The sequence below is a fragment of the Pirellulales bacterium genome, from assembly GCA_036499395.1.
GTDB lineage: Bacteria > Planctomycetota > Planctomycetia > Pirellulales > JACPPG01 > JACPPG01.
The window spans coordinates 1-57671 of record DASYDW010000124.1 but is presented as its reverse complement, the minus strand read 5'-3'; the positions used below and the strand labels follow the sequence as shown (position 1 = coordinate 57671).

Annotated in this window: 45 protein-coding genes (1 of these 45 running past the window's edge); 13 read left to right on the top strand and 32 right to left on the bottom strand. The window is 61.9% G+C overall.

Features of this window, described 5'->3' with window-relative positions:
- The 6 genes from VGN12_25220 to VGN12_25195 all read right to left on the bottom strand — a co-directional run.
- On the bottom strand, positions 1 to 230 hold the 5' portion of the coding sequence (locus tag VGN12_25220) for a hypothetical protein (GenBank protein HEY4312776.1). The gene continues 526 nt to the left of window position 1, outside the view; 230 of the gene's 756 nt are visible here — the first part of the coding sequence; the start codon lies at positions 228 to 230; its stop codon lies off the left edge, out of view.
- Between the two features lie 96 nt (positions 231 to 326).
- Positions 327 to 1988, bottom strand: coding sequence for a fucose isomerase (locus VGN12_25215; protein HEY4312775.1), 1662 nt, complete (start codon positions 1986 to 1988; stop codon positions 327 to 329).
- A 175-nt stretch (positions 1989 to 2163) separates the two neighbouring features.
- Positions 2164 to 4563: a hypothetical protein gene (locus VGN12_25210; GenBank protein ID HEY4312774.1), complete on the bottom strand. Its 2400-nt coding sequence runs from the start codon at positions 4561 to 4563 to the stop codon at positions 2164 to 2166.
- Positions 4564 to 4703: 140 nt separating this feature from the next.
- On the bottom strand, positions 4704 to 5786 hold the full coding sequence (locus VGN12_25205; protein ID HEY4312773.1) for a hypothetical protein: 1083 nt from the start codon (positions 5784 to 5786) through the stop codon (positions 4704 to 4706).
- Complete coding sequence (locus VGN12_25200; protein ID HEY4312772.1) at positions 5752 to 6852, bottom strand: hypothetical protein; 1101 nt, start codon at positions 6850 to 6852, stop codon at positions 5752 to 5754. Before VGN12_25200 ends, VGN12_25205 begins: the two co-directional genes overlap by 35 nt.
- 222 nt (positions 6853 to 7074) lie before the next feature.
- Positions 7075 to 7956: an SDR family oxidoreductase gene (locus VGN12_25195; GenBank protein HEY4312771.1), complete on the bottom strand. Its 882-nt coding sequence runs from the start codon at positions 7954 to 7956 to the stop codon at positions 7075 to 7077.
- A gap of 232 nt (positions 7957 to 8188) precedes the next feature.
- On the opposite strand from VGN12_25195, the gene VGN12_25190 reads away from it, so the two are divergent.
- Positions 8189 to 11197, top strand: coding sequence for a DUF1553 domain-containing protein (locus VGN12_25190; GenBank protein ID HEY4312770.1), 3009 nt, complete (start codon positions 8189 to 8191; stop codon positions 11195 to 11197).
- An 87-nt stretch (positions 11198 to 11284) separates the two neighbouring features.
- Here the strand turns inward: VGN12_25190 and VGN12_25185 are convergent, their stop codons facing one another.
- Together VGN12_25185 and VGN12_25180 are read right to left on the bottom strand one after the other, a co-directional pair.
- Complete coding sequence (locus VGN12_25185; protein ID HEY4312769.1) at positions 11285 to 12538, bottom strand: PQQ-binding-like beta-propeller repeat protein; 1254 nt, start codon at positions 12536 to 12538, stop codon at positions 11285 to 11287.
- A 120-nt stretch (positions 12539 to 12658) separates the two neighbouring features.
- Entirely contained in the window at positions 12659 to 14611 is a 1953-nt protein-coding gene (locus tag VGN12_25180; protein HEY4312768.1) for a sigma-54-dependent Fis family transcriptional regulator, read from the bottom strand.
- A gap of 292 nt (positions 14612 to 14903) precedes the next feature.
- Here VGN12_25180 and VGN12_25175 point away from each other — a divergent pair, with 292 nt between their 5' ends.
- The gene (locus tag VGN12_25175) at positions 14904 to 15734 is read left to right on the top strand and encodes an enoyl-ACP reductase (protein HEY4312767.1); all 831 of its coding nucleotides are present in this window, start codon (positions 14904 to 14906) and stop codon (positions 15732 to 15734) included.
- A gap of 19 nt (positions 15735 to 15753) precedes the next feature.
- Here the strand turns inward: VGN12_25175 and VGN12_25170 are convergent, their stop codons facing one another.
- The gene (locus tag VGN12_25170) at positions 15754 to 16845 is read right to left on the bottom strand and encodes a ketoacyl-ACP synthase III (protein HEY4312766.1); all 1092 of its coding nucleotides are present in this window, start codon (positions 16843 to 16845) and stop codon (positions 15754 to 15756) included.
- Between the two features lie 292 nt (positions 16846 to 17137).
- Complete coding sequence (locus tag VGN12_25165; GenBank protein ID HEY4312765.1) at positions 17138 to 17638, bottom strand: hypothetical protein; 501 nt, start codon at positions 17636 to 17638, stop codon at positions 17138 to 17140.
- A gap of 382 nt (positions 17639 to 18020) precedes the next feature.
- On the opposite strand from VGN12_25165, the gene VGN12_25160 reads away from it, so the two are divergent.
- From VGN12_25160 to VGN12_25135, 6 genes are all read left to right on the top strand, one after another.
- Entirely contained in the window at positions 18021 to 18584 is a 564-nt protein-coding gene (locus VGN12_25160; GenBank protein ID HEY4312764.1) for a hypothetical protein, read from the top strand.
- Positions 18585 to 19013: 429 nt separating this feature from the next.
- Positions 19014 to 20672 (top strand): serine/threonine-protein kinase, encoded by a 1659-nt coding sequence (locus VGN12_25155; protein HEY4312763.1) that lies wholly within the window; start codon positions 19014 to 19016, stop codon positions 20670 to 20672.
- Between the two features lie 162 nt (positions 20673 to 20834).
- Positions 20835 to 22253: a 3-isopropylmalate dehydratase large subunit gene (gene leuC, locus VGN12_25150; GenBank protein HEY4312762.1), complete on the top strand. Its 1419-nt coding sequence runs from the start codon at positions 20835 to 20837 to the stop codon at positions 22251 to 22253.
- A gap of 53 nt (positions 22254 to 22306) precedes the next feature.
- Complete coding sequence (gene leuD / locus VGN12_25145) at positions 22307 to 22894, top strand: 3-isopropylmalate dehydratase small subunit (protein ID HEY4312761.1); 588 nt, start codon at positions 22307 to 22309, stop codon at positions 22892 to 22894.
- A 45-nt stretch (positions 22895 to 22939) separates the two neighbouring features.
- Positions 22940 to 23725: an SDR family oxidoreductase gene (locus VGN12_25140; protein ID HEY4312760.1), complete on the top strand. Its 786-nt coding sequence runs from the start codon at positions 22940 to 22942 to the stop codon at positions 23723 to 23725.
- A 62-nt stretch (positions 23726 to 23787) separates the two neighbouring features.
- Entirely contained in the window at positions 23788 to 24336 is a 549-nt protein-coding gene (locus tag VGN12_25135) for a hypothetical protein (GenBank protein ID HEY4312759.1), read from the top strand.
- A 50-nt stretch (positions 24337 to 24386) separates the two neighbouring features.
- On the opposite strand, the gene VGN12_25130 is transcribed toward VGN12_25135, so the two are convergent.
- The 10 genes from VGN12_25130 to VGN12_25085 form a co-directional block, all read right to left on the bottom strand.
- Positions 24387 to 25640, bottom strand: a complete 1254-nt coding sequence (locus tag VGN12_25130; GenBank protein HEY4312758.1) for a cysteine desulfurase — start codon at positions 25638 to 25640, stop codon at positions 24387 to 24389.
- 38 nt (positions 25641 to 25678) lie between these two features.
- Positions 25679 to 26107, bottom strand: a complete 429-nt coding sequence (locus tag VGN12_25125) for an iron-sulfur cluster assembly scaffold protein (GenBank protein HEY4312757.1) — start codon at positions 26105 to 26107, stop codon at positions 25679 to 25681.
- A gap of 268 nt (positions 26108 to 26375) precedes the next feature.
- Positions 26376 to 27788: a cytochrome c peroxidase gene (locus tag VGN12_25120; protein ID HEY4312756.1), complete on the bottom strand. Its 1413-nt coding sequence runs from the start codon at positions 27786 to 27788 to the stop codon at positions 26376 to 26378.
- Positions 27789 to 28045: 257 nt separating this feature from the next.
- Positions 28046 to 28534 carry a histidine phosphatase family protein gene (locus VGN12_25115; GenBank protein ID HEY4312755.1) on the bottom strand — a complete coding sequence of 163 codons (489 nt, stop codon included), beginning with the start codon at positions 28532 to 28534 and terminating at the stop codon, positions 28046 to 28048.
- A 201-nt stretch (positions 28535 to 28735) separates the two neighbouring features.
- On the bottom strand, positions 28736 to 29716 hold the full coding sequence (locus VGN12_25110; GenBank protein HEY4312754.1) for a hypothetical protein: 981 nt from the start codon (positions 29714 to 29716) through the stop codon (positions 28736 to 28738).
- Between the two features lie 99 nt (positions 29717 to 29815).
- A complete protein-coding gene (locus tag VGN12_25105; protein ID HEY4312753.1) occupies positions 29816 to 32911 on the bottom strand; it encodes a YCF48-related protein in 3096 nt (1031 codons plus the stop codon).
- Between the two features lie 322 nt (positions 32912 to 33233).
- Positions 33234 to 34073, bottom strand: coding sequence for a mechanosensitive ion channel domain-containing protein (locus VGN12_25100; GenBank protein HEY4312752.1), 840 nt, complete (start codon positions 34071 to 34073; stop codon positions 33234 to 33236).
- Between the two features lie 167 nt (positions 34074 to 34240).
- Complete coding sequence (locus tag VGN12_25095; protein ID HEY4312751.1) at positions 34241 to 34483, bottom strand: hypothetical protein; 243 nt, start codon at positions 34481 to 34483, stop codon at positions 34241 to 34243.
- A 40-nt stretch (positions 34484 to 34523) separates the two neighbouring features.
- Complete coding sequence (locus VGN12_25090; protein HEY4312750.1) at positions 34524 to 35087, bottom strand: RNA polymerase sigma factor; 564 nt, start codon at positions 35085 to 35087, stop codon at positions 34524 to 34526.
- Positions 35088 to 35502: 415 nt separating this feature from the next.
- Positions 35503 to 37215, bottom strand: coding sequence for a S1 RNA-binding domain-containing protein (locus VGN12_25085; GenBank protein HEY4312749.1), 1713 nt, complete (start codon positions 37213 to 37215; stop codon positions 35503 to 35505).
- Between the two features lie 192 nt (positions 37216 to 37407).
- Here VGN12_25085 and VGN12_25080 point away from each other — a divergent pair, with 192 nt between their 5' ends.
- The 3 genes from VGN12_25080 (at position 37408) to VGN12_25070 (ending at position 39677) form a co-directional block, all read left to right on the top strand.
- The gene (locus tag VGN12_25080) at positions 37408 to 37989 is read left to right on the top strand and encodes a hypothetical protein (GenBank protein ID HEY4312748.1); all 582 of its coding nucleotides are present in this window, start codon (positions 37408 to 37410) and stop codon (positions 37987 to 37989) included.
- A 147-nt stretch (positions 37990 to 38136) separates the two neighbouring features.
- Positions 38137 to 38625 carry a MarR family transcriptional regulator gene (locus VGN12_25075; GenBank protein ID HEY4312747.1) on the top strand — a complete coding sequence of 163 codons (489 nt, stop codon included), beginning with the start codon at positions 38137 to 38139 and terminating at the stop codon, positions 38623 to 38625.
- Between the two features lie 113 nt (positions 38626 to 38738).
- Positions 38739 to 39677, top strand: a complete 939-nt coding sequence (locus tag VGN12_25070) for a DMT family transporter (protein HEY4312746.1) — start codon at positions 38739 to 38741, stop codon at positions 39675 to 39677.
- A gap of 47 nt (positions 39678 to 39724) precedes the next feature.
- Here the strand turns inward: VGN12_25070 and VGN12_25065 are convergent, their stop codons facing one another.
- The 12 genes from VGN12_25065 to speA form a co-directional block, all read right to left on the bottom strand.
- On the bottom strand, positions 39725 to 40180 hold the full coding sequence (locus tag VGN12_25065; protein ID HEY4312745.1) for a hypothetical protein: 456 nt from the start codon (positions 40178 to 40180) through the stop codon (positions 39725 to 39727).
- Positions 40181 to 40313: 133 nt separating this feature from the next.
- On the bottom strand, positions 40314 to 41438 hold the full coding sequence (locus VGN12_25060; protein HEY4312744.1) for a site-2 protease family protein: 1125 nt from the start codon (positions 41436 to 41438) through the stop codon (positions 40314 to 40316).
- A 142-nt stretch (positions 41439 to 41580) separates the two neighbouring features.
- Positions 41581 to 43791 (bottom strand): penicillin acylase family protein, encoded by a 2211-nt coding sequence (locus tag VGN12_25055; protein HEY4312743.1) that lies wholly within the window; start codon positions 43789 to 43791, stop codon positions 41581 to 41583.
- Positions 43792 to 44222: 431 nt separating this feature from the next.
- The gene (locus VGN12_25050) at positions 44223 to 44690 is read right to left on the bottom strand and encodes a response regulator (protein HEY4312742.1); all 468 of its coding nucleotides are present in this window, start codon (positions 44688 to 44690) and stop codon (positions 44223 to 44225) included.
- Positions 44691 to 45018: 328 nt separating this feature from the next.
- Positions 45019 to 45921 (bottom strand): NAD(P)-dependent oxidoreductase, encoded by a 903-nt coding sequence (locus VGN12_25045; GenBank protein HEY4312741.1) that lies wholly within the window; start codon positions 45919 to 45921, stop codon positions 45019 to 45021.
- Positions 45922 to 46079: 158 nt separating this feature from the next.
- Complete coding sequence (locus VGN12_25040; GenBank protein HEY4312740.1) at positions 46080 to 46721, bottom strand: hypothetical protein; 642 nt, start codon at positions 46719 to 46721, stop codon at positions 46080 to 46082.
- A complete protein-coding gene (gene floA / locus VGN12_25035) occupies positions 46718 to 47776 on the bottom strand; it encodes a flotillin-like protein FloA (protein ID HEY4312739.1) in 1059 nt (352 codons plus the stop codon). Before floA ends, VGN12_25040 begins: the two co-directional genes overlap by 4 nt.
- A gap of 196 nt (positions 47777 to 47972) precedes the next feature.
- Complete coding sequence (locus VGN12_25030; protein HEY4312738.1) at positions 47973 to 48548, bottom strand: NfeD family protein; 576 nt, start codon at positions 48546 to 48548, stop codon at positions 47973 to 47975.
- Positions 48549 to 48697: 149 nt separating this feature from the next.
- Positions 48698 to 50911, bottom strand: coding sequence for an NfeD family protein (locus tag VGN12_25025; protein HEY4312737.1), 2214 nt, complete (start codon positions 50909 to 50911; stop codon positions 48698 to 48700).
- A gap of 306 nt (positions 50912 to 51217) precedes the next feature.
- Entirely contained in the window at positions 51218 to 52426 is a 1209-nt protein-coding gene (locus VGN12_25020; GenBank protein ID HEY4312736.1) for a TIGR03009 domain-containing protein, read from the bottom strand.
- 129 nt (positions 52427 to 52555) lie between these two features.
- Positions 52556 to 53155, bottom strand: a complete 600-nt coding sequence (locus VGN12_25015; GenBank protein ID HEY4312735.1) for an HAD family hydrolase — start codon at positions 53153 to 53155, stop codon at positions 52556 to 52558.
- A 135-nt stretch (positions 53156 to 53290) separates the two neighbouring features.
- Positions 53291 to 55210 carry a biosynthetic arginine decarboxylase gene (gene speA, locus VGN12_25010; GenBank protein ID HEY4312734.1) on the bottom strand — a complete coding sequence of 640 codons (1920 nt, stop codon included), beginning with the start codon at positions 55208 to 55210 and terminating at the stop codon, positions 53291 to 53293.
- A gap of 269 nt (positions 55211 to 55479) precedes the next feature.
- Here speA and VGN12_25005 point away from each other — a divergent pair, with 269 nt between their 5' ends.
- Entirely contained in the window at positions 55480 to 56367 is an 888-nt protein-coding gene (locus VGN12_25005; protein HEY4312733.1) for a hypothetical protein, read from the top strand.
- 243 nt (positions 56368 to 56610) lie between these two features.
- Positions 56611 to 57327, top strand: a complete 717-nt coding sequence (locus tag VGN12_25000; protein HEY4312732.1) for a (Fe-S)-binding protein — start codon at positions 56611 to 56613, stop codon at positions 57325 to 57327.
- Positions 57328 to 57671: the final 344 nt, after the last annotated feature.

Genomic DNA, 57671 nt, shown 5'->3' with positions numbered 1-57671 from the left:
TACGCCTTCGAGGCTCCGTCGATGAACTTCGGCAACCTGATCATGAAGCCACTGCCGGGAATTTCGACTGCGTCGGGGGAAATCCCCAAATACTGTTGCGCGGTGCGCAGCGTAGCCATCCCTTTGTCGACACGTTCTTCGTAAGCGCTCGTTCCACAGCCCGACAGAAATAGGACGCTGGCCGAGATCAAAATCGGTCGCGCGAGCGAAGCGGAAATGCGGACGAACATCAGAGATTCCTTCAAACGCGATCAGGAGAAATTGCTACCTGCGATTCTCGGCAGCATCGCCGAGGGTGTCAACGCGTGGACTACGGGCCGGGCCGCTTACCAAGATTCTCGGCCGGCGCGCGTCCCGCACAGGGCAACATCCAACCCCAGTTCCGCAGCCATCGAGGCCTTGGCCCACAAGGCCCGATCGGCCTCATCGGCACTGTTGGCATAGACGACATGGATATGGTTGCTTTTGTGCCGCGCCATCATCTGGTCGCGCGACACCCCGTACGTCACGGCGTGCATGATCGGCCACTGCGGTGTCGTGGCCTGCCAGCGGCGCTCGGTTTCTTCCGCCGAGAGCTCGACGACGCGCGCTCGCCCCAGATCCATCTTCAAGCGTCCCCGCGCTACGTAGACGCGAGACCAGACGATTTCGCCGGGGCGCGAAACCCCTTTGAGCGTACCACCGCCGAGTCCGAAGTACATTTTCGGTTGCCGCTCGCTCGACGCGCCGCTCCAACCTCCCACGAAATGTGCCGGCGGCGCCGCACCGCTGATCAGAAATACCCACACATAATCGGACACTCCACCCGATCGATCGATATCTCCCCAGCGAATATCGTGCAGCGTGTTTTCGACCGGCTGTCCCATGGCGCGATGCACGCGGAACGTCATCAGGGCATCGAGCCCCGCGCATTCGTCGACTTCGTTGAAGTGCGGCAGCGGTTCGCCGGCGTAAAGCTCTCGCGCGCCATCGCGACTATGCACAGGGGGGCGTTCGGCATTATTCAAAGTTCCTTCGACCAGATCACTGGCCGGCAGCAGATCCTTCAAACCTTGTTGGTATTGGATGCCAATCGTGTGGCAACCGAAGTCATCGGCAATGCGCACCGCGGCGACGTACATTTTGCATTGCTGGTGAATTTGTTCGTCCGTCAAATCCTCGGCGGGATTTGTGCCCGTAACGAACTTCATGCCGCGCTCTTCCATCCAGCGACGCACGGCCGTGGCTTCGTCGTCGCGCACTTGCGTCGATTCGTAATACAGTGCCGACTGGCTGAGCCGCTCTTTGTAGACACCGGTGGCGTGCAGCAGATCGTCCGGGATGATGGCGTTGAACATGCCCATGCACCCTTCGTCGAATACGCCCATAATCGCCTTGTCGCGCAGCAGTTGCTCGGCCAGCGCCTTGCCGAGCTTGCGTTCGGCCTTGGGGGGATCCACGTCGTTCCAATCGATGACGTGATCCGTGTGGTGTCGCAATGTTCCTTTGCGCAGCCAACGACGAAGCCCTGTCGTGAAGAACTCGTCGGTGAAGTCTTCGCTCCACAGCGTCGAGTAGGGGACGTCGGCCTTGGTAAGCGAGCCGTTCAGGTTCAGCATCCCCACCAGGCCCGGCCATGTTCCCGACCAATTGGCCACGGTCAAGATCGGCCCGCGATGCGAAACCAGTCCGTGCAGAACATGATGCGAATACTGCCACACGGCCTCGGCGACGATCAGCGGCGCCTTCGGGTCGATACCGGCGAAGACCGTCATCCCTTCCTTCTGCGAACTGATGAAACCGTGCCCCTCCTCAGGTCGATAGGGATGCGCCCGCACGAGCTCGTAACCGGCCGCGGCAACGGCATGTCCGAGCTTTTCCTCCATCTCTTGTTGCGATGCCCAGCAATTACGATTGGCCGCTGGCCGCAGGTCGCCGCTGGCCACCATCAGCACTTGCTTCTTCTTGACGCGAGCGGGGCGGGTTAATTCCGGCAGGGCGTAGTCCATCGTGTCGCCTATGGGAGTGCGGATTTCACGGGATGTCGTTCAGAGCGGGCGCGGATCCAGCGCGAAAATTAGCACGTCTGGGGTAAATCCGCTGGGCCTATCTTAATTCTGTGGGGCGGGCAAAGAAAGCCGCCACGAAGCCCGCGAATGCGGGGTTAGCGTGGGTCGATTCAGATTACGGCTTGCGCTCGAGTACTTCCAGGAACTGTCGCTTCAGGTCCGCTCCGCCCATCTCGGGATAAAGCGTTTTCACGACATTAACGGTCTGCGCGGCGCGCACGTGATCGCCGTCTCGGTCGTAGATTAGTGCCTCGTAGAGCTTGGCTCGCAGCCACCGATCGCTGCCGGAACGCGATTTCACTTCGACATTTTGCCAGGCCGCCAGTGCCCCCGAATCTTGCGCTTCGTAGAGCGCCGTCGCCAGGGCCTCTTGGATGCGTCCGTCGCGAGGGCGGGCGGCAGCCAATTGCCGCAGCTCGTTGGCCGCTTCGTCCTTGCGCCCGGCGGCGACCAGGGCGCGCGAGCGCGCCAGCGCCAGTACACTGCGCTGCTCGTCGCTGATATCCGTAGTGCGCTCTTTGATCATATCGAGCGCGTGCAGTTCGAGGGCTGCCAAGTGGCGACGCGTGGCTGGTTGCGCCGTGGCGCTTAGCCGATCGAGTCCTTCGACCAAGGTTTGCAGCGAGGCCGTCCCGGCTCCTGCGACATCTTCCAATTGTCGCTGCGCATCCTCAACACGTCCTTGGGCCGCGAGTGCGTAAGCAATTAGCGAGTGGGCCGAGGCTTGCCACTGCTCCGTGGCTTCGGTGGATTGCGCGAGGGCCGCCCTCAGGGCGCGCTCGGCTTTGGCGGCTCCGTCCTCGGTATACTCAAGCCAGATGTTGGCGATCACAAGCACGACCGCGAGTTGATCGGCGTCCCAGTCCGCAGGAGCTGTTTCCTTGACGCCGCTGGCCGCTTGCAGAGCGGCGACTGCCGCATTGGCCGTGTCGGCCGTCGGTTCGTCGTCAGCTCGTAGTTTTGCCAGTTGTTCGCGGTAGGCGCGCGCCAGGCCGGCCGCGGCTTCCGTGCTTTGCTCCGTGTCGGGGCTCACGGCCTCATACTCGGCGATCGCGCGCTTCCAGTCGTGATCGTGCTCGCAAACCCGCGCCAACCACAAGTGCGCGCGGTCGCTTGTCTCGGCCTCGGGCCAGGTTTGCAAGTGCTCCTCAAGCAGCTTGCGATATTTGGCTAGCGGTTCATCCGCTCCGGTACGGGCCAATTGCCCCAGATCATAGATGGCCATCAGATGCGCGTCGGCCGCTTTGGATTGACTGGGGGCAGCCATCGCCACCTGACGGTAACGATCCGCGGCGGCCGCATAGTTCTTGCGCTCCTGCTCAATCGCGGCGGCCGCGTAACCAAGCTCGAATGCTTTGCCGTCCTGTCCGGCCGCGTGTGCTTCGCGCACCGCGCGGTCGAAGGCCGCGAGCGCCTCGTTCGGCTGACCGGCGCGGTAAAAGCCCTCAGCGGCCTGCGCGAGCACGCCGATGTCGGTCGTGGACGGATTCGCAGCTATATGCTCGGCGAACAGTCCCTCGCCGCGCCGGCGCCAGTAGGGCCCATGATCGCGCTCGATATCGCGCACCATCGCGGCAGCCTTTTCTTGCCAGGCCGTGGCCTGGGATTTCTCGTTGGCATCAACCGCGGCACGCCAGGCGGCCAGGTAGACTTCGAGGATTGCGAAATCCAACTCGGCCGAAACCTGGCCGTCGAACATTCGCCCCTTTTCCACCAGTCCCAGCGCCGTGGCGACATGATCTTCGGCCAGCTCGACGCGAATTCGTTCGGCCCGGCTGCGCAATAGAACGCGTGCCGGAGGGGATTCTTCGTCCAACTCATCCAGACGTCGCATAGCCGCCTCGAGGTGCCCGAGCGACCGATAGCAGATCGCTGCATCCAGCCGGCTGGGCCAGGTGAGCGGGTCGTTGATCTCCCCCTGCGCCAACGGACGTAATAGCTCGACGGCTTGCGTCAACGAATTGGCGCGATCGGCGCTATCGACCGGATAGCTTTCGCCTTGGCTGCGCAGTGCACGGGCCAACTGGTATTGGGCGTTTCTTTCAAGCGAGCGGATTTCACTGCTGGAAAGTTCGCCCGGCGCCAGCTTCTTACCGGGCTGCAACCGACGTTGGAGTTCCGCGCATTTTTCCATCCCTTTGCGCAGCTCTTCGACGGCCTGCCGTAAATGGTCGCGTGCCGCGGCAATGCGCTGTTCGCGTTGTCCGCCGGCGTCCGACTCTTGTGAAAGCAGCTCTCCCCATGCCAGGTGTACCAGGCCCCGCTGCACGCGTGCCTGCACAATACGGAGGTTCTGAGGAAAGTCCTTGATGAACTGATCGACCGTGGCAATCGCCTGGTTCCATAACTCGTCCCGTTTTTCGGGCGCGGATTGCAGCGCCGCCTCGGTCAGCGAGCGGGAAAGCTCGATCGTCAATTCGGCCCGCTTCTCGTCGGGCAGGTCACGCTGCGCGAGTCGCTCGCGGCAGAATTTCTCGGCCAACTTGAACAGTTGGCGCTGTCGAAGTCCGTTCAAGAATCGCTGATCATACGATTGAGCCGTCACGGTTACGGCACAAGGGCCGACGAGCACTGCCAGCGCAACGCATGTCACCAGGCGCCACGTCCGCGTGGGGCGAGTGTGCTGGCAGTCCCGTCCTTGGTCGGTGCTCTCGATCATTGTTCAACAGCGCGCTCGGGTTGCTTGTCGAACTCGTCCAGGCGCGTGCGCGCTTCACTTGCCAATCGCGATTGCGGGTGCTCGGCCTGCAACTCGCGATACAGGCGTGTCGCGGCCGGGCGATCGTCGGCCTGCTCGAGTGCCCGCCCGGCTTCAAATAGCGCGACCGCCGCCAGGGGGCGATCCTCGGGATAGAGAATCGGCACGCGCAACAGGTCGAGCGCCGCATCCTGGGGCTGCTTATGGTGCGCAAGTGCCCGCCCCAACACAAAATGCGGACCCGCGCCGATCGTGTCGGGAAATGATTCAATCGCGTCGCGCCAGGCATTCAATTGCTTGCTGCCGACCGACGCGTAAGTGGCGTTCCACGTTAAAGCCTGAGCCAGCGCCGCGACGCGCGCGTCCTTAGCGCGTGATAACGCGTCGAGCCGCTTGAGAACGTTGGCCTGTTCCGATGTCGACGACAGGTGGCTCGCCCCCAATAGCACGGCCACGGCCGAATCGCTCGCCAACCAATCACGACTTTTCTTTTCCAGGTCGGGCTGCGTTTGGCCTGGCAACCACCGCAGCGGGATGCAGGGGAAGTAAAGTATTCCGGGATCATCCCGCGACAGCGCGAGGAATAATTCGCCTGCACGGCGGTATTGCTCGGTATTGCGCAGGCACCAGACCATTTGCGCGACCAGCTTGCGCTGCACCCAGCGGCGCGGTTCGCTGCGGACCGCCTCTTCGTATTTCACGAGCGCTTCGGCGTATTCACGCCGCGCGAACAGCTCGTCGGCCGCCAGTTGCGTGGGGCTCCACTCGCTATCGATTTCCAGGACCTGTTCGGCCGGATATCGTTTTTCGCCGCCGCCGGTGTCGAGCACCAGCTCGCGGCCGTTGAAATCGAGAACTCGGCCCGTGACTTTGGCCCGCGCTTGCGGACTATTCGGCGCGGAGAGATAAACACTATCCTCGGCCTGAGCAACGGCACGCGAGCAAAGCCCGATCAAGAGCGCGAGCAGCCACGATCGCGAGGCAGCGTCCCGGCGGCGCGGTGCCTTAAGGATTGAGAGCGCCCTTGGATACGTCAACATACGTGTATTTGCCGTTGTTCTCGCGCGCCAGGCGCACGAGAAAATTTTCGTTGTGAATCGGTGGCCCCAGGCCGAACTCGATCGTGTTGATCGAGCAGCGACCGTTGTTTGCCTTATGGATTTTCTCTAGTTGTGCCGGCGAAAGCTCGGGCTGGTCGGCGTCGGTCAAAAAGAAAACGACATCGGGCTGCAGCTTGAGCGCCATCCACAGCGCTTCTTCATGTCGCGTACCGCCGTCGGCGACGATCCCGCGCACGAACTGTGACGCTGTCGCTTTATTGGCCGAGTTGCCGAACACCAGCCGATCGGGATGGCCGGCCAGCGCGAACATCGTCGGTTTTTCGTTGTAGAAGATTATTTGAAACTGATGCGTATCGCCCAGGCTCTCCAGGCTGGCGAGCAGGTTCGCCTTGGCCGAGGTGAGCGGCGTGTTCTTGCCAGAGCCTCCCATGCTGCCTGAGCGGTCGAAGACATAGATGAATTTGTAGCCGTCGGCCTCAATGCCGTAGAGGCTCGTACGAGCACGACCGCCGAGCGGCCCGCCGCCACGTCCGCGCCCACCGGCGCCAGATCCGCTGCCAGAACCGGACGTGAACCCGCCCGCGCCGGTTGCCGCGCTGATGCCATCGCCGAGCGGGCCGATCCCGCCACCGCCGCCGGTGCTGGCCTTCGGGAGAGCTGCCAGTGCGTCGACCGGAGGGCGATCGTCAAAGAGCGTGGCTGCTTCCTTACCGCCTGCCCCTTCGCCGCGCGCTCCGCCGGTGAGTTCTTCGGCGGGCGCCATGTGCAGCGTCGTGTTGCCGCGACCGCCCGAGGGATCTTCGTCAAAAAACTCGCCGCCCGACCCATCACCGCGGCCGGCGCCTGTGCCGTCGAACATCGAGAAAGCTTCGCCACGCCCCAGCCCGCCGGGCAATCCGCGCGGAGCGTTCGACACGGTTAGCATTAGCACGACCAGCAGTGTGGCATGCACGACCAGTGAAACGAGCCAGGACGGGATGCTGAAACGCATCCAGGGCGCGCTGCGGCGGTCGAGCGGAGGGGCCACGGTGGGGCTGGCGGCCATGCCGCGCTCCGTAACGCTAAAGCTAAATGGGTCAAAGAATTGCGAGCGAAAGGGATCACTCGATTCTAGGTCCTCGCCGCGGATAACGCGAGTGCATCTGCGCGAAATGGCTCCCGCAGCCTGAAAATCTCAGGCTTTTCTTGCCGGACCACCCCCATTGCTGTCGGTCAGAACGGGGGGCGATGTCGCGCCTAATAGATAGACTGTGAAACAGAGCTCAGCTCATTTCTTCTTGGGCCGCATCGCCGTTTGCAGTTCGTCCCATTGTTCGCTGCTCACTGCTTCCAGCGCATTGAACTCGCCGGCGCCGCGCAGCCACTCGCCGCCATCGATCGTGACGCACGTGCCGGTGATGTAGGCGCTGTACTCGCTCAGCAGGTACGCGGCCAGGTTAGCCAGCTCCTGATGTTCGCCGAGCCGGCCCAACGGAATCCGTTTCGTCGAGGCAAACATATCGTCCAAGCCGGGGGGCATGAGGCGCGACCAGGCCCCTTCGGTTGGAAACGGCCCTGGAGCAATTACGTTGAGACGGATTCCATACTTGCCCCACTCGGCCGCCAGCGAGCGCGACATGATCAAGACGCCCGCCTTTCCCATGGCAGACGGAACGACGTAGCCTGACCCGGTCCATGCGTAAGTCGTGCCGATCGAAAGCACGCTGGCCGGATGCTTGTCGGCGATCCAACGCTTGCCGAACGCCAGCGTGCAGTTGTAGCTCCCCTTGAGCACGATATCGACCACCGTATTCACGGCGTTGTACGACAAGCGCTCAGTCGGGCAGATGAAATTGCCCGCGGCGTTATTCATCAGGCAATCGACCGTGCCGAACCGCTCGTATGCAGCCGCGACCAACGCGTCGACTTGCTCGGGCACGCGCACGTCGCACGCGGTGCCAAGGACCTTACGGCCCGAGGCCTTCGACAATTCGGCGGCCGTCTGCTCGATCACTTCCTGACGCCGACCGCAAATCACGAGGTTCGCGCCGAGCGATAGTAAATACTCGCCGACTGACTTTCCCAGCCCCGTGCCGCCGCCGGTGATGACGACCGTCTTACCATCGAAAGAGCCCGGCTTGAGCATCCCGTCGGTACGTTTCGCAGTCATGAGAAGACCTCGCGCGAGATAAGCGAAAAGAAGTGGCGGCTTCCGCACGTGGCCGCGCGAACGGCGGCCTTGAGCGACCCGCGCCGCGATCATATCGCCTCGCCCGGCCGCGGACAATCAGCCGTGCGGCCGTAGTTGGCCGGGCCTCGGACGGCGTGTTATTCTGGCATGCAGCCCCTGCCGCAACACTGCGAACGGTCGGCTGAGCGTCGACCTCAACGAGATGCCCTCAATGCGCTTTGTGATCGTCTGCCTCTGGATTGCGCTCGCGCCGCTTGGAATGCTGCGCGCCGCGGCTGACGAGGTCGCAGGTGAGCGGCAATTTCGCGATCGTGTAGCGCCGATTTTCGAGCAGCGCTGTCTTGCCTGTCACAACGATCGCGAGCCGAAAGGGGGCCTGTCACTGGCCAGCCAGGCGCGAGCGTTGGCTGGCGGCGAAAGCGGCGCGGCGATCGTTCCGGAAAAGCCGGACGATAGTTTGCTCGTCGGTTATATCAGCGGCGAGCAGCCCGAGATGCCCAAGGGGCAACCGGCGCTTTCGGCGGCACAGGTCGCGACGATTCGCGATTGGGTGGCGGCCGGCGCGCCATGGCCCGAAGGTGTTGTGCTCGAAGATAAGAGCAAATCCGGCCCCTGGTGGTCGCTGGCTCCTCTTGCGCGTCCAACGGTACCGGCGATCGACTCGACCTGGATTCGTACGCCGATCGATGCCTTTATCGTGGCCAAACACAACGAGCTAGGACTGCAGCACGCGGCCGAGGCGGATCGGCGGACCCTCGTACGCCGACTCACATTCGATCTGCACGGTCTCCCCCCAACGCCCGAGGAGGTCGACGCCTTTCTGGCTGACGAGCGCCCGGACGCGTACGAGCAATTGGTCGATCGACTGTTGGCATCGCCGCGCTACGGCGAGCGCTGGGGGCGTTACTGGCTGGACATCGTCCACTTCGGCGAGTCGCATGGCTACGACAAAGACAAGCCGCGGCCGAACGCGTGGCCCTACCGCGACTATGTCATCAACGCGCTGAACGACGACAAGCCTTATTCACGATTTGTGCAGGAGCAGTTGGCCGGCGACGTGCTGTTTCCGGACAATCCGCAGGCAAGGATTGCCACCGGCTTCGTAGCGGCCGGACCGTGGGATTTTGTCGGTCACATGGAACTGCGCGAAGGGACGACCGACAAAGAGATCGCCCGCTCGAACGATCGCGACGACATGGTGATGACCGCCATATCGACATTCACCAGCATGACCGTCCACTGCGCGCGGTGTCACGATCACAAGTTCGATCCGATCAAACAAGAGGATTACTACCGATTGCAAGCCGTCTTTGCCGGGGTTGATCGCGCCGACCAGACTTATTTCGATACCGACACTAAGCGCGAGCGCGACCGGGTGAGCGCCGCCATCGACGCATCCACCGCCGAGCAAAAGAAACTGGCCGGTGAGCGCGCGGCACTGACAAGCCCCGAGTTAATCGCACTCGACGCTCGCATCAAAGCGCTGACAGAAGAACTGGCGGTGACGCCCGACCCGTTCGCGCCGGCGAACGATCCGCCGGCCAGTCCCACCAATGGCTATCACAGCGAAATCGCTTCCACGGCCAACGAAACAAAGTGGGTGCAAGTCGATCTGGGACGAACTGTGGCGATCGAGCGCGTGCGATTGATTCCGGCACGGCCGACCGATTTTCGGGATGCGCCCGGCTTTGGCTTTCCGGCGCGATTCCGCGTGGCAGTGTCGAATGATCCAACGTTTGGGACACAAGAATTGGTTGCGGATCGCTCGGCCGATGATTTCGCGAACCCTGGCAATCGATCCTTCTCAATTGCGACGCCGAACGTGACGGGACGCTACGTCCGCGTGACGGCCGACAAGCTCTGGCCGCGGTCGAACGATTTCGTTTTCGCACTGGCTGAGTTGCAGGTCGAGTCGGCTGGGCAAAACGTGGCCCGCGGCGCGACGGTGACCGCGCTCGATTCGATCGAAGGCGGTCGTTGGAGCACGAAGAGCCTGGTCGACGGTTTCGACAGCCGGCGCGAGTTGCCGGATGTTGCCTCGCCCGCGATCGCCGCGGCGATCGCCAAACGAGAATCGCTCGAGCGCGATCTGGATGCGGCGAATCAAGATCGCAATCGCGTGGCCGCGGCGCTCGTGCCTGCGGACCTGAAGCAGCAAATCGAGACGGTCGATGCACAACTGGTGGAACTGACCAAGAATCTCGAGCAGCTTGATAAGGGAAAGCAGGTGTACGCGATCAAATCGCACGATCCGCGACCGATTCACTTGCTGCGTCGTGGCGATGTGAAGAGCCCTGGCGAGCTTCTCGGCCCTGGCACGCTGGCCTGCGTGCCAGAGTTAACGCATGAGTTTGTATCTAGCGGCGCGCAAAACGAAGGAAATGCTCGCGCCGCGTTGGCTCGCTGGATCGTCGATCCCGGCAATGTGCTCACGTGGCGTTCGATCGTGAATCGAGTGTGGCAGTATCACTTCGGCGCCGGGCTGGTCGACACGCCTAACGATTTCGGCCGGATGGGCTCGCTGCCTTCGCACCCTGAACTGCTCGACTGGCTGGCCGTGGAGTTTCGCGAGGGGGGTGAATCGCTCAAGGCTTTGCACCGGCTGATCGTTACCAGCAGCACCTATCGAGAGTCGTCGGCCGAGGAGCCGGCCAACGCGCGCCATGACGCGGCGAATCGTTTTCTGTGGCGGCAAAATCGTCGCCGGCTCGATGCCGAAGCGGTGCGCGACACGGTGCTGGCCACGAGCGGCAAGCTCGATCTGCGCAGCGGTGGGCCCTCGGTACGGCAGTTCGCGTTCAAGGACGATCACTCGCCGATCTATGATTACGCGAGCTTCGACGTCGACGATCCGGACGCCTATCGACGCAGCGTTTATCGTTTCATCGTGCGCAGTGTGCCTGACCCTTTGATGGAATGCTTGGACTGCGCCGATCCCTCGCTGCTTACGCCGAAACGCAACACGACGCTCACGGCGCTGCAGGCGCTGGCGATGTTGAACAATGCACTCTTCGTACGGCAGGCCGAGCACTTTGCCGACCGGCTGAGCACCGCGTCGGCAGACCCACGCGAGCAGATTCGGTTGGCGTATCGCCTGGCGCTCTCGCGCGAACCGTGTGACGACGAAGCGCAGGTGCTGGTCGAATACGCGGCCACTTACGGCCTGGCGAACGCCTGCCGGCTGATCTTCAACATGAACGAGTTCGTGTTTGTCGATTAGCCGTGGGCGCGTACCCTTGGCGTGACCTCAGCAAATCGAATGTGCGATGCTTTTCCACGGCAGGTGGATAAGTATGCCAATGCTCGCCTACCGTCCGGCCGTCGTCTTTGTCGCATCCGTGCCGATGCAGTAGAGATGCTTCTCGGCGCGTTGCAAGATCTGCCCGTGGCTAATCGCCATCGAGGCGAAGCACGGTTCGCCCAGGTCGTTTTCCGCCACAGCATCAAACTTCGGCCCAGGCCGCACGACGGTGGTCATCCCGTCATCGGACGTGAAATAGACCAGGCCATCGGTCGTGACGAGCGAAGCGCTATATCGCCGGCCGATGCGTTGCTTCCATTGGCGCTGGCCGGTTGCCGCTTCGTAGCAACTGGCGATGCCGTTATCGGCCACGACCAGGAAATACCCGCCCACCACGATGGGCGAAGGGACGTACGAAGTGTTTTCGGTGGTGCGCCATGCGATATGTGTGTCGGTGATGTTTCCGTGCCCGCCTGGGCGAATTGCCAGGATGTGATGATCCGGGAAACCCGCGGTCATGAATAGCAACTTGCCGTCGTAGACCAGAGAGGCCACGAACTGCTCGGTTGGCCCATCGATCACCCAGATCTGCTTGCCAGTGCGTGGGTTGTAGCTGGCCACGGTCATGCTGCCCGAAAGAAGCAACTGCGGAGCGCCGTCGATTTCGCGAATGATGGGCGTGACATAGCTGCGCGTCTTATGCTCGCGCATGGTTTTCCACACCGTCTTTCCTGTGGCCCGATCGAGGGCGACCAGGTACGAGTCGCCGTCGTGATCGCCGTTGACGATCACCTTATCCTCGAACAACACCGGGCAACTGCAGTATCCGTGTTTGCTGTGAAATTCTCCGGGGCGGACCAGCCATTGCTGCGTGCCCGAAAAGTCGTACGCCGCGACGACCATGTCATCGCTCGCCAGGAATGTGACGTAGACGAACTTTCCGTCGGTCGCCGGCGTGCTCGACGCATGGCTGTTCAGTTCGTGCTTGTCTTCCAGCGGCGCGTTGACGACCGTCTGCTGCCACAGCGTCCGTCCTGTGTTTCGGTCGAGCGCTAGCAGTACGCGATCACCACTATCGGGCAGGCAAGCGATCAAGAAGATCCGATCCTGCCAGACGATCGGCGAAGCATGCCCCACGCCCGGCAGCTCGACTTTCCAGGCGATGTTGTCGGTGGCGCTCCAGCGTACCGGCGCGTTTTGTTCCGCGCTTGTGCCATCACCGCGTGGGCCGCGCCAACAGGGCCAATCCTCGGCCTGGGCCAACGAGCAGACGAAGAGAAACACGCAGAAAACGAACTGCCCGACGGCAGAAGGGATCATAGCGAAAGTATCCGGCGGGAGATTGGTGGGGAGGTAATGCCACTTGAGCGTAGTAGCTGCGACAGAGCTTCGCAACGACTCGAATCGCCAAGCCGGCGCGATAGCCGCGAATTGCCGCCGCTATTCCAGCGGCATGCCCAGTTGCCGCATCTTGCGGTACAGGTTCGAGCGGTGCAGACCGAGCATTTCGGCCGCTTCGCTCATGTTGCCTGCCGCGCGGCGAACGGTTTGCTGAATGTGCTCGACTTGAAAGCGGTCGGTCGCCTCGGCCAACGGCAGATCGGTCGCAATCAGGGCCGGGCGTTCGGTGGTTGGCGAGAGAACAAACGCCAGATCCTCAGCCTCGACCTTGTCCGTAGCATGCAAATAGGCGACTCGCTCGCACAGGTTGCGCAGCTCGCGAACGTTGCCGGGCCAGGGATGCGTTTCCAGGCGATGACGCGCCGAGGCCGCCAGCCGGGGTATCTTGCGATGCGCATGCCGAGAAAATTCACGCAAGAAGTATTCGGCCAGCGGGATGATATCAGCCGGCCGCTCACGTAATGGTGGCAACACGAGTGTGACCACGTTGAGGCGAAAATACAGGTCCTCGCGAAACTTCTTATGCCGCACCAGGTCGGCCAGATCCTGGTTCGTGGCCGCGATGACGCGCACGTCGGTATGAATGTTCTTCAAACCACCCACGTGAACGACGATTTTTTCTTCCAGTACGCGCAGCAACTTTGCCTGGCCCGCAAGGCTGAGATCGCCGATTTCGTCCAGGAACAGGGTTCCTCCGGAGGCCAGCTCGAACTTGCCCGGCCGAGTTTCGCCGGCGTCGGTGTAGGCCCCCTTCTCGTGGCCGAAGAGTTCGTTTTCGAGCAACGTTTCCGTGAGTGCTGCGCAGTTTACCGCGACGAACGGGTGATGCCGGCGCGGGCTTTGATAATGAATCGACTGGCTGACGACTTCCTTGCCTGTGCCGTTTTCGCCCAACAGCAAGACGGCCAGTTCCGTGGGCGCGACGCGGCGGATCGTCGAACGCAACGCCTCCATCACGGCGCTTTGGCCAACCAACTGCACGCCGGCCGCCGCTTCATCTGTGATCTGGCGGCGCGACTCGAGCAGGCTTTCTCGTTCCTGCGTGTTTTCCAGTGCAATGCCAGCGTGGGTGGCTAGTTCGACCAGGGCTAGCTCGTCGTCGTCGTTGAAGTCCCCCAGCCGCTTGTTGATCACTTCGAAAGCACCAAATAGATCACCATCGCGCCCTCGTAGCGGCACGCACAGCAAGGTCCGCGTTTGATAGCCCAGCGAGGAATCGACTTGCCGGTTAACGGCCGTCGGATCATCTGAGAGATCCAGCCGCTGCGGCTGGCCGGTGGCAATCACCTGACCGACCACGCCGGCGTTATCCGCAATGCGAAGATCGTTACTGCCCACGCCTAGCGCAGGTCGTCCCACCAACTGGTGCGCCGCGCGATCCCAAAGAAAAATGCTGGCACGATCGGCCTCGACTAGCCGGGTAGCAGCTTCAGCCATTTGCACGAGCAGATCTTCCACCTCCTGGGTTTGATTCCAGCGGCCCACGATTTCCAGTATGGCTTCGAGCCGCTCGATGCGAACCTCGCGCCGACGACGATCGCGGAGGGCAGACATCCCCTCGCGCAATGAGGGAAGCACAATCTCGACCATCGTTTGCAGTTCGGTCTGCGCGAGCACGCGGGCGTGCATGGCCAAAAGTTCGGGGTGCGCGCCGCGGCAATCGAGCGGCGCGACAAGCCAACCGTCGAACACGATCGGACTCTCGGCATCGAGCGCCGCGGCGAGGATCGAGCGGCTCAGAGTTTCGACGCGGCCCACCTGCCCTAGGTTTGTCCAGTTCTCCCCATCGCGCGACGCACCAGTGAGCGAGGCCACGGCTACTGAGTCGGCATGGCAAACTGACATGACCAATGGCAGCGAATGGCTGAGAAATCGGGCGACGTCATCGGTATGACTCGCCGCCACCAGGATTTCCTGGCTTGCGCGCCAGCTTTTCAACTGGCGGTCGGCAGCCGATTCCTTGGCGTGAGAAGGATCAAAATGCGTCTCCATCGGAGTAGTCCTGGGCGGGAGGGCCGAATCACAGACTGGGGGGGCGCTGAATCAATTATACGCCACCGACGACACCGGGCGACGTCATTGTGATTCGACACTTGTGTCCAAAGTGCGAAAACCGGCCTTTTCTCCCTGCAGCGTCATGGACATTGAGCGTTTGCGGCTAAGGGGGTATTCTGCCAGCCGTGATGCGCGGGGTACTCAAAAGGGGGAACGCGAGGCGCCTCTGTCCCGATACGACTGAATCGGTTGGGCCGGCGAGCCTTGGATTGCAAACGGAGGACGTGGAATGGGTCTGTTCGAAGGGAAAAAAGGGCTGGTCCTGGGGGTCGCTAACGACCATTCCATCGCCTGGGCGATTGCGCAATTCGTGATGAGCGAAGGGGGCGAATGCGGTTTCACGCACCTGCCCGACCGTCCCGATGACGAGCGGCAACGCAATCGTCGCCGCGTCGCGCTACTGACGGACCCGGCGCCGCAGGCCAAGTTCCTGATTCCGATGGAAGTCAGCAGCGACGAGGACATTCGCGCCGCGATGAAGCGGACGGGCGAAGAGTTCGGCAAGATCGACTTCCTGGTCCACTCGATCGCTTATGCGCCGCTCGAAGACCTGAAACTAAACACCGTCGAGTGCAGCCGCGAAGGTTTCCGGCAAGCCATGGAAATCAGCGCCTACAGCCTGATCGCGGTTACGAACGCCGCGCGCGACATCATGAACGACAAGGGTAGCGTGCTGACGATGACTTACTTCGGTGGCGAACGCGCCGTGCCAGGCTACAACATCATGGGAGTCTGCAAGGCGGCGCTCGACTCGATCGTGAAGTACCTGGCGTTCGACCTCGGCCCGCGGAACATTCGCGTGAATGCCGTCAGTGCGGGCCCTCTACGTACGCTGGCCGGTCGTGGCGCCGGTGTCGATGACATGCTCACGCTGTACGAGGCGATGGCTCCGCTTGGCCGCAACATCACTCACGACGAAGTCGGTCGCACCGGTGGCTTCTTGCTTTCGGACATGGCCGAAGGCATTACGGGCGAGATCCTGCACGTCGACGGCGGCTACAACATCATGGGCTCGCCGGGACGCATGCTGGACAAGTATCGCGACCAGTTGCGTACCTAGACGCAGTCGGCAGAGAGCATTACGCCGCTTGCTTTTCGGCATCGTCGTCCGATTGGCCGACTGCGGATTCTTGTTGCGCCGCGGTCGCGTCGGCCGTCGCGGCGCCTCGGGCTTGCCAGGTTTCGGTCCACAGGCACCCGGCCCAAGAGAGACCGACGCCAAAGCCCACCAATAGCGACCGCGTGCCCGGGCGCAAACGGCCGCTTGATCGCAACTCGTGCATCAGAATCGGCAACGTCGACGAAACGGTATTGCCGACGTTCTCGAGCATCAGCGGCAAGCGCTGCTCGTCGACTTCCATCCGCGCGCGTAGCCGTTCAAGCATCAACTGCGTGGCCTGATGCATCAGAAAGAAATCGACTTTCTCGCGCGGCAGTTCCGCCGTCGCGAGAATCTCGTCCACCAATTGCGGAATATGCTCGACGGTGAAATCCACCAGCGCCGGGCCATCCATGAATAGCTGACTCGACCAGCGGTGCCGTTTGCGCGGCTTAATGGCATCGGCTGCCGCTCGCGCTCCGCCTTTGGTGACCATCAGCGTGTCGGCGCCCGCACCGTCAGTTCCAAAGCGGAACGCCGATAACGAGGGCTCGCTCGCCGAATCGATCAGCGTCGCCGCGGCACCGTCGCCGAAGATCGTGCGCAGGCTGCGGTCGTCAGGCGAAATGTATTTCGAATAGGTTTCCGCGGTTATCAACAGGACGCGCTTGGCTGCGCCGCTGCGAATCAGACCGTCGGCCAACGATGAGCCGTAGACGAACCCGGAGCAGCCCAGATTGAAATCGAGCGCGCCGATCGACGTGCGGAGACCGAGCCGATCCTGCATCAAACATGAAGTCGTCGGCAGCGGGTAGTCCGGAGTTTGCGTACACAACAGCAGAAAGTCGATCGAATCGCGTTCGATGTTGTGCTCGGCAAACAGTCTTTCGGCAGCGGCCACACCCAGGTCCGAAGCGCACTGGTCGGGTTCGGCGATATGGCGCGCCCGAATGCCGGTCTTCGAATAGATCAGGTCCATATCCCACTTGGGGAACAGCCGGCTGAGATCGTCGTTCGTTTCGACGCGCTCCGGCAGATAGACCGAAATCGGACCGATCGCTGCGTATTTCACCGGTAATCTCGTCGTGGTTGAGGAAGCGCGGCGGGCGCTGTTAGCGAATCAATGAGGTGCGCCTGCTTCACGACTTTGTACCGCATCAACGGTTGCGGAGGTTAACACATCTGGGCGAGCTAGGTCAATTCCGACCATGCACACCGCGATCGCACAGTGTGCTGCTGGCCGATGTCGAGCGCTACCCTTCCTACGGGCCGGCGAGATGCAAAGTCCGAACCAAATGACGATTTCGTCATTCGCGCGCTCGGCGACCGCGAACAGGCCCGGCAATTCTGCAATGCGCTGCTAGCTACCAGGCCAGCACCGGACGGCGAATCGAAAAGGGATTGCCCGCCCGGTCCGATTCCTTGGTCTTGGGAAAAAGCTCGACCGGCCCGTATTTGCGCGGGCTGGTTGTGCGCTTCGGCGGTGCGCTCTCTTTTGTCGCGATATCCGAGGATTGCAGATTCGCTGTGCCCGGAGCCAGCGGCGCCTCGGTCAACGCAGCATTGGCGCGCTGCTGTTTCCAGCGGCCGCTAAACACCTTAGGAGGCTGCCGCACATCGTTAGACGAAGCGGCCGAGGGTTGCGGTTGCGGCAAGCGAAACAGTCGTGGCCGCTTCGACTCGCTCTCGGTGGGTGGGGGCGGAGTCGGTGCGCCTGGCGCAAGCGGCACGTCGATCACCGGCGGCCCCAGCATTGGGCCATCAGCAACCGCAGCGCTCGGTACATTCGGCGGGAGGTTGTTTTGCGCCAACAATTCCGCCGTCAAACCAACAATAACAACCAACGCTAGCAACGAGGTGCGCATGCGGCTCCGCCTATTGGAACGTTTGCGACTTTGCACCTGCCCGTACCGCGCAGCATCGGATGCCGGCGGCACAGGACTTTAACAGCGAGGCTGTATATGACAGCTTCGTATGCAAACCGGTCAAAACGCATCGGGAATCTCCTGCGCGCCGCAATTCAGAATTCTATTTGACTCGCATCCAATAACCGGTCGAACAGATAATTGTCTGTCTTACGAGTGCCTGCCATTTTCCGCGGTCACGGGGAGTTTTTCGCACGCTTCCGAAGCGCGCGAATCCATGGACCGCGCCTGCCTTGCCGCCTCCGTCGTCCGCACCATTGGTGCGCGCCGTAGTTTCTTGCCCATTGGCCCATTTTGACCGAACGTCGTTCGGATTAATACGATGTGGTTCTCGATTTCGCGCCTCCGCCCGTTCTTTCTGGCCCGTCTGTCTCGACCGGCCGTCTATCGCCCGATCTATCAGGCGATCCGCCACCACGGCTTGCGGCGCATCGTCGAGTTGGGGGTTGGCCATGGGGATCGGGCTTTGCGAATGATCGAGATGGCCGCCTCCGGCGACATTGCTGAAAATGTGGTTTACACCGGCATCGACTTGTTCGAGATGCGGGCGGCCGAAGATGCGCCGGGCCTTTCGCTGAAAATGGCCCATCGCAAGCTGGTCACCAGCGGCGCCAAGATTCGTCTGCTGCCAGGCGATTCGTATTCGGCATTGTCTCGCGCCGCGAACATGCTTGGCGTCGCCGACCTGGTCGTGATCGCGGCCGATCCGAACAAAGCCGCGCTCGAGCGATCTTGGTATTACATCGAGAGACTCTTGCACGAGCCGACGCACATCTTCATGCAGAACGCTCCGGCTGACGGCATAGAGGGGACGTTTCGTCTGGTGCCACACGCCGAGGTGCGGCAACTGGCCGCGGCCGTGGCTCCGCGACGGCGGGCCGCCTAAAGGGCGTGCCCCCACGAACGAGATTCCGCGCCCCCCAAGTGTCTTGCCGGTGCGGCGAACCCGGCGCCGCGTTTCCGGGTCTCGTCTCCAGGTGAGGCAGCTGCGGCCGGCTTGCCGAACGGCGTACCTCGGTCCCTTGCAGGCATTCCCCCCCGCTAGCGTGGCGATTCTGCAGGGGGGTGAAATAATTTCTGGCCCGCGGCAACTATTGTCCGGCAGAAACTTTCCGTTGCCGAGAGTCGGGATGAGGCGAGCGGTCAAAGAAACTTCACGGGCGAACGAATGGTACAAAGAGTAATCCTCGCCACATCGCCGTCGGCGGCAGGGGCGAAAAATGGCCTGACGCTGCCCCCGCGCCGGACGCGTATGATGGTTTAACCAGGTATCGAAAAAGGGCGTAGTGCGGCTTGCACTCGTAGCGCACGATCGATGGACCAGCACCGTCACGATCCGCTGAGACGTTCCGGAGTCGACGCGACTCTTGATAGCTTGAGCATCGGACCCTCGTCCGGCTCTGGCCCTTTGCCGGAATTCAACCCCCATGTGGCGCTAGTTGAGGGTAGCGGACCTGGTCTTTCCGGCGAAACCCGTCTGCTGCTGCGGACGCGGCTGCGCGCCGCGGCGCTGGTATTGTGCCTCGGGTCGGCGGCGTTTCTGATGCGAACGTTCTTTTCCGGCGGCATGACGGCCGGTGATCCCGGCGTGCGCGGCCAATCGTTTCTGAATTGGTTTCACATAACGCACGTCGTCGTACTAGCGCTGGTGAGTTACAAGCTGTGCTGGCGCTGTAACCTGTCGCTGCGAGCTCTACGCGTGGCCGAGATGGTGATTTTCGGCCTGACTGCGCTGTTCTTCGCCTTTGTGCAGCACTTTGCCAATCGCGTCAGCCTGACCAACGACCACGTCTCCTACAACCCGGTGGGCATCTGGTACTGCCTGATGTTCACCTACGCGATTTACATTCCCAACTCATGGCGCCGCGCGGCAATCGTGATTGGTTTCATGGCGTTGGCACCGATCGCGGTGATGCTGTTCGACGAGCGAGTTTACGGCGGCCTCAGCCGGGGTGAACATCTCGACCAGCTTTCGTACGTCGTGTTGTTCATGGCGGCCGGGTTTGGTTCCAGCGTTTACGGCACGTACATGATCGGCAGCCTGCGCCGCGAGGCGTTCGAAGCCAAGCAACTCGGCCAGTATCGACTGCGCCATCTGATCGGCGCCGGTGGCATGGGAGAAGTGTATTTGGCCGAGCATCAGTTGCTGAAGCGGCCCTGCGCGATCAAGATCATTCGTCCCGGCAAAGCGCACGACCCGCGGGCCTTGGCCCGTTTCGAGCGCGAGGTGCGTGCCACGGCCCGGCTGTCGCACTGGAACACCGTCGAGATCTTCGATTACGGCAGCACCGAGGACGGCACGTTCTATTATGTGATGGAATACCTGCCCGGCTTGAGCCTGGCGGACCTGGTCGAGCGTTACGGCCCACTGCCGCCGGAACGGGTCATTTACCTGCTTTCGCAAACCTGCGATGCGCTGCGCGAGGCGCATGCGATCGGTCTGGTGCACCGCGACATCAAGCCGGGAAATATTTTCGCGGCCCAACGTGGTGGCGTACATGACGTGGCGAAGCTGTTGGACTTCGGGCTGGCGAAGGCCGCGACGCTCGGTCCCAGCTCGGCGCAGCTGACGCAGGACGGCACGATCACCGGCTCGCCGTTGTATATGTCACCCGAACAGGCGCTCGGCGAAAGCGAACCCGACGCGCGTAGCGATATCTACTCGCTGGGCGCCGTGGCGTACTTCTTGTTGGTAGGACGTCCGCCGTTCGACAATCAGAATCCGATGCGGGTCATGGTCGCACACGCGCATGACGAAGTCGTAGCGCCCACGCGTTTCCGTCCCGATATTCCCCACGACCTCGAGCAGGTGATCCTGCGGGCACTGGCCAAAAATCCGGCAGAGCGGTATCAATCGGCCGCGGCATTGGGACGGGCATTGTCCGAGTGCGAATCGGCCAGCGACTGGTCCCGCGAGCAAGCCACGAATTGGTGGCAACAAATCGAACAACCCGCCACCGTGGCTGCACTTTAAGCCCGTCGGGCTACCTCGCGGCCGGGCTTTCCGAACCTCCCCAAGCGCGCGGCTGTCTAGTAGAATTAACCGTCTGGGTAATTCTCCGCGCGGCGGACCGGGCGAACAGTAGTTCCCGGCCAACGTTCCTGCCGCGTTCCTTCTGCCGGCTCGAGTTGATCCATGATTTCACCATCATCCCGCCCCCGTACGATGTTCGACAAGGTTTGGGATGCACATGTCGTGCATGCCGAAGAGGGGAAGCCCACGATCCTGTATATCGATCTGCACCTGGTCCACGAAGTGACCAGCGCCCAGGCATTCGAAGGGCTGCGCCTGGCCAAACGTCAGGTCCGGCAACCGGCCCGCACCGTGGCCACGCCCGATCACAACATTCCCACGACCGACCGGTCGCTGCCGATTCTGGACCCGATTTCAAAACAGCAAATCGACACTCTACGGAACAATTGTCGCGAGTTCGGCGTCAAGCTGTACGACCTGGATAACGCCCAGCAGGGGATCGTTCACGTCATCGGCCCTGAGCTCGGCCTGACGCAGCCCGGCATGACGATCGTTTGCGGCGACAGCCACACCGCCACGCACGGCGCGTTGGGGGCAATGGCTTTTGGCATCGGCACCAGCGAAGTCGAGCACGTGTTGGCCACGCAGACGCTGTTGCAATATCGCCCCAAGACGTTCGAAGTTCGCTTCGAGGGCGCGCTAGCGCGGGGCGTAACGGCCAAGGATCTGATCCTGTACCTGATTGGCCAGCTCACCACCGACGGCGGAACGGGCTATGCCATCGAGTACACCGGCAGTGCCATTCGCGCCATGGATATGGAAGAGCGCATGACCGTGTGCAACATGTCGATCGAAGCCGGCGCACGCTGCGGCATGATCGCACCGGACGACGTCACGTACGACTATCTGCGCGGCCGTGAATTCGCGCCACGCAACTTTGACGTGGCCGTAGCTCGCTGGAAAGAGTTGCCGACCGACCCGGGTGCGAAATACGACCGCGTCCAGATCTTTCAGGCCGCGGACGTGGCGCCGCAGGTTACCTGGGGAACGAATCCGGGCCAGGTGGCCAAGGTCGTCGACAAGGTGCCGAATCCGGCCGAGCTGGCGGATGAAAACGAGCGCAAGAGTGCCGCCAGTGCGCTGAGTTACATGGGGCTCAAGGCCGGCACCCCGATCGCGGACGTGGCACTCGATCGGGTCTTTATCGGCTCCTGCACCAACAGCCGCATTAGCGACCTGCGGGCCGCGGCGGCAGTTGTTAAGGGATATCGCATTGCGGACAAGGTCCACGCCATGGTCGTGCCCGGCAGTGGACAAGTGAAACGGCAGGCCGAGGCCGAGGGGCTCGATCGCGTCTTCAAGGAAGCGGGATTCGAATGGCGCGAGGCCGGATGCAGCATGTGCCTGGGCATGAATCCCGACACCCTTTCGCCGGGCGAGCGCTGTGCATCGACCAGCAACCGCAACTTCGAAGGGCGGCAAGGCAAGGGAGGCCGCACGCACTTGGTGTCGCCGGCCATGGCCGCGGCTGCCGCGGTGACGGGGCATTTCGTCGACATTCGCGAATGGAAATACAAGTAACGCAGGTCAAAGGCCGCCGTACGCGGACTGCATCTTTTCTTTCAGGTTGAAGTATGAAACCGTTCGTCAAGCATCACGGTCTGGTCGCGGCGATGGATCGCGCCAATGTGGATACCGACCAGATCATTCCCAAGCAATTCCTCAAGCGAATCGAGCGAACCGGCTTTGGGCAGTTCCTGTTTCAGGATTGGCGTCGCAACGAAGACGGCTCGGATAATCCTCAGTTCGAGTTGAATTTGCCCCGCAATCGGGGCGCCACGATTCTGCTGGCGCGGCGCAATTTCGGCTGCGGCTCGAGCCGGGAACACGCGCCGTGGGCGCTCGAAGATTACGGCTTTCGCGCGATCATCGCCCCCAGCTTCGCCGACATCTTCTACAATAATTGCTTCAAGAACGGTCTGCTGCCGGTGCGACTTGACGAGGCGATCGTGGATGATCTCTTCAAGCGCGCAGCACGCGAAGGATTTCAACTGACGGTCGATCTGGAAAAGTGTTCGATCGAGGACGACGCCGGCTTGAAGATCGCGTTCGAGGTCGAACCCTCGCGACGCCATTCACTGCTCAACGGGCTGGATGACATCGGCCTGACGCTCGCGCACGAAGACACGATCACGGCCTACGAAGCAGCGCACGCCGGTTAGTCGTTTCGTGAAGCGATCGCGCCCACATCCTTGCAGGAACCTGCCGTGACTCTGAACGGAAGAATTGCCCTGGTGACCGGCGCCAGCCGTGGCATTGGCCGCGCCGCGGCGATTGCACTGGCGGAAGCCGGCGCCGATGTGGCGATAAATTTCAACTCGCATCCGGAGGAAGCCGAGAGCGTGGCTGACGCCGTGCATGCCGCCGGACGCAGGTCGCTATTGCTGCCAGGCGATATCGGCGACGTCCAAGTCGCGAACGATGCTGTCGAGAAAACCGTGCGGCAGTTCGGCCGGCTCGACATCGCCGTCACGAACGCCGCTTACAGCGACCGCGAGGTTTTTCATCAGGCGGACCTCGATGGATTTCACCGTACGGTCCAGGTCACGATGTGGGGGGCGTTCTACACGCTGCGGGCCGCGACACAACAGATGATCGAACAAGGGGACGGCGGCTCGATCGTTGTTATCAGTTCGCCGCACGCCGTGATCCCGGTGCCCCGCTCGATGGCCTACAACATGGCAAAGGCTGCGATCGATCAAATGGCGCGCACCGCCGCGATCGAGCTGGTCGAAGAGCGAATCCGCGTGAACATCATCCACCCAGGCTGGATCGATACGCCCGGGGAACGCAAATTCGCGACCGAGGAACAGATTCAGCGCGGCGGCGAGAAGCTCCCCTGGAAGCGATTGGGTAAGCCCGAAGAAATCGGCCGCGGCGTGGTTTTTCTGTGTGATCCGGCGAGCGATTACATCACTGGCTCGACGCTGGGGATCGACGGCGGGGCGACGCTGCCGTGGTGGGCGTCGCGGGGCTCGGCTGTGCCGGAATAGCTCGCTCGCCGATGCGATTTTGAAGTTAGCCTGGGATTGGAACAGACGGGGCGTTGAGCACGATGAAAACCGAATATCTACTCCCCTGCCAGTGTGGACAGAAACTGGCGGTCGATCGCAGCCAGGCCGGGCTCTCGATCCGGTGCGAGCATTGCGGGGCCGAGGTGGCAATCCCGACGTTGCGTGGGCTCGAGAAGCTCGAACGCGCCACCCCTGAAGAATCGGATTCGGGCGGAGAATGGGGTACACGACAGGGGCTTTTGTTCCTGGGCACGACCATAACAACGCTTGCTCTCGCGGCTAGCGCCTTTATCTGGCTCGCGCGGCCGATCTTTCCGCAAGAGTATCACGACGCAATCATTGACGCGGCCGGTTCAACGGTCGATCTCGATCAGATGTCGCTATCGCAGACATTCGCGGTGTGGAAGGAATTGCAGCAACCGCCTGAGGTGCCGAATATCCCTGAGTACCGCGACCTGATCACGAACTTCGAGGCCGCCCGCGCAATTTTTCAGCGTCGGTTGACCATCGCCTTGGGGGCCGCTGCCTGTGGAGTGGCGGTGTTGGGCGTTAGCTTGCTCGTGCCGAAGCGTAAGGCGCCCTTACGATAGAGCCTCATCAAAGAGCTTCTACCGAACGCCGCGCCCACCTGGCCAGCGCGCTATTTCTTGCGAAAGACGCGCTTCGCGTCCGCGAGCGCCGTGCCGAGCAATTCGACCTCGGCCAAGGTGTTGTAGAAGTAGAAGCTGGCGCGGGCGCTGGCGTTGACCCCCAACCGTTTATGGAGCGGCATCGCGCAGTGGTGGCCGGCGCGGATCGCGATTCCCTGCCGATCGAGCAACTGGGCCACGTCGTGAGCATGCACGCCTTCAACCGTGAAGCTGACGATGCCCCCTTTTTCGGCCGGGGCTGGTCCGAGGATATGTACGCCCCCCACTTCACTGAGCACCTGATGGGCGCGCTCGGTGAGGATCTGCTCGTAGGCGTGAATCTTCTCCAGGCCGACGCGATTCAGATAATCGATCGCGGCCCCCAGGCCGATGGCGGGTACGATCGGCGGCGTGCCGGCCTCGAACTTGGCCGGCAATGCGGCCGGTTCGAACGAATCGAGCTTCACGCGGCGAATCATGCTACCGCCACCGAGAAATGGCGGCATGGCCTCGAGCAATTCGCGCCGCCCATACAGGATGCCTACGCCTGACGGTCCGAGCATTTTATGGCCGCTAAAGGCCAGGAAATCGACGTCCAGCGCCTGCACGTCGGTCGCCATGTGCGGCACGCTTTGGGCCGCGTCGACTAACACGACCGCCCCCGCGGCATGCGCCTGGCGAACGATTTCGGCCACGGGATTGATCGTGCCCAGCACGTTCGAGACAGCCCCGACGGCGACCAGCTTCGTGCGCTTGTTCAGCAGTGCCGAAAACTGCTGCATGTCGAGCAATCCGTCGGCAGTCATCGGCACGTGTCGTAAAACGGCGCCGCGCTCGGCGGCCAATTGCTGCCAGGGAACCAGATTCGAATGGTGCTCCATCTCGGTAAGCACAATTTCGTCCCCGGCAACGATGTTCGCCGCACCCCAACTGCGCGCGACGAGGTTGATACCTTCGGTCGTGCCATAGGTGAAGATCACCTGCTCACGGGCCGGCGCGTTAATGAACACCCGGACTTTCTCGCGCGCCTCTTCAAACAGGTCGGTGCTTTGATCGCTCAACCAGTGAATGCCGCGGTGAACGTTGGCATACTGCTTTTCATAAACATCCACGAGCGATTGAATGACTTCGCGCGGCCGCTGCGTGGTGGCAGCATTGTCGAGGTAAACCAGCGGCACGTTGTCGTGCAGACGCACCGAAAGAATCGGAAAGTCGACGCGCAGCGCCTCGGGATCGAGTGGCAAAACCGGCGTCAGCGTACTCATGGATTTTCCGCGATCAATTCTTGAGGGAAGTGCGATGTCTAGTTGGAAGAGGCCGCCGAAGGACCGGTCGTGGTTCCGTCTTTATCCACCCGCGAATAGACGGCCGCCTGCAGCACGCGCCACGACAGCAGGCAGCATTTCTGCCGATTCGGAGTCAGCTTGGCGCCAAACAGCCGCAGCATGTCCTCGGCCGTGAAATTCTTGATCTCGTCGAGCGTCTTCTGGTCGAAATGCTCGACCAGCATCGAGGCCGCGGCTTGGCTGATGCAGCAGCCGTCACCGTCGAAATAGACCTCTTGAATCTTGCCTTGCGGATCGATGGCCAAATCGATGCGCACGACGTCGCCGCAGAGCGGGTTGTCGTCTTCGTGCGAATGCGTCGCGTGCGCCACGCGCCCACGATGGTACGGATCCTCGTAATGCTCGAGGATATGTTCCTGATACAGTTCGTCTTCGTTACTGGGCATGAGAGAATGGCAGGTCGACGGGCGAATGGCCGGCGACCGAGCCCCACGGTGGTGGTCGGTCTTACGCGTTGCGATACCGGAACGCCTTGGCGGCATCTGCCCAAGTCTAGGTCCCGAGGGGAAGACCGACAACCGCGGCAGCAGTGTGCAGCCACCGCAGGTTCACGATGCTTACCGCTTTAAGCCTCGGCTAACGACAGCCAGCAGGCCACAGGACACTTCGACGTGAAGGTTGCCTTTGCCGGCTGGGAAACGCTGCGAGCCGTGCTTACTTCGGCAATCGACCGGTTTCGATCTTCGGAAAGTCGCCGGTGCAAGCCTTCATGAACTCGACCAAGTCCGTCTTTTCTTGATCCGTCAGATTTAGCTTCTTGATCTTGGGATCGAGAGTGGGGTTTGGGTGACCCCCCTTGTCGTACCAGGCCACGACTTCTTCCAGCGTCTTGTGCGAGCCGTCGTGCATGTACGGCGCCGAGAGCGCGACGTTGCGAATTGTGGGAGTCTTGTATGACCCCTTGTCTTTCTCGTCCTTCGTCACGTCATGCCGGCCCAGGTCCGGCTTCTCGACATCCATTCCCACGCCCAGGTTGTGATGCAACTCGTCGGTCAAATTCGCACCGACGTGGCAAGCCGTGCAGGAGCCTTTGTCGGTGAAAAAAATCTCGCGTCCACGCAGGGCGCTTTCGGACATCGGATGTTCGGCCGCGGCGGCCTTGGTCTTCTCGTACAGGGCCAACAGCTCCGGATCTTCCTTCAGCTCGTCCAGGTCGGCGCTGGCATAGGCCCGGAGCTGTTCGTTGTAATCGAACGGCGAGGGACCGCTGACGATCGCCCGCTCGAACGTGGCGATTGCCTTACCGATGTTGTCGATATTTACGTTTGCCCCATCACTGCCACCGAAGAGCTTGTCGAACTCCATTCGATAGCCTTCGATGCCCTTAACAGTCGCCACTGCTTGCTCGTGCGTGTTAGCCATCTCGATCGGATTGGCGATCGGTCCCACGGCTTGCTCTTCCAGGCTGCCGGCACGGCCGTCCCAGAATTGCGGACCGCTGAAAATCCGGTTGTACGAGACCGGCGAATTTCGCCCGCCCGTCTGTCCGCGCACGCCGACGCCGAATTGCGTATGAGCGGCAAAGCCTTGCTCGGGGTCATGGCAGCTGGCGCAGCTGATGGTGCCGTCGGACGACAGCCGCTTATCGAAGTAGAGCTGCCGCCCCAGCTCGATCATTCCGCGCGACATGGGATTGGCTTCGAGAACGGCCTCGGCCTGTTGGATGCCGGCGTTCAAGCCCAGTGGCAGATCGATTTCGAGCTTCTCGAGCGTTTCAGGTTTATCGAACCAGGCCTTGATCTGTTCGACCGTGAGGTCACCTTCACCGGGGATACCGGCCGTCAGGTCCGGTGAGCCGAGCAGCACGCGCTTGCTGGCGGTAGCGGCAGGAGCATCTGCCGGCTTGGAAACGACCTCTTCAGTAGTCCCGATGGGCTCTTTCGAGCCATCGGCCGATTTCTCGGTCGCTGTTTTTGCATCTTCGGCCGGTGTGGCTGCTTCGGCCTTCGTTTTCTTGTCAGCCTTGGCGGCCTTCTTCTCGGCGGGCTTTCCACAACCGATGGTTAAGGCGAACAAACAGCACGCGAGCCCGCAAACCGCGGCGGCGAAAGTGACGCGAAATCGCATGTTCGAATCCTGTGTGAGCTTGAATGGTGTGGATGCAGCGCTGGGGCGAGTGGATTGCGCCCACTGCAGGGGACGCGCGGAGGAGTTAACGCAAGCCCGGCGTCCAGGTCAGAGAGAGTATCTGATAAAATTCTAGGGTCTTCAAGCGGCGAGGCTACGGGGGTATGCCAGGGATTTCGACCCCTTGGCGGCTTTGATGCAGGCTCGCTACCGAGTTGGACTCCGGCGCAGATTCTCCGCCGACCCGTCCCCGATTGTTAGCAACGCATGAGATCGGCGGTTGCCAGCCAGATTAATTCGCCGGTGCCTGCGGCGATGGGCCCCGCAAAGCGAATTGCGGCAACCGCCCCTTTTTCGAAGTCGATCTGAGCATGTCCGGCCCCGATCAGGTCGACCGCCAGGCTACCGACGTCCGGAGCGTGCCCCACCCAGGCGACGTCCCCGGGCAGTTGGTCGCGCGTCCACTTTAGAAGCGGTTCGAGGCGGCCACCCGGCGCCAAGTTTTCGAGAATTGTCACCGGGGGGTGAGCCGGGCAGAGATCGCTAATGACCTCGGCCGTCTGACGCGTACGAATCAGTGGACTCGTTCCCACGGCCGCCGGGTGAAAACCTCGCTTCGTCAGTTTCTTAACCATCCGGCGAAATCGTTTGCGCCCTTTGTCCGTGAGCGGACGCAAAGAATCGTCGGCGTAGCGAGGATCACCCGATTGACCGGCCCAGGCGTGGCGAACGACATAGATGACCATCGAGGCAACTTCTCACAGGGTTCAAGGCAGTAGCGTGGCGCATCACGGAAACGAGCAGTGCCGGCGCGCAACACCTGCGCAGGCGTTAACAAGAGTATAGGCCCAGAAAGCCGGCCTTGGTTCTCTGTCTCCGGAGCTTTGCCGGCGGCGACAAGGGGTAAACGTCGACGCCCGGCCGCAGGACACCTGAAGCGGCGGAGGTTACTTGGCACGCCATAGTTGTCGATCGTCGATGCCCAGCGCCGTCTGGAGCGCCGCGATCTGCTTCTTGAAGCGGCGCGCATCTTGCGAGTAGCCGGCCGTGGGACGTAGTTCGGGCATTTGCCGGCACCAGTAATCGTTAAAGGCCCGCATTGCCAACTCGCGCAGATACTTGGCTGTCATCGAAGCCAGTGCCACAGGCAACGCTTGCTCGGCTCGGCAGCGGAACGAAATCGTGGTGCGCGTCTCCGCGGGGCCGAAGACGTAGCGACTTTCCAGATTTCCTTCGCACCGCGCCTCGACCAGCCACTCGGGAAAATAATGTTGCACTAGCGGCGCGTAATAGTCGCGGCCGCCATGCTTATCGCATATCACCGAGACGCGCGCTCCGGCAAGCGGCGCCATCATGTCTGAGATCAGTTCGAGCGTGATTGCGGAGAGCGCATTGCTCTTGTTGCCATGCACTTCGAGCCGGTCGTTAAAACGTTCAGGAAACACCGCTCGGCCGGCCATAGCCCGCAGTCGAACGCCGCTGCGCTCGAAACCCTTTCGCAGTTTTCCGGCAAGGCGATCGATTTCCTTCGTTTCCGCTGCTAGCGGCAATCGCGACTCGTAGTCAGCGTGCCAGGGCGCTGCATCACCACCGTCAGTCCCTTGCGGGCAGAAGCAGTCCCAGGCTTCGTGCCAGGTCGCGGGCTGCTGATCGAGTGTCGACAGCGCGATGAGGACGCCCTGCTCGAGCTGCGACAGTCCTTGCGCGGGGTTGTAGAGCGATTTCGAATCGGCAAAGGCCACGCGCCGCGGCGGCGTTCGTGTGCCGCGCTTCGCGGTGCGACAAATGCAATGTCGCAGCCGTTCGTAGAGATTTACGTCCGATGGCTCCAGCCCGTCGTCGGGGATTTCCCAAACGGTAGCCGCCACGACCAAGGGCCCCAGGGGCGGTCCATACCCGGCTTCATCCGTGCCAATTAAGAAGCTCACGTGCGGCGCGCCTTCCGTCGGCGATTCAGCCACGGCCTGCGACCATTCCAAAGGTCGCCACGATCCTACGCCGGGCTGGCCCTTTAAGATTAAGGGGCTTCATTCAAAGATGATATAGCCGGACCCTTCGGGCGTTCCGACTACGGTCGCGGGGCGCGTCCAGGATTGAAATCCCACACCTGGCACGATCCGCTGTAAGCCGAGCGCCCAGACGGTCTTTGGCCCGACAGGCTCGGACGAAAGCTGGTTCAGCGGAATCGCCGCTTCGACGGTCCAGTTTTCTTCGCCGCGCGCGGCCGCCACGAACCAGCGCGGATTCCAACTGGCGTCCCCCCAGCAATCTTCGGCCGTCCAGCCACGATGGTCGACCGACAGGTTGTAGAACGTGGTCCAGTCCCGATCCACATCCAAACGCAACTCGATTCGATCCTGCGCCGATAAATCGGCATCTCGCTCGCGGGTGCGATTCTCGGTCGGATAGTTTGCCTGCGGTGCGCGGCGGCAGTCAATCGCAACGTAGAGGAACTCTTCGTCGTAGGCCAACATCATGGTTCCCGGCCACTCGGCATCGTCCGAGAGCGGGCTAGCAAGTTCCAAACGCACTGCCTGCTGCCAGACTTCGTCCGTTAAGTCGCCATCCAAGCGAGGCTTTTCGGCCGCGCGGCGCGCGGTCGCCGCGGTTTTCGGAGGGGCGGCACCGGTTGCTTCGAACAACCATTGCTCGCCGCGGGCGCAGGCCCACCACGCGTCGCGAGGACGTGTATTGCTGACGGTGGCAAAGAAACGATCCACCTGCGGGCCTGCGGTCGCGGTGCGCGTCCTGGCAATGGCCAAGGGAAATTGAACGTGCATGTCGCTCCAGGCCTGGGCATCGATCCGTTCCAATGCCTGCGCTGCGTCGACGGCCTTCACATATCGCGCGGCTGGGCCCGTGAGCGCGGGCTGCGTTTCGCTACGACCAGCAGTTTGCACGACCGATGGCAGCGGTAGACTGACCGGCGGCGGCATCGCCGCGGGAATCAAACCGGCAGTGTTGCGTGCCACGCTGCGCGATCGGGGTTCGGGGGCCGGCTGCGAACGGATTAACGCTTCACTGCTGCTCCAATATTGCACGAGCCAGGCCAGCGACGGTGCGGCCAGCGCGTGATGCGGATACTTCTCGGCGAGAAGCTGAAATGTCGAGGCGGCGAAATCCCAATGCCCATCCGCGCGATACGTGTGCCCCAACTCGAACAATGTTTGTCCGGCCGTCTCGGGATCGAGGCCGCGCGTCAGGTCGGCAATTTGTCCGAGCAGCACGGCCGCGCCGCGGTCGGATCGCTCGGTATGCGCAAGGATTGCCTGCAGGTTGCGATGCTTCTCCGCGATTTGTCGCATCGCATCCATGCCGGCGCGTCCGGCTGTGGGAAGCTCTCGTCGCGTATCGGACGCTGGTGCCAGCGACAGGCCGCTGAAGAAATCCTGTTGCCCCATCCCTTGCCCTACGCCATCGACATACAGTCGAAAGCCCCAGGCACTGGGGGGCGCGGCGTAATGGTCGCCAAGTAGTCCACGGGCGTTGCCGGCGTAATCGGCCAGTGATCGCGCCAGTCGCGGGGCGAGTTGCGATGTGTTGACATTGATCGTGCCGAGCTTGCCGGCAGGAAGACTGCCCGCAACTTTCTTCACAGTCCAGGGGCTCAGGCCGACGTCGGACAACTGTTCGGGAAATTTCTCGCTGCTGCCGGCGTCTGCGACGGCGCGCAGCACAACTTGATTGACGAGATGCCCGAGTGGATCGTCGCCGCTGGGACTGGCGGCCGAAGTGAAGACGATTTCCGGTCTCCAAGTGCGCAGTTGGCGCACCAGGTGTTCCTCCAAGCGTTCGACCCCTTGGCCCGCATACATGCGATTCCAGCCGTCGACGATTTGTTCGACGTCGGATTGCAATCCACTCTGACGCAACGGGAAACCCCAAGTGCGCTCGGCGCTACTGCAACCGATTGCCAATAAGGCAGCGCGTTCGCGTTCGGTTTGACGTACCGCGGCCGTGGTATCTGGTTCGGCATCGCGGCGAGTGACGAGCTCGATGGCCGTGATATAGCCTTCGTTCGCTGCCAGCCGGGCCACGGCCTCGAGCGGCACGCGCTCGGCATCGCTGTACACGCCGAGTAGCGCAACTCGCTCGCGCGCGCCGTGTTGTTTTTGCCAGGTGCGACCCCCGTCGATCGTGACCAGGATCGTTCCCAGCGCGCCGACAGCCCAACCACGTTCGGCGTCGACGAATTTCAATTTGTTGATCGGCAGCGATTGGCCGGTTGGCTGACTTTCCCACGTCGTTCCGCCATCAGGCGAGTGCATGACGCGCGCGCCAGGACTGCCAGCCACCCACAAATGCGAATCGACAATTTCGACCGTTCGGAAATCGAACTGCTCGCCGGCCGGTGGTTCCTGCGGAGCTGGCTGCCACGAGCGACCGCCGTCATGTGTCGCCAGTAGCAAGCCCCCATCGCCGGCGAGCCAGCCGTCCTGGGCACTGGCCAGGCGCACGGCACGTGGCTCGCGCAATCCATACTCGGCTTGCTGCCACGGGTCGAGCCGCCGTTGGCTGATGGCCGCCCGGGCACCGCGGGCGCCGGCGATGGCGGCCACCTGCGGATTGGCAAAATCGGCGACCGTCCACTCGGCAGGTTCCCGGTCCGCGAGCGGCGTCCAGGATCGTCCTTCGTTGTCGGTGTAGAAGACGCTCGAAGGGAACAGCGCCGATGGCTCGGCCAGGGCCCAACCCTGCGGACCGAAGAATTTCACCGCGCGGAAGGTGGCGAGCAGGGTTCCCTTGTCGGCTTCCCATGTTCGCCCACCATCGACGGTGTGGAGCAGCACGCCCTTATTGGCGTCGAGGTAGGGACGCTGTTGGCCGCCGGCTGCCCAGCCACTTTCGGCATTATTGAAATGCACGCTGCGCAGCGTGCAAGCGATGCCGATAGAGATGGGCTCCCAAGATTGCCCGGCGTTTTCGGTGCGCCAAATGATGCCGCGGTCCCCGACGGCCCAACCGTTCTCGGCGTCGGCGAACGTGACGTCATGCAACTCGGCGTCTTCGAGCATTGACTGCGCAAGCAGATTGTCGGCGGCACGTAGCGTGTCGCTGGCAAAGGCAGCAACGCCGATCGCAATCACCCAGACGATGAATCGTCGCGGCAACAAACCATCCATGGCCGGGCCTCGAACTAGCTAAGAGCAGAGCATTTCAGAGCGGCTGGGATTCTAGCCGCAACGCGAGAAGCGACCTAGAGCGCCGCTCGCGCTCGCATGATCCGAGGCGGTTCTGGGCCGGGTGCTATCGCACGAATTTGAAACCCGAACGACCAACAAAAAAGCCCCCGGAGCAACGTTCGTCACTCCGAGGGCTTTGCTTTACCGCCGAGAGTCCCGTCCTTGGCTCTCGAGTTTTCTTGGTCCCACGAATCCGCAGAGTCGCGGGACCCGCACGCGGGGCTCTCCCATGTCGGGAGAATGCCCCACAGGTCCAAGCTGCTTACCGAACCGCCTCGGACAGCATCTTGGTATTCGGCACGCTGTGTCGGTTCAACAGGCCGTCCTCGTCGGTCTCGATGACCGTCGCGACCGGACCGACCTCACGCACCGTTCCCTCCATACCGCACACATGCACATGATCGCCGGCGTGCAACCGCTGCCGGGTGTAGTAGCCGGCCAGGATGCCTCCCATCACTTCCTTGCCACCGAGGCCCAGGGCCAGGGCGAACCCGGCCGAGACGGCGCCGAAGGCGATCAAGATCATGTTTTGCAACAACTCGAACTGGAACCCAAGCTGGTCGAAGGCCGCGATGAAGGTCATCAGGGCCAGCACGTAGTAGACGCCGTTGGCCAGGTGCTCGGCATAGGTGACGCCCACGCGATCCGCACTGGTCGCGACGACCCCGCGGAGGAAGGTGGCAATCAACAGGCCGATCACCACGACCACCGTGGCCACCAGCAGCTTGGGAATGTAACCGACCAAGGTTTCCATAGCCGTGGTCAACGTCGGCAGATCAAGAATGTTGAACGCCGCTGTGAGGAACACGCACATCGTGAGCCAGAACGTAAGCCGGCCGACGATCCACGACACGCTACGGTTGATCCCGACTTGGCGCATCGAGTCGAGCAAGCCGCTGCGCTCGGCGGCGGTTTGCAGGCCTAGCGAATCGCTGAGGGCCGAGGCCACGCGGTCCAGAATCCGAGCCGCGATATAGCCCGCGACCAATACGATCACCATGCCGACAACGTTGGGGGCTTTGTCGATAATCTGACCAAACGCGTGATTGAAGCTGCCGACGAGCGCATCGCGCCACGATTCGACGGTTTGCGGGAAGTCCATGATTGTTCTCCTCTTTCCGAAAATGTGATTGAGCTTGAGATTGTTGAGCGAACACGCAAAAGCTTTCGCCGTTTCGTTAGTACCACGCCGCGGAACCGCGGTATCTGTGCGGCGTGGACGAGCGAATTGTCGAGAGCGTTAATGCCTTGGATCGGGGCTACCGGCTTCTAGCGATGCTTTGACCGGTCGCCACGATCGTTGGGAAATCCTCCGGACAGTGTCAGGGCCGCCAGACCGACCACGGCCTGACCAAAATGCAAAATCGCGTACGGGACAACTTGGAATAAGAACTCGGTTATATGAACGCCCAGGAGCGTATCGTTGACGCGCTCGTGAACCTGGCGATCGAAATCGGTCGGCACCGGCGGCACGTCACGTTCGGCAAGCTGTTCGAAGATGTCAAAGCTCATGGCAGTCTCGAGAAAAGGTATCTGAAACCTTTTTTGTCGTTTAACGCATCGCGTCGCCGTGTTGTTGGTTGATCTTTTCGCGGGCGCGGCTGACTCGCATCTTGCACGCGCTCACGGAGAGATCGAATATCTCGGCCAATTCCTCGTAGCTGTAGCTCTCGGCGTATTTCAAAATCAGCAGCGCTCGATCTGTTTCGTCCAAACCCTCGAGCAGGGTCATCACGTCCATGCTCAAGTGATCGCTGTCAGGACGGGTGCCCGGCGCGTCGAGCTGGTTGCCGACGGCCGTGGTTTCGTGCCGTTGCCGGCGGCCACGTCCGCGCCGAATCGCCAGGCAGGTGCGTACCGCGATGGCATGCACCCAGGTGGCATATTTCGATCGGCCGTCGAAGCGCGTGCGATGGAGAAACAGTCGGACGAAGACTTCCTGCGCGGCATCGTGAGCGTCGGCTTCGTTGCCCAAAAGTCGGTAGCAGATCCGCCAGACACGCTGGCGAAAACGCTCGACCAAGGCGACGAACGCCGGCCCATCGGAGCCCTCGCGGGCTGCCTCTGCGGCCAAGGCCTCATCGGTTTGCTGCAAAACGTCCAAGACTGCTTCCACACGTGCGCGCCCTGTGTATTTGGCTGTCGCTCGGGGTCACTCCTGTCCACACGACGTTAGTAGCCGCCGAGGCAGGGCGCAGTCACAAGAAAGAAATGGATTGCTATTCGCGGCGGCAACCCCTGGCCGCCTAAGAAGATGTAGCTCACCTTGGCCGCCGGCCCCTCAATCAAATCCTAGGGGGCCTTGATGGGTCAAGGCGAGTTAGCAGGCCGGGGCAGCCCCGCGAGCGATACCGGGGCTCGTAGACACCTTCGGAGGACGTCCGGTCAATCGGGAATATGCCGGATTTAACGCGAAATGGGGTCGGCGAACTCAAAAGGGGGCGAGGCGCGCGTAAGTGGACGCCAGGATCGTGACTTTCCCGATCTGAACTTCGATGCGCGATGGGTGGAACATCGCCGGCGCTACGCGCTCACCACTTCAGACCGAACGCGTCGCCGCCGGAGCCTTTTCCCACGCCCCCTTTAAGCGGCGTCTTGCGCTTGCTGATAATCGGTGGTGGCGCTTCCTCAGGCTCAGGCTCTTCCTTCTTCACTGGTCCCGGACGCGCGGCCAGCGCCTTCATCGACAGGCCAATGCGTTGCTGGTCGGCGTCGATCGACTGCACTTTGACGTCGACCGTGTCCCCTTCCTTGACGATGTCACCCACGCGCCACACGCGCTGATGCGAAAGCTCGGAGATGTGTACCAGTCCCTCGACGCCCGGCTCTAACATCACGAACGCGCCGAATTCCATAATCTTCGAGACAGTGCCGCGCTGCGTCGTGCCGACCGGGAACTTGCCCGCGACGGTCTTCCAGGGATTCTCGGACAGGTCACGCAATGCCAGGCTGATCTTGTGCGTATCGGGATCGATTTTGCGAATCAGCACCTTGACGGTTTGCCCGAGCTGCAGGATGTCGCCCGGGTGCTTGACGCGTTGCCACGAAAGCTGGCTGACGTGCAGCAGACCATCGACGCCACCGAGGTCGACAAACGCGCCAAAGGCCTGCAGGCTGCGCACGATCCCTTCGCGCACCTGACCTTCGGCCAGCTCGCTGAGCAACTGATCCTTGGCGGCGGCCTTTTGACGCTCGACGACCGCTCGCCGGCTGAGCACCAGGTTGCCGCGTTCGGCGCGCGCTTCGGTGACCACGGCCGGAAATTTCTGTCCGACGAATTGTTCCAGATCTTCGACGCGATAGACGTCGATCTGGCTGGCCGGGATGAAGGCGCGAATGTTATTCACTTCGCATTCCAGGCCACCCTTGTTGTGGCCGGTCACGCGAGCTTCGACAACGACGCCTTCGCGGATGTCGCCCCAGTTAGCGGCCACGATGGCCGAGTTCGGCAGCGTGAGTTGATAAAGCCCTTCTTCACCGTCGAAACGATTGACGACGACTTCGATCGTCTGGCCGACCTGCGGAGCCTCGGGGAATTGTCGCAGCGACAACACGCCCTGGTTACGTCCACCCAGTTCGACGAACACGTCGTCGTTATGGATCGAAACGATGTTCGCCTGGTGCCGTGACTCGGGCTCCAGGTCGGCGGTCGCGGCTGTCTTCTTGCCCGGCTCGAGCACGTCGTCGAGCGATAGCCCACCGAGCGCTTCGTCGAGTTCTTGCTGTAGCTCTGGGGATAACTCGGCGCGAATACTGGGGACCGGTGTCTTTGTGACCCACGTCGTAGACGCGGGCGCGGGGGAACGCTTGGGCGGAGCCGGCGTCGCTGGCGCAGCAGTTGGAGCTGGCGCGGGTGGGCTCGCTGGAGTATCGATAACGTCGGTGTGGGCGGCCGTCACGGGCGTGGTGTGCGGTGCTTGTGAAACGTCGTGCGAAGTTTCCGTCGATGCACTCGCGGCAATGGGCGGTGCCGTCGGCGCCGACTCTACTGTGGGGCCGTCTGCTGGCGCGGCCCCTGGTTGTGCGACGGGCTTTGGCTTCGGACGCGGCGCTAGAGCCGGCGGAACGCGCGGGCGCTGGATGCGGCTCCCGGCGCGCTGCGATCCAATCGCAATCCGCGGCGGCGCGGACGTGGGATTCGTCGGCGGTGGGGCGCTGGCTGTGGTCGATGTTTCGACGTTCGCCGCTGCACTGGAAGGAACAGATGCGTCGTTCGGCTGGGGATCGGGTTGATCGCTACTCATCGCTCTGTCATCTTGGCAAAGGAATTGGCCAATTGGGCCATCGACCGCGGACCTGCGCCGCCCGGTAAAGAGGGGACATTCTACCAGCACAAATCGGCGCAAGGTAGCCAGAAGCGGGGCCAAATTAGCGGTTCGTTTTTGCCGCCGTCGCCCCCGCGGCACGCCCCCTGTCACAGTAATAAGGCGACCAAGATGAGCTCTTTTGTTCCGCCGAACTACAACGAGCTAGTGGCCCGCCTGGTCGATCGCACGGAACTAAACGACTTGGGGCCCGGCATTCGGGATCGGTCACGTCACGACGAGCTCGCGGCCCTGACCGTTGAGCAGCTTGTGGCGCCCCGCCCCGTTCGGGACCCGCAGATGGCCGAGGCCTGCCTGGCCGGCCTGTGGTTGTTGCATGATTTTCTGGACGAGTCGCACGAGATCAGTCAATCATTGGCGACCATCGAAGGAAGTTATTGGCATGGCATCATGCACCGTCGCGAGCCAGATTACGAAAATGCGAAGTATTGGTTTCGCCGCGTGCCGGCGCACCCCATTCACGACGAACTGACCATCGCGGCGCGTGACGTTGCCGCGGCGGCCGATGGGGACGATCAAGCACAGTTCTTGCGCACGCAGAAGCAGTGGGACGTGTTCAAGTTTATCGACTTGTGCCGGGCTGCCGCTGGTGGGCGCTCGACCAGCAAAGAGATTTGCCAGCGGGTGCAAAGTCTGGAGTGGCAGATGCTTTTCGCTTATTGCTGGCGGGGCGCCGGCGGTGAGCGGCCCTGAATTGCCGCGAAATCGTCGACCTAATCCCGCTATCGCGGTTGCTACCCCCACGACGGGTCCAGGCGGTATTTGCTTGTACGGCATTTTCAGGACGTCTAGAATATAAGTTCCAGGCTTGGCAATTCTCATTCGACCGCAGGACCGTTGATGCTCGACTATGATTTTGAGAACAGCGTAGGGTATTGGGTATTCGCCACTGCGCATGCCCTGAGCTGCGCGATGAATGAAGAGTTGGCGGCGCACGGTATCACGTCCCGGCAGTGGGAAGTCCTGGCCTGCATCTCGCACGATGGCGAGCTATCGCAATCCGAGCTGGCCGAGCGGATGCACATCGAAGCGCCGACATTGGTCGGTGTACTCGACCGTATGGAGCGCGACGGTTGGATCGTGCGCGTGACGGATGAAAGCGATCGCCGTCGCAAATTGATTCGCCCCACGACCCGTGCCGAAGAAGAGTGGGCCCGCATGGTCGCTTGCGGCCTGGCGGTTCGCGCTCGTGCCACTCACGGTTTGAATGAGGACGAGTTGCGCAAGCTGCGCGAAACGCTGAAGACGATGTGCGAAAACATGCACGCGCTTGTCAGTGGTCGTGTGGCTATGCCGGGCGGCCAGCCGGTTAATGGGGCCTCGGCCTAAGCCGGGCTGCAAGCCGGATTCGGGACTACTGCTGACGCGGCTTTCTATTCGGGGCTCAATAGCCTTGTACTCGCTTGCCCTGCCGCAGTGCGCGCGGCCACACTGTGATCATTATGGCGCAAGCATCTCGCACCGACGGCACACGTTGGTCCGGTAAGACGTTTGGCCGACTTTGCGTCATTGCGGCGGCGCTGCTGTGGAGCACGAACGGCCTGTTCGTGAAGTCCCACGTCTTCGACGATTGGCCGCAGGATGTGCGCGGCACGTTATTGGCATTCTGGCGCGCGCTATTCGCCGGCATGTTATTACTGCCTGCCGTGCGTAAGCCGCGGTGGGATTGGCGGCTGGTGCCAATGGCGCTGGCGTTCACGGCGATGAACGTCACGTTTCTGCAATCGATGACCCTGACCACGGCCGCGAACGCGATTTGGCTGCAAAGCACAGCTCCCCTGTGGGTCTTCCTCTTTAGCCTGACCTTGTATCGCGACGCACGCGATTCGCGCGATCTGGTACCGCTGGTGTGCGGGCTGGCGGGGGCGGCCGTGATTTTGTCGTTCGAGCTGCGCGCCAACAGCCTGGAATCGCGCGCCGGTGTCGGCGTAATGCTGGGCCTATTGTCCGGCGTTGCTTACGCCGTGGTTGTCGTCTCGATGCGGACACTGCGCGGGCATGCGGGGCCGTTTCTGGTGGCCCTCAACCATTTGGCCGCGGCGGCGCTCTTGGCGCCGTATTTTTTGTTCGTCGCCGAACCGGTCAGCGGTTATCAACTGTTGGTGCTGGCGGCGTTCGGTTTGTTCCAGATGGGCGTGCCGTATTTGTTGTTCGCTCGCGGGCTGCGCGAAATTTCGGGGCAGGAGGCAGCGGCACTGGCACTCTTAGAGCCCGTACTCGTGCCGATCTGGGTCATGCTAACGCCCGGCGGCGAGCGGCCAGCCTGGTGGACGGTGGCCGGCGGCGCACTGATTCTCACCGGTTTAGTCGTGCGCTACGTGCAAACGAAACGGACCGCTGATGTGGAAATGGCCAACGAGCAGAGCGCAAAGCCGGAGTGAGTTAGCAAACGATTTCGACGTTTCGCGCTTACGCGGTTTTGACGGATTTAACGCAAACGTAAAGAGTAGTTCCCCTGGTAATTCTTCTTCACGTTTTCATCGGAGTCTATCTCGAATTCGACCGTTAAGTCTGGCCGTTGTAAAGGGCTGACGTTTTCCAAATCCTCATAGACCACCTCTTTGATCTGATCGATGGTTCCGTCCAGCGAGCGATCATGAATATCCGAATCCTTCTTGAAGAAGACGTATGCGCGAAACTTCGTTTTTCCTTCAACTAGTAGGTGAAGGTCGACGAGCTGAAACTTCTTCTTGACTCGACGTTTGATTGCTTTTATCGCGCTGTAGAGCCAGTTGGACTCTCTCCTCATTGCTTGCATGGCGCGGGCAACTTCCTGCTCGCTTGGGCCATGTTGCCCGCGACTGTCACGCGAATTCCGACGATTGCCTCCCCGAAGCAAGAAGGCAAGCAGGGCACGGGCCAATTGTAAGAGCAAGAAGAGCATCCGTGGAGATCGTTGCTGTCGAATGACGCAAGAATGATCGAACGCAAAGCACCTCGTAATATGGCACTGGCCATCCGGCTTTCGTTCGCCATTTAAACCGACGCACGACGCCACAGAGCATCGCTACGATTCGTCAGTTTCCGATCGCGCTGATCGGATTCGGCGCCAGGCATAAGACCGGGATTGCCAGCGACGCTAACCCCAGAATGCGGCGCCCCCAGCCGAGTTCAACCTGGTCGTTGGCCGTCGGCGGATGTTGCACGCCGATCATCGTGACCAAGAAAAGCATCACGAGCCAGCCGTACACCCCGGCGAAAAAAATGAAACAGACCGCGGCCACGACCACGCCGCGCGCCAGCCAAAACGACCCGCGGCCAAACAGCGAATACGAAACGTGTCCGCCATCGAGCTGACTGATAGGCAGCATGTTCAAACCGGTAATCAGCATGCCAACCCAGCCGGCCATTAGTAGAGGATTGATTGCCAGCTCTTGGCCGGGGAGCAACTCGGGATGCAATTTCTGCATCATCAATTTAAAGAGCAGCGGGTCTTGTAGATGGTAATCATGGGGATCGAACTTAAAGTTCATCGGGATGGGTATGGCCTGCTGAATGCCGATCCAGGCGATAGGTAGCGCCACCAGCAAACCGGCCAGCGGACCGGAAAGGCCAATGTCGAAGAGTTCCTTGCGGTCCGCTTCGGAACCTTGCATGCCAATGACGGCGCCCATCGTTCCCAACGGCGTGAACGGCATGGGAATAAAAAAAGGCAAGCTGGCCGGCACCCCGTAACGCAGTGCTTGCAGGAAATGCCCCATCTCGTGCGCAAGCAGGATGGCCATCACGGCCGACATGTAGATGAATCCGTCTTGCCAGCGACCGATAAGAACGACGCCATCGGCCACGCCCCCGAACTGCGGAAAGACGCGATTCACGAAGTCATGCCGCATGAACTGGATGTTGGGCGAGCTACCGGCCCAGAAGGTCGCGACGCAGGTCAGCCCGAACAGCAACAAGGGCGCCAGGATCTGCTGCCGCGTTCGCGACCGATAGCGCCGTCGCGGCGGCGGCGGTGGAATGTCGATCGCGGGCGTCGGGGTCGACGACATGACCGTAATCGTGCCGGGGATGGGATAATGCGGCTGGTCAGCGAGCGGGTCGTGGGGCGTGTCCATTGAGGCAAACTGAATGAGGATTACGGTGGGGAGCGAACACTGATCCGTCGCGCTGTCCGCCGCGCGTAGCTTACCAGTAATCATACGTCGCGACGACGGCCGAGGATCGTCCCGGCGAGCCGGCCAAACCGGTGTGACGGTGTCCCGGGCCGGCTTTTTGCGGCACTCGTTGGCGCCCGCTGCAAGCGAGACACACTGGGTGGCGATCGCGCGAACGGCCGATCTTTCACGCGGGGTCTTGGACAGACAGCTTCTTATATTGCCCCGAACACCAGCGCGGAATGTCGTTCTTGTACCAGCGCGAGAACCAGCTTTCGCTGGGGCCGCCGGGCAGGTTCGTCCACGCCTCGGGTGCTTGCACGTCGGCGACGAAATGATACGACGGCGCAAAAGTGGTTTCGCGCGTCGCCGAGCGCAGCAGGTGGCCTTGGAAGGGGGTCGCGTGGCAGCCGGGCATCGGCATGTCAGGCGTATGCAATCCCAGCGTGCGACCGACGAGCTGCCCTTCAAAAAAGCGATTCGTAAAGCTGAAGGCGTTGGTCACGCTCCACGGCTGGTCGGCTTCGCCCGCGAGCGCCGCGGCGGCTTTCCGGATCAATTGCCCTTTATCGCGCCCCTCCCACCACAGGCTGTCCGCTTTTGTCAGTAAACGATCAATGCTGGTAATGACCGGCATCGCGAAACCGACACGCGAACATAAATACAGCATGCGCCGCCAACCAAGTCCGCGATGCTGACCCGTGTCTCCGCCAAAAACTTCCAGCAGCACGTTGCGATAGAGACGCGAGAAAAGGGTCGCCTCGACGCAGTGCGGGTCGTAGTTGCACTGCCAGGCCGAAAGCCGACTCTTGATTTCGCCGTCGGGAAGCTCGGGCAAGAACACTTCGAGCAAATCGCGCGCTTGCAAACTGACGACGTCATATTGCAAGGCTTGCATGTCCTTCAGTGTCGCCTGATCGAGAGCAGCCAGCCGTTCCTCAATGCGTCGCTTGCGATAGTCGGGCACCGGTAACGTCACGAGTGATGCGCCATTGGCGCTCAGCAGTCCTTCGTTCGCGCTCGATACGTAACCTCTCGGTGGATCATAGACGCGTGGCAAGAGATCTGTCGGCATCCAGCCTTGCCAGTGATTCGATTCGTCCCAGGCCGGAATCGGCAACAGCCCGCTGTGTCCATTGCCGCGCACGGGAAACCGGCCATTCGCCTGTCGGCCGATGTGCCCTTCGTGGTCGGCGAGGATCCAGCACAGTGTCGGCTGCGGACATTCGCGCACCAGGTCCATTGCTGACTGTGTCGTGGTGCAGCTCACCAGCTCGAGCCAGGTTTGCATGCAGCGTTCGCCGCCGCCGGAATCGCCTGTCCAAGCGGTCAGCAATTGGTACCCTTCGCCAACCTGATTGGGATCGCCGTCCAGCGTACCGATCGAGTTGTAGTAGACGTTCAGGCGCTCGGGCTCGCCCCCTTTGCGTAAGATCTTTTCTTCGCGGATTCGAAAGTCGAGCCACTTCTCGCCGCGGCGATATTGCCAGCGTCCTTCTTCGCCGATGCGGCAATCCTCGATGAAGTAATCGCTCGTGTCCCCTTTCAGATAAGTCACGCCCCAGGCCAGCCGGCTGTTGCGAGCCACGGCGAAAAACGGGCAGCCTGGCAGCGTGGCCCCCATGAGCCAATCGTCGTCCCACCGCAGCACGGCTTCGTACCACAGGGCCGGCAGGCGATTAACCTCCAGATGCGGGTCCGATGCGAGGAGGGCGCCGCCGGAAGCACTGCGCGACGGCGACACGGCCCAGGCATTGCTGCCCGCTAATCTTGGCAGGTCGGTCAGCAGCTCGAGCGCTTCGTCCGAGAGGCGATTCGAGATTTTGATCTGCGACAGCAAATCAAAATCCGCCTGATCCAGTAGCGGCTCGAAGAGCTCTCGCAAGCAATCGCGGTCGACGCCGGTCTGAATGAGCTCGAGCAGAATGCGCTCGTTTTGTTGCTGCCCGACGGCCAAGCCGCCAAAGGCCAGCAGATTGCCGATCAAGAGCACCGCTTGTTGATTCCAGGGATGCATCTGGAAGCCGGTCGCCCACATCGGCAGCGAGCGGCCGTACTGCTTCATGCCGTCGTTGACCCCTTCGCAATAGGCCGTGACGTTGCCGAAAGTGACGTCGTCGAGCCGTTGCACGTCGTGCTCGAGATTCAGAAACAGCCCGGCACGGCGGAAGAAGCGATCGGTTTCGAGCAGCTCAGGCTTGTCGGCAATAAGTTCGGCCGAGCGGCCACTGGCCACGGCGTGGCCAAACAGCATTTGCGTCGGTCGGTCGACGGCGTGCAGAAAGCCCAGGCCGTACAGGGCGCTCGGGAAAGAGCTGGCGGTGATGTGAGGGACGCCGTTCTCGTCGCGCGCCGCGGTGAACCGCCGTCGAGGATTCTTGATCCGTAGGGGCTTCATGGATGCGGACAAATGCGGGAACGGTCCGGGACCATCAAGTCTAGCACCGCCCTCGGCGCGAGTTCAGCGGCGTCCGCCGAACGCCGCACGCGAGGGCACAACGAAGCAACACGCGCGACGGGGCAATAGACACTGCGGCCGTCGCGCAAGCGCCCCCCCTTTTTTGAGAATGCGAAGAACTCGGGTTAAGACTAACCCTTGCGGTGCCGGATCTTCGACCGCATGCGGCGCTTTTTCCGACCCACCTTGCGTCGCCCTTTTCCCGTTTTCTTCGTTCCCACGCGTGTCTCCGAATCAAGAAGTTGGTGCGTCCGAGAACCTTGCCCGGCGTATCAAGTACGCTCCGGGGGCAGAGGTTCATAAGGACAAATCATAGCAAATCGGCGGAGGCTCGCTCAAGGGCGTCGCAAAGGGCTACTATTCGCGGCTTTTCATTCATTTTCGGCCGGGGCACTCCAACGCCGCGAGTCGTCCAGCGAGTGCCGGATCAACACCAGCAGGGCCCCCGGATCATAGGGCTTGCGGACGAAATATTGGCAGCCCGCGGCCCGCGAGCGGCGAATGATATCGGGGCGTACCATGCCGCTGAGCAGGATCACCGGCGTGCTGGCGGTAGCTGGTGCGTCGGCGAGTTCCTGGCACAGCGAAAAGCCGTCGATGTCCGGCAGGCGAAGATCGAGGATGATCAGGTTCGGCCGGTCGCGGTGGGCGGCCGTGCGCCCCTGGCTACCGGTTCCGGCCAGGCTGACTCGGAAGCCCTGCTGACGCAACTGGGATGACAAGGCCGAGACGATCGCATCTTCGTCGTCGATGATGAGGATCCGATCCGCCTCGGTCGCTGTCAGTTGGCAGGTCAAAGTCTGATGCATGGCCTCGGGTGGGTGTTCGGTGACTGGCATGATCGGATTGCTCGACGGTTGCGGTCCGCGGCGGGGCGAGCGGACCAAGGTAGGACGCTAGGTCGCTCTTGCAAATCGTGGGGCGCCACAACGGGTCTAGTGTCGTGGCAAGGCGCAAGAAACGGGGTAGGCCAACATCCGGCGAAGCCGTGCAACACTAGGTCGCCGTTGGCGGCGGTCAAGAGTTACCGCGAAACGATCCGAAATCAGCCAATCAACCGCGCGGAAAGTTCGAGTTTGACGATTGTGCCGCGTCGGTGTGGGCCGGGAAGTGCAACGGCGCAAGGTTATACGGTAACTTTCGCGATACCAAGCCTTGGATATCGCCTTAGCGATTCTTCCAGTCGATGCCTGACATTGATGCCAGGGCCAACTCCAGCGCGTGCGTGCCATCGCGCGAATGTCCTTGCGCGGCCAGCGCTATGTACAACTGGTGCCCAAGCGCCAAACCGGGCATGCACAGGTTCATCCGCTTCGATTCCGCAAGCGCGATTCCCATATCCTTGATGAAGTGCTCGACGAAGAAGCCGGGATCGAAATTGTTGGCGATAATTCGCGGTCCAAGATTCGACAGCGACCAACTGCCGGCAGCGCCCGGCGCAACGGACTTTAGCACGGTTTCCAGGTTCAGCCCCGCGCGGTAACCGTAAAGCAGCGCCTCGCAGACGCCGATCATGTTCGTGGCGATCAACGTCTGGTTGACCATCTTCGTGTGTTGGCCGGCGCCGGGCCCGCCCTGATGAATGATCGTCTTACCCATCGCTTCCCAGCAGGGACGCAGCGATTCGACGATCGGAGCTTCGCCGCCGATCATGATCGACAGCCGAGCCTCGCGAGCCCCCACGTCCCCGCCCGAGACCGGCGCGTCGACACTGTACACACCACGTTTGCTGGCGGCCGCGGCGATCTCTTCGGCCAGCGATGGCTCGCTGGTGGTCATGTCGACCAGGATATTTCCGGCCTTGCTGCCGACGAGCGTTCCCTGGGCGCCCAGAACCACTTCCCGGACGTCGCTGGGGTAGCCGACGATCGTGAAGATGACGTCCGAGTTTTCGGCCACGCTCTTTGGCGTGTCCCCCCACTTTGCACCTTTCGCCAATAGTGGTTCGGCTCGCTGACGAGTGCGGTTGTACACGGTGACGGCAAAGCCGCGATCGAGCAGATGCCCGCACATGCTCGACCCCATCACGCCGGTGCCGATCCATCCCAAACGGGTCTTACCTGGTGCGATTTCGGGAATTGCCATTAGGTGGTTCCTCTGCGGTCGATTGCGGGAAGCGGGGCGTGCGCGGCACGCGACCAATGAGCCTGTCGCCGGGAGTATAACGGCACAGCGGGGGCGTGTCATGGAGCGAGAGCCGGATGCTGTCCGCGCTCGAAGCCGCCGGCTTACCAGCGCTCTTCTGGTCGGCGGAGGATTTCGCTGACGATGATGGCGTCGCGAATGGTTTGCGGGTCGCGCAGCAATGCGGACACGCGATCGGCCGGTACATCGGCCAGCTCACTGGTCGCGGTCTGGACATCGCCAAGCGAGCCGACGTTGTGACCAAACACCTGAGTGAGATGCGATTGCATGGCCGCTTCGGCCTGCTCGACTTCCTTCGGTTGCACTCCACCGAGGTGGCGCGAGCCGATCGAAGCGGAGAGCGTCGGTGCGAGCGTGCGCGGCGTATTCGACGGTTGTGTGGTCTCGGCCACAGCTGCGCCGGCCCGCCGCGCTTCGGCGGACCCTGGCTTGCGCACGACCGACGGAGGCTGCGGCGGCATGGCAGGCGCAGGGGTGCGGGTGGTATGTCCCGAACGTTGCTGTGCGGCACGGCGCAGAAACTCGCTCACCTCGTCGTCGACTCGCTGCTTGTCGGCCGGCGGAGGGGGCGGATTAACGCGCGCCTGTTGCCGCGCTTTGGCCTGTCGGGCCGCCGGGGATTCGCCCCCCAGCAACCGGTTCAGCACCCACACGGCGAACATCACGGCCGGGACGAGGAACCTTAGCCATTCGACGTCGGCCCATAGCGGGGCGAATGCGATCATGATTGCGCCTTCTGGCCATTGCGGGCGGGCGTTCCGCTGCCGGCGATCGCGGTTCGCATTTCGGTGTCGGCCTGCACGTTGCGCAACTTGTAATAGTCGAGGATTCCCAGCTTGTGCCCACGAATGGCGTCGGCGATCGCCTTGGGCACCTCGGCGTCGGCCTCGACTAGCTTGGCGCGGCTTTCCTCAATCTGGGCGATCATTTCCTGCTCTTGCGCCACGGCCATGGCGCGGCGCCCTTCGGCGTTTGCTCGCGCCACGCGCATATCTGCTTCGGCCTGATCGGCCTGCAGGCGGGCGCCGATATTGTCGCCGACGTCGATATCGGCAATGTCGATCGACACGATCTCGAACGCTGTTTGCGAATCGAGACGGCGGGCGAGCACTGCCTTCGAGATACGGTCCGGGTTGGCCAGCACCTCAAGATGTGTTTCGGCCGAACCGATGGCGCTGACGATGCCTTCGCCGACGCGGGCGATGATCGTCTCTTCGGTGGCGCCACCGATCAGTTGTTGCAGGTTGGCCCGCACAGTGACGCGCGCCTTCACTTTGAGCTGAATACCGTTTTTCGCGACGGCGTCCAAGGTTTGACGCGCTGACCCGCGCGGCGGGCAGTCGATCACTTTCGGGTAAACGCTGGTCTGTACGGCTTCGAGCACGTTGCGCCCGGCCAGGTCGATGGCTGTCGCAAGTTTGAAATCGAGATCGATTGTCTTGGCCTTGTTGGCGGCGATGATGGCGCGAATCACTAGCGGGACGTTTCCGCCGGCCAGGAAGTGCGCTTCGAGCGCTTTGCTGGTGATGCCCGTCGACTCGCCCAGGCCGGCCTGCACCGCCATGATCTTGCTGCGCACCATGACCGTCGGGTTGACCTTGCGAAAGGTCATGCCGAGCAAATCGAAGATGCCGATGCCGGCGCCGGTCGTTACGCTCTGCACATAGAGACGAAAATAACGGGCGAAGATCGCAAAGAAGATCAGGCCGCCAATGAGCATGGCGAACAGGATCACGATCCAAATCACGTTACCAACCTCGGCCTGGCCCAAGAGCGCCATGTCTGTCCTCAAATGACGGGCGGATTTCTCCGCGGTTTCATCGCGCACTGTGGGCGCGGTACGATCAATTGTAGCGGCGCATTTGTGCGCGGGTGTTACCCCCCGATCGCTTGGGGGTTTCACCCGGCCGAGGAAGCGAAGCAAACCGACGTTTTACGCCGGGAAAATCGCGGGATTCCTCGGACGCAACCCGCTATCAGGCAAGGGGATCGTCGAATGGGTCCAGGCCGATCGATTCGATCGACTGGTCCAGTTCGGCCGGATGAGTCTCGACGTGGGGTCGTTCTTGAGTTGGTCGGACAACGACGCGGGTGCCGCGCACCTCGACGACCTTCACCCAACTGCCGGCCTCGATTGCCATCCCTTCGCTGAGGGCGTCGACGATCGTGCCTTCGATGTCGACGGCGCCGCTGGGAAGCATCAGGGTCCGCGCCTTGCCGAGCTTTCCGACCAACGCCTTCAAGTTTCGTCGCTTGTCGCTATCTGGCAGGAAGTCGTCCCCTTTGGGAAGGGGTAACAGGATGCGGCGCCCCATGGGGGTTTTGGGCCATAACTGCAGTGCGAAGATTAGTCCCGCCGGAACGGCGAACACGGCAAGTCCAAGGAAGCCAACGCCCGACCAGGGACCGTGCCGAAAGGCGAGATAAACGGCGGCCAGCATCGAGGCCATCGACATGAACCCCAGCAATCCGCCCGAGGGGACGAACACCTCGAGCATCGCCAGCGTTAAGCCAACGGCCAGCAAGATGGCGGCCCACGACAGATAATCCATATTCCTGTCTCGGTCGCGGCCCGCCGCGTTGCCGCGGAGGCGGCGTGTTGTGTCGCTCGATGGAAGTGACTCGCTGCCCGTCTAGTACAGCCGAAGTTCGCGGCAAACGTCAAAATTTCAGTACGTGGCGCGAAGGGCAAGAAAGAATTTTACGCCACCTGACGCACCAAGACCCGATTACCCCGCACCTCGACGACGCGCACCGGTTGGTTTCTTTCGATCACCTCGCCATCGGCGATCACATCGACCAACTCGTCGCCTATCTGCGCCTTGCCGCTGGGTAGCAGCGGCGTCGTCGTAACGCCTTGCATTCCTACTAGATGCTCAAATCTCGCGACCGCCTCGCGCTGGTGAATCACGGACAGTTCCTCAGGCGTTGGGGGGGCGAGCATCATGCGATTGAACATCGGCGCGTGCGGCAAGTACCGGTTCATCAAAATCGCCAGTGCCACGACCCCGGCACCGACCGAGGTCAGGGCTAGCAGGCTGTTGCGCAACTGCGCAACCTGGTACGCGTTGCGCGGCAGCACGAAAGTCTGACTGGCCAGCACCAAGGAAACGATTACGAGCAACCCACCCGCAAGTCCGAACACGCCTACGCCCGGCAAAACGAAAATTTCGAGCATCAGGCAGACCACGCCGGCCAAAAACAGCAACACCTCGAGCCAACCTGCCGTACCGCCTAAATAGGCGATCCAGAAGTAAAGCAGGAAGCAGAGGGCCGAGATCAATCCGCCAAGTCCGATGCCCGGGGCCTGAAGCTCCGCGTATAGAGCCGCGCCTCCGACCAGCAACAACAACCAACTGATGCCCGGCGAATTCAAGGCGTCGATCAAGATATGGGCCCAGCTCGGCTCGACGAGCGCCGGGTCCCCTTCGAGTCCGTAGAGATTCTTGAGCTCTTCAAAGTCGCGAGCCAGATAGCGGGCCACGCCGTATTGTTCGGCTTCCTGGCCGGTAAGTTCCAGCGGCTGACCGCGGTGTCCGATCTCGGCCCCTTGTTGCCAGCCATCGGCATCGCCTTGCGCGGCGAGATCCTCGGGCGTGAAATAGTCGATTAAAGCGTCGCGCACACGGGTATAGCGGTACACCGTGACCGAGGGATCGATCATTGCTGCGGCTATCGCCGGCGCGCGCCCCTTGCGTTTGGCAATGTCACGGAGCGAGCCGGCGATCAACTTTACATCGACGTCATCGGCGAGCATGTCCCCTCGGCCACCCAGCGTCGCCTTCGGATGCATTACGATCTGATCGGCCGCCAGGGCGATGAACGCCGCGTCGGCGCGCGCGGCGTTGGGAATGTAAGCCACGGTGCGCCGCTCGCCCGGATCGAGGCTCGTTAGGAAGTTCGCCAAGTTGATACTGTCGGTCGCCGAGCCCCCTTCGCTGTCGATCCACAGGCAAAAGAAGTTGGCGTCGTGATCTTGTATCTGGTTTTGGATCAGGGCCTGCGTTTGTTCGGCCAGCTTTGACGTGATCGGTCCACGGATATCGATGCGGACCGGTCGCCAGTCACCGTCGAGCGAGGGATCGGCCTCGACCGCTTCGCGCGGCAGTCCGAGCGCCTTGGCAACGTCCGCACGGCTGGCCGCCAGGCTCTTCACGAAGCCCAGCTCCCAGGCCCGATTGCCGGTAAAGATGCCGGGCTGCCCGGCTGGCTTGATGACCTTTGGCTTCTCGAACGACTTCTGCTTGCGCAGCTCGTCGAGTCGCGAGGCCAGCGCGTACTCGCGGCTGACGTCGGTCTCGACCATCACCAGCTCGACCGCTGGGTCCAGTAGCGCGAGCGCCACGTCGCTGGGGATGTTCATCCGGCGATTGGCGATGCCGACGTAGGCGTTGCGCACCGAGGGCTCGATGACCTTTTCGTACTCCCCCGCCTTGCCGATCTCGGCCTCGGGGCTCATCACGATTTCGTCACAGGCCATCGCCACGAGCACGGCATGCCCGCTGATCGTCTTGGGAATCCAGGCGACGGTCGTGGCGCCGTTCAGTGCGGGGCCTGACAGGAAGTTCGCCAAGTCATAAGCCTCGCCGAAATTCGCCCGGCCGGGCTCGATCTCGAAAATGAACACCGGCCATTGCCCGGCCCGCTTAGTCTCGGCTAGCACCGAGTCGACGACCCGGCGGATTTGATTGTCCACCTTGTCGGTGATGGGCATGGGAACGCGCACCATGCGCCCCGCGCGCCGTTCAGGGGCAGGAACTGCGGCCGCCGGTGCCTCGGACTTGGCCTCGTTGGCACCCTCTTGGGCGAGGGCCACCAGCGGCATCGAGCCATAAAAAGCGAGGGTGAAAACCGCAGCCAGGAGTTGCGCCAACACCTTGGCCTTCGCCGGCCACCGAAGAGGGCAACGACGCAAAAACCAACTCCATTCGATCGACGGCGGTCGCATGATTGTCGCGCACAAAGTGTCTCGTCAAAGCAGCGTAAGTATTTACGCACTTTGGCCTTTGGCAACGGTAGATTATAGGGGTTCGGAGGACCGAGTCAATTCAGCGAACGGCCGTCGAGGGCGCAGGAAGGCACCCGCGCAAGGGTAAAGATTGATGGCATAAGGCGATCGGTGAGCGGACACGAACTTAAATCGCCAACGCGATCAGACGGACAGCCACGACCGGTCGCTTTTGCAGCGCGGGTAACTCACTGTTCACGGGCGAGCAAAGCGCTATTTAACCGCGGGCGCTCTTGGTGGCGCCGCCTTCGCGCGAGCGTCGGCCGTGGGGGCCTGGGGAGGCTGAGCGGATGGCGTTGCCCCGGCAGGGGCCTCTTCGACGACATGCTGCCAACCGAGCGGCGTCGTGGGGCGACTGAAGAAGCCTTTGATCTGGTCCCACGTTCCATTGACCTTCGTCGTTTCGAAGACGTAGACCTTGTGAATTTGCGGATTGGGATCGAACAATCGCAATGCCACGGGGAGCATCGTCTTGCTATCCAGGATGACCTGCACGTGATGAAAATTGGCCGCGTCCTGCTGCCAGCGTGGCCAGGCTTCGATCCAGATTTGGTTCTTTTCTTCGGGCGGAGTAAAGATGCGCATCACGTATCGCTGCTTCATCGCTTCGGCCTGAGCGCCGAAGACAAACGGTAGCGGACCGTTCGCGATCGCCTTGCCCTGCAACTCTTTGGGGAGCCGGTACTCTTTCAGCTTCTTCTGCTTAACGTCGAATTCGTAGATTGCCAAGCCATCGCACATCCAGCGTTCCTCGCCCCCTTTGGTCATTTGATATGACCCCTTATCGGGCGAGGCGAATTGAATCGTCCCTTCGCACCTGCGTTTTTCCCTCGGCGGCTCGCCTGGAGCAGCTTTCGGTCCGAACACGGCGTCGTACTCGAACATCGTGAAGGTGGTCGTCAAGACTTTGATCGATTCGCTCTTCTGTTCCCACGCGGCCAGAACCTGGTCGAGTTCCGCCTGCTCGGCCGCTGACAATGCGGGGCCGGGTTGCGGTCCGGTGGGGGGCTGCTGCCGACCCGGTTGAGCTTGGCCGGGGCCGGGGAGTGGCTGCTGATGTTGCGCCTGTTGCACGCGAGTTGCCGGGGCTGCCGCCGCCGTTGCGGGGGCACGCATTCCGGGCTGCTGTGGCTTGTTCGACGGTGCCTTCCCAGGTTGCCCCTGGTGGAGCGCCGCCGACGGGGGCGGCATGGCACCCTGCCGTGGAGCGCCGGCGATCGGCCCTTGTGGCGCCGCTTTGCGAGGGGCGCCGGCGGGAGCCTTCGCCCCTGACGCCTGCGTGGACGTCATTGGTGGAATTTGCACGCGCGGAGGATTCGTTGTCGGGGCCGTCGCATCGCCCTCTTGCCCGCGAGCTGCGGACGCCAAGAAGGCCGAGCTGCCCAATGCCAATCCAACAAGCATCTTGCGCGGCAAAACCATGTGTCGATGTCCCTTCAAGTGACGGACGAGAACGACGGTACGCCTGGACATTCGCGCAAGGACTGCAGCACTGCCCTGGAGACCGTCGCCGAAGCGGGCGGGGATTCTAACAACAACCGCGGAAGGGACCTAGAGCGATTCGGCAAGCCAGGCGAGCAAATCGGTAGCCTGATCGAACGAGGATAAGCAATAGTCGGCTTCGTCGGCGCCGTGCGCTGCCAGCGGAGGGCCGCCGGCCGTGTACAGGATCGTGCGTACTCCGGCACGGTTGCCCGCTTCGATATCAAAGCGAAAGTCGCCGACGAGGGCTACTTGCGATGGCGCGAGTCGCCAGCATTCGCAAATTCGCCAGATTGCCGTTGGGTCGGGCTTGGCCGGTGCGTCCTCGCGGGCCACGACGGTATCGAAATCGAGAGCCAGACGTTCAATGGTTGCCAGCGTCACGGCCCGCGCGTTGCGCGTGAAGATCGCGCGATGAAGGCCACGCTCGGCCAGGGTCGAGAGAAACGCCGGCACGCCAGGCATCAGCGTGGCCCGGCTAGCTCCGGCCCATTCATGGCGGGCCAGGATCGTACGGCAGCGCTCGGCGTCGGGTTCCGGTAACGCCTCGATTGCTTCAAGCAGCGCCAAGCCCGGGGGTAATTGCATTTCGCGCCGCATGGCCTCGAAATCGAGGCCCGAGTCGACCAGCGTGCCGTCCAGGTCGAAGATCACACCGCGCACAGACATGACGAGAATCGCTGGCAGTGGGTGGATTCAATGCGCGTCGGACGCATGCACCGGCGACGACTAACGATCTAAGCAGTCAATGGCATGACGCTTTTGCTTCGCTCTTCTCACCGCCCGCTGCCGACTGCCGACTAATTAAGAGTCGCGCGCGTCTTCCAGGTAGGTGTAGCCTTGCAGGCCATCTTCGTAAAAACGAATCAGCCGGCCGGCTTGCTGGAAATCGAGGCGATTTTCCCGCACGGCCATTTCGACATCGTTGCGGAACTGGCGGACCAGATCGTTGGGGTCCCACTCGACGTAATCGAGGACTTCGCGAACGGTATCTCCCTTGATCACGGTTTCGAGCACGACCTCGCCGCTGTCTCCCAGGCTGACATGCACGGCGTTGGTATCGCCGAACAGGTTATGCATATCGCCAAGAATTTCCTGATACGCGCCGAGCAAAAATGCGCCGAGGAAATACGGTTCGCCATTGAACGCGTGCAGTGGTAGCGTGCGCTTCACATCACGGCGATCGATGAACGAGTCGATCTTGCCGTCCGAGTCACAGGTGATGTCCCCCAGCACCGCATGATGCGTCGGCTGCTCGTTCAGCCGGTGGATCGGCATCACGGGGAACAACTGCTTGATGGCCCAACTGTCTGGCATCGACTGGAACAGCGAGAAATTGCAGAAATAGGTCTCGCTCAAAAGCGCGTCCAAACCGAGCAGATCCTCGGGCACGAAGTCGAGTTGCCGGACCAGCCGCTGCATCTTACGGCAAATCGCCCAGAACAAGTTCTCCGCCAAACTGCGCTGATCGATGGGCAAGTAACCGCCGCTGAACAGGTTCATCGCCATGTCGAGCGCTTGCTGCGCGTCGTGATAGCTCTCCAGCAGGTTGCGAGCCGTGAGGTTATTGAGCGCGCCGTAGAGGTCGATGATCGGCTGCTCGGCCTCGGCCGGCGGCTCGCTCGGTACGTCGCTCTCGCCCAGGCCCGACACGCCCAGCACATTGAAAATCAAGGCGCTGTGATAGGCGACGATGGCTCGGCCGCTTTCCGAGACGATCGTCGGATGAGGCACGCCGGCGTCATCACAAATGCTTTGAATGTGATACACGACGTCGTTGGCGTATTCCTGCAGCGAGTAATTGACGCTCGATTCGAAGTTGGTCTGCGAACCGTCGTAATCCACTCCCAGGCCGCCGCCGACATCCATGTACTCGAGCCCCGCGCCGCGGCTGTACAACTCGGTATAGACGCGGGCCGCTTCGTTCAGCGCTTGCTTGATGTGGCGAATGTTCGGAATCTGGCTGCCCAGGTGGAAATGCAGCAGCTTGAAGCAATCCTGCATGCCGCGCTGCTTGAGCTCTTCAAGCGCGCGCAGAATCTCGGTAACCGTCAGTCCAAATTTGGAGCGGAAGCCACCAGAACCCTGCCACCGGCCGCCGGCCTTGGCAGCCAGCTTCACGCGCATGCCGATCTGCGGGCGGACGCCGACCTTGGCGGCGTACTCCAGGATCAATTCCAACTCGGTGTATTTCTCGACCACCGGGATGACGCGGCGGCCGATCTTCTGCGCGAGCATCGCCATCTCGATGAACTCGGCATCCTTGAAGCCGTTGCAGATGATCGGTGTGTCATTCGAGGCCAAGGCCACGACCGCCAATAGCTCGGGCTTCGAGCCGGCCTCGAGCCCGAAATTAAATGGGCGGCCGAAGTTCAGCACTTCTTCGACCACCTGCCGCTGCTGGTTGACCTTGATCGGGTAGACGCAGAAGTAGTTGCCTTTGAACTGGTGATCCTTCATCGCCTGCGCGAAGGCGCCATGAATCTCGCCCAGCCGGTGCTTGAGCACGTCAGCAAAGCGGACCAGGATCGGCAGGTCGATGCCGCGAAGTAGCAGCGAGTCGATCAGCTCTTTGAGATCGATCGAACGCTGCGGATCCTTCGTCGGATGGACGTGCAGATGTCCCGTCTGATCGACGGAAAAATAACCCGCTCCCCAGCGCCCGACATCGTATGTATCCGCGGCGTCGGACACGGTCCACGGTTTCACCTGCTGGTCCAGCATCGGCAGTAGTCTCCCGACAGAGAAAAAATCGACGAATACCGTATCTTATACGAGTTTGTCCCAGCGTCGAGGCGGATTCGTAGCGGAGGAGGCGTTAGAATCGCTGGCAGGCCGCCGGGCAGGCGTCGACACCGCGATGCTCGCCCGCTTGCTCGTAAGGACGGCACGAGAAAAACACTAGACGTATTGTCGGTTTTCGCCAGCTCGTGCCGGGCGCCCTTGCGCCGGCGCGAAACAAGCACGACGATGCTCGAACAGGAATTTTGGCCGTGATCGAAGTCAATTGGACTGCCAGCACTGCGGCGAGTGCTTACTACACGGCGAGCGTCCTCGCGCGGGCTGGGGTGCCGGTCGACGGCCGGCTCTCTCAAATACTGGCGGCGCCCACCGCGGCGCTGGCTGCGGGGATCACCGAGGCGGGGATTTCGCCTGACGAGTTCTGGCGGCAAATCGTGCCGTTGGCGGCCGAAATCGAGGATCATCGGGAACTGGCCGGTCAGGCATTCTTGCGGTCGACCGGGCATCCGCCGACCGACGAGGTCGTGACACAACTTGCCGAACAATTGCGCGCGCTCCGAGAGGTCTTTGAAGAAGCTGTGCCGGATGTTCAGCGGCAGCTTACCTTGCGGGCCGGCCCGCTGCGTGAGTTATGGGAAGGCCGGGGCCCGGGGTTGTTGGCGGCGATCGGGCGCATGACGGATCGTGGGTTGATCGTCGAGCGAGCCACGGCATTACCCGTCACGCCGATTTCCGGCGGCGGCGGTGATGCGTATGCGGGGCACGGCAAAGTAGCGATCGAGGCAGTGTTGGCGAATCCTCATCCTGACCTGCCCGAGGTTGCGCGGCTGGGATGGCTGATCGCGCGGTTAGGGTGCGAGCTGCCAGGGTTTGGCAGTGCTGTTTCGAAATCGCGGCTGCCTTGGATCGTGAGCGTGGCCATGATTTCACCGGCGCTCGCGGCAGCGGAATATGTCGAACTGGCGCAGCTGAATCCGTCGACGCTGCAACGCGCTTTGCAAGTCTGGCATGTGGTTGAACCGTCCCAGGTCGATGACACGGCCGCGATGCTCGACCGTTGGTGGCGCACCTATCAAGAAGAGCGCGTTCCGTGGGGCGTGGCACTGGCCGCGCTTGACCAAATACTGGCGGCCGATTGAGAGGGGGGAAACGAGCCACCGAGAACACAGATAAGTGCGGGACGCCAAATGATGAATAATCGGGCGTCGCGAGGGCTTTCTTGCGGTGGATTCCCCGATTCGTGTCGTTCTGTCATTTCTCTTATTCGCGGTTTCCCTTGTCGTAAATCTGTTCGATCTCTCTGTGATCTCGGTGCCCTCGGTGGCTGAACCGCTTTTCGCCCTGTTTCGCGCTCGCCACTCGGCTGTTACGATTTAGCCGCCATGAAGCTTTCTCTTTTCGTCACTTGTCTGGGAGACGTGTTGCGGCCCGAAGTCGGTCGCGCCACCGTGCGCCTGCTGCGCCGGCTGGGGCATGAAGTCGATTTCCCCAGCGAGCAGACGTGTTGCGGGCAGCCGTTTTACAACTCAGGCTTTGCCGACCTGGCACGCGATCAGGCCAAACGCACGATCGATGTCTTCGACAATGATCGCATGGTGGTCGTGCCGTCGGGCTCGTGCGCAGCGATGGTCAAGGTCGAGTACCCGCACCTGCTCGCGGATGACGAGCATTGGCACGCGCGGGCGAAAGAGCTGGCCAGCCGCACCTTCGAGCTGGCTGACTTGATGGTGAACTTGCTGGGCGTCGAGGACGTCGGCGCTCGCTACCAGGGTAAGGTCGCCTACCACTACGCTTGTCACTTGCGTGGACTGGGACTGGCGGGTGAGGTCGAGCGATTACTGGCTCGCGTCGAAGGGCTGACCTATGTTGGCATCGATCGCCAGGATCAATGTTGCGGCTTCGGCGGATCATTCTCGGTCCGCTATCCGCAGATCTCGACGGCGATGGTCACCGACAAGGTGAACTGCATCACAGCGACCGGCGCCGATGCTGTGGTTTCGACCGACGCCGGCTGCCTGATGAACATCGGCGGCCGCCTGCGACGCCTGGGCCGCACAATCGAAGTGCTGCACCTGGCCGAGATTCTCGAGCGGCGATGAGACGGAGTGGAGCTCGGAATGCGAAGTGATGAGTGATGAACGGGAAAGGCGCTTTCGCCCGGCGATTCATAGATGGGGGCAAACACACTAGCCCGCAGCGCCAGCGAGGGTTCTTTGTCGGTCATGGGTCGCGAATGCAAATGGGAGGGTGCGTCTGTGACGCACCAGGATTTGTTTATCCGCAGATTGCGCCGATTTTCGCCGATTAGAAGCCAGGGATCAGAAGAGTGGTGTGTCTCGGACACACCCTACAAGTACTTAGAAAATCCGGCCACGAAAAGTGCGAAAAGGCACCAAGAGAAAGTTAGGGAACTGTGCCTAGAGAATTCTCTGTGGCCTCGGTG

Coding starts and splice junctions, on each gene's coding strand:
- VGN12_25215 (HEY4312775.1), bottom strand. CDS start 1,988: ATGGACTACGCCCTGCCGGAATTAACCCGCCCCGCTCGCGTCAAGAAG.
- VGN12_25205 (HEY4312773.1), bottom strand. CDS start 5,786: ATGTTGACGTATCCAAGGGCGCTCTCAATCCTTAAGGCACCGCGCCGC.
- VGN12_25200 (HEY4312772.1), bottom strand. CDS start 6,852: ATGGCCGCCAGCCCCACCGTGGCCCCTCCGCTCGACCGCCGCAGCGCG.
- VGN12_25195 (HEY4312771.1), bottom strand. CDS start 7,956: ATGACTGCGAAACGTACCGACGGGATGCTCAAGCCGGGCTCTTTCGAT.
- VGN12_25190 (HEY4312770.1), top strand. CDS start 8,189: ATGCGCTTTGTGATCGTCTGCCTCTGGATTGCGCTCGCGCCGCTTGGA.
- VGN12_25185 (HEY4312769.1), bottom strand. CDS start 12,538: ATGATCCCTTCTGCCGTCGGGCAGTTCGTTTTCTGCGTGTTTCTCTTC.
- VGN12_25180 (HEY4312768.1), bottom strand. CDS start 14,611: ATGGAGACGCATTTTGATCCTTCTCACGCCAAGGAATCGGCTGCCGAC.
- VGN12_25175 (HEY4312767.1), top strand. CDS start 14,904: ATGGGTCTGTTCGAAGGGAAAAAAGGGCTGGTCCTGGGGGTCGCTAAC.
- VGN12_25165 (HEY4312765.1), bottom strand. CDS start 17,638: ATGCGCACCTCGTTGCTAGCGTTGGTTGTTATTGTTGGTTTGACGGCG.
- VGN12_25160 (HEY4312764.1), top strand. CDS start 18,021: ATGTGGTTCTCGATTTCGCGCCTCCGCCCGTTCTTTCTGGCCCGTCTG.
- VGN12_25155 (HEY4312763.1), top strand. CDS start 19,014: ATGGACCAGCACCGTCACGATCCGCTGAGACGTTCCGGAGTCGACGCG.
- leuC (HEY4312762.1), top strand. CDS start 20,835: ATGATTTCACCATCATCCCGCCCCCGTACGATGTTCGACAAGGTTTGG.
- leuD (HEY4312761.1), top strand. CDS start 22,307: ATGAAACCGTTCGTCAAGCATCACGGTCTGGTCGCGGCGATGGATCGC.
- VGN12_25135 (HEY4312759.1), top strand. CDS start 23,788: ATGAAAACCGAATATCTACTCCCCTGCCAGTGTGGACAGAAACTGGCG.
- VGN12_25130 (HEY4312758.1), bottom strand. CDS start 25,640: ATGAGTACGCTGACGCCGGTTTTGCCACTCGATCCCGAGGCGCTGCGC.
- VGN12_25125 (HEY4312757.1), bottom strand. CDS start 26,107: ATGCCCAGTAACGAAGACGAACTGTATCAGGAACATATCCTCGAGCAT.
- VGN12_25120 (HEY4312756.1), bottom strand. CDS start 27,788: ATGCGATTTCGCGTCACTTTCGCCGCCGCGGTTTGCGGGCTCGCGTGC.
- VGN12_25115 (HEY4312755.1), bottom strand. CDS start 28,534: ATGGTCATCTATGTCGTTCGCCACGCCTGGGCCGGTCAATCGGGTGAT.
- VGN12_25105 (HEY4312753.1), bottom strand. CDS start 32,911: ATGGATGGTTTGTTGCCGCGACGATTCATCGTCTGGGTGATTGCGATC.
- VGN12_25100 (HEY4312752.1), bottom strand. CDS start 34,073: ATGGACTTCCCGCAAACCGTCGAATCGTGGCGCGATGCGCTCGTCGGC.
- VGN12_25095 (HEY4312751.1), bottom strand. CDS start 34,483: ATGAGCTTTGACATCTTCGAACAGCTTGCCGAACGTGACGTGCCGCCG.
- VGN12_25085 (HEY4312749.1), bottom strand. CDS start 37,215: ATGAGTAGCGATCAACCCGATCCCCAGCCGAACGACGCATCTGTTCCT.
- VGN12_25080 (HEY4312748.1), top strand. CDS start 37,408: ATGAGCTCTTTTGTTCCGCCGAACTACAACGAGCTAGTGGCCCGCCTG.
- VGN12_25075 (HEY4312747.1), top strand. CDS start 38,137: ATGCTCGACTATGATTTTGAGAACAGCGTAGGGTATTGGGTATTCGCC.
- VGN12_25070 (HEY4312746.1), top strand. CDS start 38,739: ATGGCGCAAGCATCTCGCACCGACGGCACACGTTGGTCCGGTAAGACG.
- VGN12_25065 (HEY4312745.1), bottom strand. CDS start 40,180: ATGCTCTTCTTGCTCTTACAATTGGCCCGTGCCCTGCTTGCCTTCTTG.
- VGN12_25060 (HEY4312744.1), bottom strand. CDS start 41,438: ATGATTACTGGTAAGCTACGCGCGGCGGACAGCGCGACGGATCAGTGT.
- VGN12_25055 (HEY4312743.1), bottom strand. CDS start 43,791: ATGAAGCCCCTACGGATCAAGAATCCTCGACGGCGGTTCACCGCGGCG.
- VGN12_25050 (HEY4312742.1), bottom strand. CDS start 44,690: ATGCCAGTCACCGAACACCCACCCGAGGCCATGCATCAGACTTTGACC.
- VGN12_25040 (HEY4312740.1), bottom strand. CDS start 46,721: ATGATCGCATTCGCCCCGCTATGGGCCGACGTCGAATGGCTAAGGTTC.
- floA (HEY4312739.1), bottom strand. CDS start 47,776: ATGGCGCTCTTGGGCCAGGCCGAGGTTGGTAACGTGATTTGGATCGTG.
- VGN12_25030 (HEY4312738.1), bottom strand. CDS start 48,548: ATGGATTATCTGTCGTGGGCCGCCATCTTGCTGGCCGTTGGCTTAACG.
- VGN12_25020 (HEY4312736.1), bottom strand. CDS start 52,426: ATGGTTTTGCCGCGCAAGATGCTTGTTGGATTGGCATTGGGCAGCTCG.
- VGN12_25015 (HEY4312735.1), bottom strand. CDS start 53,155: ATGTCTGTGCGCGGTGTGATCTTCGACCTGGACGGCACGCTGGTCGAC.
- speA (HEY4312734.1), bottom strand. CDS start 55,210: ATGCTGGACCAGCAGGTGAAACCGTGGACCGTGTCCGACGCCGCGGAT.
- VGN12_25000 (HEY4312732.1), top strand. CDS start 56,611: ATGAAGCTTTCTCTTTTCGTCACTTGTCTGGGAGACGTGTTGCGGCCC.